Source organism: Rossellomorea vietnamensis NBRC 101237 (assembly GCF_001591825.1).
Lineage (GTDB): Bacteria > Bacillota > Bacilli > Bacillales > Bacillaceae_B > Rossellomorea > Rossellomorea vietnamensis.
Window position 1 is genome coordinate 1 of sequence record NZ_BCVQ01000023.1, and the last position, 57,671, is coordinate 57,671.

46 protein-coding genes (1 of these 46 running past the window's edge) are annotated in these 57,671 nt (G+C 39.9%); 29 read left to right on the forward strand and 17 right to left on the reverse strand.

Going from position 1 to position 57,671, the window contains the following annotated elements:
* Positions 1-200 precede the first annotated feature (200 nt).
* The 3 genes from BVI01S_RS12805 to BVI01S_RS12815 form a co-directional block, all read right to left on the reverse strand.
* On the reverse strand, positions 201-2,000 hold the full coding sequence (locus tag BVI01S_RS12805; RefSeq protein WP_061810441.1) for a hypothetical protein: 1,800 nt from the start codon (positions 1,998-2,000) through the stop codon (positions 201-203).
* A 340-nt stretch (positions 2,001-2,340) separates the two neighbouring features.
* Positions 2,341-2,520 (reverse strand): hypothetical protein, encoded by a 180-nt coding sequence (locus tag BVI01S_RS12810; protein WP_061810442.1) that lies wholly within the window; start codon positions 2,518-2,520, stop codon positions 2,341-2,343.
* A gap of 14 nt (positions 2,521-2,534) precedes the next feature.
* On the reverse strand, positions 2,535-2,903 hold the full coding sequence (locus BVI01S_RS12815; protein WP_061810443.1) for a hypothetical protein: 369 nt from the start codon (positions 2,901-2,903) through the stop codon (positions 2,535-2,537).
* Positions 2,904-3,609: 706 nt separating this feature from the next.
* Here BVI01S_RS12815 and BVI01S_RS12820 point away from each other — a divergent pair.
* The 12 genes from BVI01S_RS12820 to BVI01S_RS12875 all read left to right on the forward strand — a co-directional run bounded on the left by BVI01S_RS12820 (position 3,610) and on the right by BVI01S_RS12875 (position 18,631).
* Entirely contained in the window at positions 3,610-5,160 is a 1,551-nt protein-coding gene (locus tag BVI01S_RS12820; protein ID WP_061810444.1) for a primase C-terminal domain-containing protein, read from the forward strand.
* A 929-nt stretch (positions 5,161-6,089) separates the two neighbouring features.
* Positions 6,090-8,624, forward strand: a complete 2,535-nt coding sequence (locus tag BVI01S_RS12825; RefSeq protein ID WP_061810446.1) for a type IV secretory system conjugative DNA transfer family protein — start codon at positions 6,090-6,092, stop codon at positions 8,622-8,624.
* Between the two features lie 16 nt (positions 8,625-8,640).
* A complete protein-coding gene (locus tag BVI01S_RS12830; protein WP_061810447.1) occupies positions 8,641-9,561 on the forward strand; it encodes a replication-relaxation family protein in 921 nt (306 codons plus the stop codon).
* Positions 9,562-9,599: 38 nt separating this feature from the next.
* Positions 9,600-9,935 (forward strand): hypothetical protein, encoded by a 336-nt coding sequence (locus tag BVI01S_RS12835; protein ID WP_061810448.1) that lies wholly within the window; start codon positions 9,600-9,602, stop codon positions 9,933-9,935.
* 11 nt (positions 9,936-9,946) lie between these two features.
* Positions 9,947-10,924, forward strand: coding sequence for a conjugal transfer protein (locus BVI01S_RS12840; RefSeq protein WP_061810449.1), 978 nt, complete (start codon positions 9,947-9,949; stop codon positions 10,922-10,924).
* A 22-nt stretch (positions 10,925-10,946) separates the two neighbouring features.
* Positions 10,947-11,168, forward strand: a complete 222-nt coding sequence (locus BVI01S_RS12845) for a hypothetical protein (protein ID WP_061810450.1) — start codon at positions 10,947-10,949, stop codon at positions 11,166-11,168.
* Positions 11,169-11,171: 3 nt separating this feature from the next.
* The gene (locus BVI01S_RS12850) at positions 11,172-11,612 is read left to right on the forward strand and encodes a conjugal transfer protein (protein WP_061810452.1); all 441 of its coding nucleotides are present in this window, start codon (positions 11,172-11,174) and stop codon (positions 11,610-11,612) included.
* Positions 11,581-14,142: an ATP-binding protein gene (locus tag BVI01S_RS12855; RefSeq protein ID WP_061810453.1), complete on the forward strand. Its 2,562-nt coding sequence runs from the start codon at positions 11,581-11,583 to the stop codon at positions 14,140-14,142. The genes BVI01S_RS12850 and BVI01S_RS12855 overlap by 32 nt, the downstream gene beginning before the upstream one ends.
* Positions 14,139-14,564: a hypothetical protein gene (locus BVI01S_RS12860; RefSeq protein ID WP_061810454.1), complete on the forward strand. Its 426-nt coding sequence runs from the start codon at positions 14,139-14,141 to the stop codon at positions 14,562-14,564. The genes BVI01S_RS12855 and BVI01S_RS12860 overlap by 4 nt, the downstream gene beginning before the upstream one ends.
* The gene (locus tag BVI01S_RS12865; RefSeq protein WP_061810456.1) at positions 14,564-16,846 is read left to right on the forward strand and encodes a CD3337/EF1877 family mobilome membrane protein; all 2,283 of its coding nucleotides are present in this window, start codon (positions 14,564-14,566) and stop codon (positions 16,844-16,846) included. The genes BVI01S_RS12860 and BVI01S_RS12865 overlap by 1 nt, the downstream gene beginning before the upstream one ends.
* Before the next feature lie 11 nt (positions 16,847-16,857).
* Positions 16,858-17,481: a hypothetical protein gene (locus BVI01S_RS12870; RefSeq protein ID WP_061810457.1), complete on the forward strand. Its 624-nt coding sequence runs from the start codon at positions 16,858-16,860 to the stop codon at positions 17,479-17,481.
* A complete protein-coding gene (locus BVI01S_RS12875) occupies positions 17,468-18,631 on the forward strand; it encodes a C40 family peptidase (protein WP_082804734.1) in 1,164 nt (387 codons plus the stop codon). The genes BVI01S_RS12870 and BVI01S_RS12875 overlap by 14 nt, the downstream gene beginning before the upstream one ends.
* Positions 18,632-18,859: 228 nt before the next feature.
* Here BVI01S_RS12875 and BVI01S_RS12880 read toward each other — a convergent pair whose 3' ends face one another.
* The gene (locus BVI01S_RS12880; protein WP_061810458.1) at positions 18,860-20,644 is read right to left on the reverse strand and encodes an ATP-dependent nuclease; all 1,785 of its coding nucleotides are present in this window, start codon (positions 20,642-20,644) and stop codon (positions 18,860-18,862) included.
* Positions 20,645-20,828: 184 nt separating this feature from the next.
* Positions 20,829-20,966 (reverse strand): recombinase family protein, encoded by a 138-nt coding sequence (locus BVI01S_RS23290; protein ID WP_369690888.1) that lies wholly within the window; start codon positions 20,964-20,966, stop codon positions 20,829-20,831.
* Positions 20,967-21,077: 111 nt separating this feature from the next.
* Here BVI01S_RS23290 and BVI01S_RS12885 point away from each other — a divergent pair, with 111 nt between their 5' ends.
* From BVI01S_RS12885 to BVI01S_RS12900, 4 genes are all read left to right on the forward strand, one after another.
* Complete coding sequence (locus tag BVI01S_RS12885) at positions 21,078-21,899, forward strand: toll/interleukin-1 receptor domain-containing protein (protein WP_061810459.1); 822 nt, start codon at positions 21,078-21,080, stop codon at positions 21,897-21,899.
* A 1-nt stretch (position 21,900) separates the two neighbouring features.
* The gene (locus tag BVI01S_RS12890; protein ID WP_061810460.1) at positions 21,901-22,302 is read left to right on the forward strand and encodes a hypothetical protein; all 402 of its coding nucleotides are present in this window, start codon (positions 21,901-21,903) and stop codon (positions 22,300-22,302) included.
* A gap of 384 nt (positions 22,303-22,686) precedes the next feature.
* Complete coding sequence (locus BVI01S_RS12895; protein WP_061810462.1) at positions 22,687-24,837, forward strand: GTPase; 2,151 nt, start codon at positions 22,687-22,689, stop codon at positions 24,835-24,837.
* Positions 24,838-24,850: 13 nt separating this feature from the next.
* Entirely contained in the window at positions 24,851-26,587 is a 1,737-nt protein-coding gene (locus tag BVI01S_RS12900) for a GTPase domain-containing protein (protein WP_061810463.1), read from the forward strand.
* 242 nt (positions 26,588-26,829) lie between these two features.
* Here the strand turns inward: BVI01S_RS12900 and BVI01S_RS12905 are convergent, their stop codons facing one another.
* Positions 26,830-27,354: a hypothetical protein gene (locus tag BVI01S_RS12905; RefSeq protein WP_061810464.1), complete on the reverse strand. Its 525-nt coding sequence runs from the start codon at positions 27,352-27,354 to the stop codon at positions 26,830-26,832.
* 378 nt (positions 27,355-27,732) lie between these two features.
* Between BVI01S_RS12905 and BVI01S_RS12910 the strand changes: the two genes are divergently transcribed.
* The 4 genes from BVI01S_RS12910 to BVI01S_RS12925 are packed head-to-tail and all read left to right on the forward strand — an operon-like array spanning position 27,733 to position 34,320.
* Positions 27,733-28,299 (forward strand): restriction endonuclease subunit S, encoded by a 567-nt coding sequence (locus BVI01S_RS12910; protein ID WP_061810465.1) that lies wholly within the window; start codon positions 27,733-27,735, stop codon positions 28,297-28,299.
* A gap of 27 nt (positions 28,300-28,326) precedes the next feature.
* Complete coding sequence (locus BVI01S_RS12915) at positions 28,327-29,919, forward strand: type I restriction-modification system subunit M (RefSeq protein WP_061810466.1); 1,593 nt, start codon at positions 28,327-28,329, stop codon at positions 29,917-29,919.
* Complete coding sequence (locus BVI01S_RS12920) at positions 29,909-31,141, forward strand: restriction endonuclease subunit S (protein ID WP_082804735.1); 1,233 nt, start codon at positions 29,909-29,911, stop codon at positions 31,139-31,141. Before BVI01S_RS12915 ends, BVI01S_RS12920 begins: the two co-directional genes overlap by 11 nt.
* Positions 31,142-31,164: 23 nt before the next feature.
* Positions 31,165-34,320 carry a type I restriction endonuclease subunit R gene (locus BVI01S_RS12925; RefSeq protein ID WP_061810467.1) on the forward strand — a complete coding sequence of 1,052 codons (3,156 nt, stop codon included), beginning with the start codon at positions 31,165-31,167 and terminating at the stop codon, positions 34,318-34,320.
* A 161-nt stretch (positions 34,321-34,481) separates the two neighbouring features.
* Here BVI01S_RS12925 and BVI01S_RS12930 read toward each other — a convergent pair whose 3' ends face one another.
* A complete protein-coding gene (locus BVI01S_RS12930) occupies positions 34,482-36,833 on the reverse strand; it encodes a cold shock domain-containing protein (RefSeq protein WP_061810469.1) in 2,352 nt (783 codons plus the stop codon).
* 493 nt (positions 36,834-37,326) lie between these two features.
* Positions 37,327-37,641: a hypothetical protein gene (locus BVI01S_RS12935; RefSeq protein ID WP_061810470.1), complete on the reverse strand. Its 315-nt coding sequence runs from the start codon at positions 37,639-37,641 to the stop codon at positions 37,327-37,329.
* A 737-nt stretch (positions 37,642-38,378) separates the two neighbouring features.
* Here BVI01S_RS12935 and BVI01S_RS12945 point away from each other — a divergent pair.
* The 3 genes from BVI01S_RS12945 (at position 38,379) to BVI01S_RS12955 (ending at position 39,844) form a co-directional block, all read left to right on the forward strand.
* Positions 38,379-38,822 (forward strand): JAB domain-containing protein, encoded by a 444-nt coding sequence (locus tag BVI01S_RS12945; protein WP_082804736.1) that lies wholly within the window; start codon positions 38,379-38,381, stop codon positions 38,820-38,822.
* A 252-nt stretch (positions 38,823-39,074) separates the two neighbouring features.
* Positions 39,075-39,578 carry a hypothetical protein gene (locus BVI01S_RS12950; protein WP_061810472.1) on the forward strand — a complete coding sequence of 168 codons (504 nt, stop codon included), beginning with the start codon at positions 39,075-39,077 and terminating at the stop codon, positions 39,576-39,578.
* Between the two features lie 29 nt (positions 39,579-39,607).
* Positions 39,608-39,844 carry a hypothetical protein gene (locus tag BVI01S_RS12955; protein WP_244886938.1) on the forward strand — a complete coding sequence of 79 codons (237 nt, stop codon included), beginning with the start codon at positions 39,608-39,610 and terminating at the stop codon, positions 39,842-39,844.
* A 389-nt stretch (positions 39,845-40,233) separates the two neighbouring features.
* On the opposite strand, the gene BVI01S_RS12960 is transcribed toward BVI01S_RS12955, so the two are convergent.
* The 6 genes from BVI01S_RS12960 to BVI01S_RS12985 all read right to left on the reverse strand — a co-directional run bounded on the left by BVI01S_RS12960 (position 40,234) and on the right by BVI01S_RS12985 (position 50,229).
* Positions 40,234-41,130, reverse strand: coding sequence for an HNH endonuclease (locus BVI01S_RS12960; protein WP_061810474.1), 897 nt, complete (start codon positions 41,128-41,130; stop codon positions 40,234-40,236).
* Between the two features lie 111 nt (positions 41,131-41,241).
* The gene (locus tag BVI01S_RS12965; protein WP_061810475.1) at positions 41,242-42,624 is read right to left on the reverse strand and encodes a coiled-coil domain-containing protein; all 1,383 of its coding nucleotides are present in this window, start codon (positions 42,622-42,624) and stop codon (positions 41,242-41,244) included.
* A 12-nt stretch (positions 42,625-42,636) separates the two neighbouring features.
* Positions 42,637-44,301, reverse strand: coding sequence for a HEAT repeat domain-containing protein (locus BVI01S_RS12970; RefSeq protein WP_156477329.1), 1,665 nt, complete (start codon positions 44,299-44,301; stop codon positions 42,637-42,639).
* A gap of 63 nt (positions 44,302-44,364) precedes the next feature.
* Positions 44,365-46,155 carry an Hsp70 family protein gene (locus tag BVI01S_RS12975; RefSeq protein WP_061810478.1) on the reverse strand — a complete coding sequence of 597 codons (1,791 nt, stop codon included), beginning with the start codon at positions 46,153-46,155 and terminating at the stop codon, positions 44,365-44,367.
* Positions 46,148-47,722: a hypothetical protein gene (locus BVI01S_RS12980; RefSeq protein WP_061810479.1), complete on the reverse strand. Its 1,575-nt coding sequence runs from the start codon at positions 47,720-47,722 to the stop codon at positions 46,148-46,150. The genes BVI01S_RS12975 and BVI01S_RS12980 overlap by 8 nt, the downstream gene beginning before the upstream one ends.
* Complete coding sequence (locus tag BVI01S_RS12985) at positions 47,719-50,229, reverse strand: MBL fold metallo-hydrolase (RefSeq protein ID WP_061810481.1); 2,511 nt, start codon at positions 50,227-50,229, stop codon at positions 47,719-47,721. Before BVI01S_RS12985 ends, BVI01S_RS12980 begins: the two co-directional genes overlap by 4 nt.
* Before the next feature lie 240 nt (positions 50,230-50,469).
* Here BVI01S_RS12985 and BVI01S_RS12990 point away from each other — a divergent pair, with 240 nt between their 5' ends.
* Positions 50,470-50,829: a hypothetical protein gene (locus BVI01S_RS12990; protein WP_061810482.1), complete on the forward strand. Its 360-nt coding sequence runs from the start codon at positions 50,470-50,472 to the stop codon at positions 50,827-50,829.
* Positions 50,830-51,056: 227 nt separating this feature from the next.
* On the opposite strand, the gene BVI01S_RS12995 is transcribed toward BVI01S_RS12990, so the two are convergent.
* Complete coding sequence (locus BVI01S_RS12995; RefSeq protein WP_061810483.1) at positions 51,057-51,548, reverse strand: hypothetical protein; 492 nt, start codon at positions 51,546-51,548, stop codon at positions 51,057-51,059.
* Between the two features lie 823 nt (positions 51,549-52,371).
* Here BVI01S_RS12995 and BVI01S_RS22560 point away from each other — a divergent pair.
* The 4 genes from BVI01S_RS22560 to BVI01S_RS13010 all read left to right on the forward strand — a co-directional run bounded on the left by BVI01S_RS22560 (position 52,372) and on the right by BVI01S_RS13010 (position 55,541).
* Positions 52,372-52,542: a hypothetical protein gene (locus BVI01S_RS22560; protein WP_156477330.1), complete on the forward strand. Its 171-nt coding sequence runs from the start codon at positions 52,372-52,374 to the stop codon at positions 52,540-52,542.
* 391 nt (positions 52,543-52,933) lie between these two features.
* Complete coding sequence (locus tag BVI01S_RS13000) at positions 52,934-53,431, forward strand: hypothetical protein (RefSeq protein ID WP_061810484.1); 498 nt, start codon at positions 52,934-52,936, stop codon at positions 53,429-53,431.
* Between the two features lie 290 nt (positions 53,432-53,721).
* A complete protein-coding gene (locus BVI01S_RS13005; protein ID WP_061810485.1) occupies positions 53,722-54,342 on the forward strand; it encodes a hypothetical protein in 621 nt (206 codons plus the stop codon).
* A 92-nt stretch (positions 54,343-54,434) separates the two neighbouring features.
* Positions 54,435-55,541 (forward strand): hypothetical protein, encoded by a 1,107-nt coding sequence (locus BVI01S_RS13010; RefSeq protein WP_061810487.1) that lies wholly within the window; start codon positions 54,435-54,437, stop codon positions 55,539-55,541.
* Positions 55,542-55,668: 127 nt separating this feature from the next.
* Here the strand turns inward: BVI01S_RS13010 and BVI01S_RS13015 are convergent, their stop codons facing one another.
* Both BVI01S_RS13015 and BVI01S_RS13020 read right to left on the reverse strand, forming a co-directional pair.
* On the reverse strand, positions 55,669-56,049 hold the full coding sequence (locus BVI01S_RS13015) for a CopG family ribbon-helix-helix protein (protein WP_061810488.1): 381 nt from the start codon (positions 56,047-56,049) through the stop codon (positions 55,669-55,671).
* Entirely contained in the window at positions 56,021-56,815 is a 795-nt protein-coding gene (locus BVI01S_RS13020; protein ID WP_061810489.1) for a ParA family protein, read from the reverse strand. Before BVI01S_RS13020 ends, BVI01S_RS13015 begins: the two co-directional genes overlap by 29 nt.
* A 278-nt stretch (positions 56,816-57,093) precedes the next feature.
* Between BVI01S_RS13020 and BVI01S_RS13025 the strand changes: the two genes are divergently transcribed.
* A protein-coding gene (locus BVI01S_RS13025; protein WP_061810490.1) for a hypothetical protein crosses the window boundary here: on the forward strand, positions 57,094-57,671 show its 5' portion. The gene runs 154 nt beyond the window's last position; only the first 578 of its 732 coding nucleotides appear in the window; its start codon is at positions 57,094-57,096; its stop codon lies beyond the right edge, outside the window.

Sequence of the window (57,671 nt, forward strand, 5' to 3'; positions counted from 1 at the left end):
CATAAAGTCATCTTCAACAAACGGGGGCGTTAGTTGAAGATGTAATCATAGGAGCGTAAATACTAAATAATATCAGCTTGGTAGTATATTTTAATGATTTTATTAAGAACAATAATAAATGCAATATATATGATATTAATATTGTCAACATATACTTTATGTGGAGTATTTTGTGTTAAAAAACCCTTTAATCACGTCGATTAAAGGGTTTTTGACTTTGCTTTTTCTTTTAACCAATTCAGCATTTTTTCATCATTGTTTTTGTTTTGTCGCTTGTTTTCTCTCCGAATGTAGCGAGAGAGGGTGGTATGAGCAATACCAATTTCCAACGCCGACTGGCGAATGCTCATCCCTAAGGAATCAATCGTCTCTCTCATGGTTTCAGGGGTAAGACTGATGGATACCTCATCCTCTAGATTGAATACTTGTTGTTCGGTCTTTATTTCAGAACTTACCGTTAAAGTTTCTGTTGAAGCAGCTGTTTCTTGCTGAGTCCATTCAAAGAAAGGAACCTCTTCTGACGTTACTTGACCAGTAAGCTCTATCATCTTTTGGTTAATCGGTGTACTGGCATGTTCCAACAAGCTTTTTTGATTTTCCTTTATCACGAGATCGGTAGGGAGCAAGATAATACTCAACTTTTCCCAGTAGTTCTTTAACCAACCTCTTTTCCCGATTTTGTCTTCATCAATCTCTTCAGTATACGACCAGTTTTTCAACACGCCGTCGTTTTGCAATTCATCCAGGATGCCTTCAAATTTATCTCGAATCTGAACTCCATTGTAACGAGAAGAAAAGTCCATGACTTTTAATAAAGTGGACACTTTAAAAGGCTGATGCAAAGATCTTTTTACCGTACGGATTTTCCACTGTAAATTGAGATAACGGGTTAAGCGCTTCTGTTCCCGTTGCGTAAAGTGACTGTACTGAAAGACTTTCAAATCAAGCAAGCCGATCGAACGGTTAGGACCCTCCAAGTAGGGGGTTAAAACAGAGGTGGGTTTCACTTGAACCGCATAGATACCCTTTGCTTCTCCCGTTTTTTTATCATAGGCAACCCGGATTTTCCCGATTTCAAACATTTTTTGAAAGTCTTTGAACTTGTACAATTCTTTATCTTTCATGTCTTGCGTGTTGATTACTTTAATTTTCTGTTCTCCCATGGAGACCCAGATGCTTGAAAGGGCTGCGACCCGTTTCATGATATTAAAGCGATCTTCTTCTCGGAAGTCGATTTCACGCCCGTTCGAAGACCTTTTCTTCAGATTACGAAGACGCAAGGCGTCATTGCTGTGAAATTCAATATAGCCGTCCCTGTTTTTCGGTGTAACCATCCATAAGTATGTAATTAAATCAAAGAGATCGGCCGTCATCTCATCTAAAGAACTAAGGGTTGATTCAATTAATTCCAGCCACATTTCCTGTTGATCGGAGGACAGTTCAGCCACCTGTGTGTCATGGGGGCGGAGCTCTGCGAGTCCACGTATTTTACCACGGTTGTCGATGATCTGAGTTGCCATGTGACCTGTCTCTCCTTCCTGAAAGACTTTCTTCTTGGTGACGATATCCCGCATTAAATGATAATCGATGTCCATACTGGAATAGATGTATTCTCGATTCAGCGCTTCGCTAATCTTTTCATCATTGATGCTGCGTTTGACTTCTTCTTCCGGAAATTCCTGAATGAAGTGCCCGGCTAAAAGAATCTTGATGGTGTCTTTATGCTTTGTTACAGCTTCTTGTATCATTTGTTTGGTAACATGCTGGTTGAAGAATATTGTTTGAGTGAACAAGAAAAAAAGCGCTCGAAAGCTTGGACTCATTTCATTAGAAGGGGTTTCATGATGAATTTCTCTTTCAGTCAAATGGTAGGCGTCTCGTTTCCACGTCTGTAGAATATATGGCCGATCTTCAAAAAGTGATTTAGACTCTTCATAGATCGCTATCTTCAATAGTTTATAAGGTAAGATTAAGTGTCCAGGTATGCTTTCATACTCCATTGGCAGAAAACTCCTTTCCGTTGTGCAATGAGAATATCTCCAATTTGATGAGTGCATATTATTTGCACCAATATAAAAAATGCACCACGTAGATTATAGTATAACAGGAATTTGCTCCAGTTGATTTAAAAAATGCACCAGATACTATACAGGTTCCGAATCGTAAATTAAAATGCACCAACAAACGTTGATAAAACGACAAAATTCCCCTGAATAACCATTGATCATATTTTTTCCTATAAGTCTGAACCTTTACTTTTGAAATAATGCTGATTACCAGGGGGTTAATCTTAAAAAATAAAAAATACTAATCACATGTAACCAGTGATTAGTATTTTCATTAACAACTGCAATTCCCAAACTTCCTATTTTTTCCGCAATAGTCACAAATACCATACAAGTCTGCAGAATCACTTTGATATCCAACGGAATCATCAAAACAATCTTCACAATATAAATCTCCTTCATCATCAAACTCAATTTCTTTTAGTTCATCACATTTAATACAGTATCCTTCCATGTTGATTCTCCTTTTTATTTTTTTCTGTAAACAGCTACTTTTCCATCAAGAGAATATAACATTTCTTGTGTAATTAAATCATACTCGGTTAAAGAAAAATCATCTTCATTTTCTTGATCTGTCCCACCCGTGATAACAACTTTTCCAAAAAGAAGCTGAGAGGTTTCTAATATCTCCATACATAAATTTCCTTCTGTCTGGTCAATTGTTGAGTTACACCAACCAATTAACTTATCAGTAAGCCGTATAGACCTTAATCCAACTACAGATTCCATACCAATCATATCTTTTATAGTTAATAAATTTATTTTCTTTACTGGTAACATGACAAATTCACTACCAGTATTCGGATCGAGGATAAAACCGTAAAGAGGTGCAGTCATTTATATTCCTCCAAATAATAATTTGATAATATTTTACCATATTAAAAGGTGGGTATATAGTTAAAAATTACTAATATAAGTAAAAAATGTATATAGATGTTTCTTTAAATTATGATGACGTTAAATTATAGCTAAATGAAGAATACATATGCTGAGGTTCTATAAAAGAAAAGAGAGCGGAACCTGTGTACTAAAATACAAAAAATGGACCACTCGAATTTAAATGGTTCAAATAATGTGCGAAACCTGTGTACATATAGAAACGTTGTTATATTAACTTTTTATAGTGATACGTATTTTTTTTAACATAAAAATGCCAACAATAAAATGTTCCACATCCCCAAAATGAGCGGAAGCTGTGTATTAAAAAATGCACCATCACCTTGAAATTTGAGCGGAACCTGTGTAGTAATGTTTTCAACATGATAGTTAAAATGCTTATATATCAGCTTCGATCAAGAGGTTTACATATTATAATACGCCCTGAAATGCACCATTTTTGCTCTTTTTGGTGCAGAAGATGAGCGGAACCTGTGTCATAAAAAAATTTCAACTTTTTTTCCATCCCTTGAGGCTCTAAGCTTCGAGGGATGTTTTTTTTTGGTGCATTTCTCTTAGAGGAGCCCATTTTCCAAAATTCGATTTCGTTATACTTATTTCAACATCAAGTCCGTGAATGGAAGACGTGTATCGAAGGGGTGAAAATGTGGGAGTCCGTGATAAAGAAAAATCCAGTAAAAAAATGATTTCTCCAGCTGAGATCATGCAGTTTATGACGCATAACAGTTTACGTCTGTATAAAAAGAAAGGATCCAAGGCTTCAATTACTAGATTAACAGCATACGAGAAAGACGAGCGGATTCCATCCCAAAAGACAGGTGTCGTGTTTGTTTCGCCTTCCAAGGACGATTTATCGAACGGAAAAGGGTTTGTCGTCACGTCGTATGAAACGCTTCATGAAAAGCGAAATAGCCTTTCCCATTGGACCCCGAATACTTACCGTGGAGGCACGTATTACGATTTTAGAAACCGTGTTATAAAAGGACATACAAGAGATAACCTCAAACAGATCAATGTGATCGGATTTGATATCGACACCAAGGAAGTGGATTTATATGCGCTTTTTTTAGGCTGTGACGAACTCGGGATCCCGAGGCCGAACCTCCTTCTTGAAACCCCGAGAGGATTCCAGGGGTTCTTTGTGCTGGAAACTCCTTTTTTTATCCATAGACAGAAAGAGTACAAGGCTTTAAGAGTGGCAGAGCGAGTCGCTGATAACCTGCTAAAGGCCCTAAAGAAATATGTCCCTGTCGACACGAATTGTGCACCATTTGGCTTTTACCGCATTCCTCAGGATGGAAATGTGATTTATTTTGATGATCATCCGGCGAATACGGGCCTACTGCTGTCGTGGTCCAAGCAATTTGAAGAGAAGGAGCGAAAAGCGGCGTTCCAAGTCATTTACCCGGGGCAGGCTTCCGTCAGTGACCAGACCGTTTCCGAGTGGTACCGTACCCTCATCCGTGCCACTCATATTGAGAGCGGCCATTACAGCACCAGCCGTAATAACGCCCTTTTCACCCTTGCGATCGCGAATTACGCATCTGGACGGCCATTAGAGGCAGCGTATGACGAACTGGACCAGTTTAACAGCAATCTGGAACACCCATTGAAAAAGGCTGAGTTTGAACGGATACTAAAGAGTGCCTATTCAGGAAAGTATAAAGGAGCGAAGCGTTCCTATGTGGAAGGGCTGCTTGAACTATGGACGAATGGTTCAGCGAAATTCAAAGGAAGAGAAGGGTGGTATAAGTTTAAGAAACCGCGGGAAGAACGGGTGCGGTCTCACTACGATGAACGAGAAGAAGATATCCTAGCGCAGCTTCATGCGTGTACAAGCCCTGAAAAACCATTTTTCGAGGGTTCTTTGACGAGGCTTGCGGAAACGTTTAATATGGCTGTTTCAACACTAAAAGAGGTCATCAAGCGTTCTGAAAGAATCATCAAGCGAACGATTGGGCGTGGCCGGAATGCGGTCACCATGGTGGCCAGCCGATCCGTTTTATTTCAAAGCTTGTTACAGGAACGTAAGAAGCGAATTCAGCATGCCCAAATGACGTTTGCGGAGATGCTGCCTGCAGCCAACCAGTACATTAGCGAACTGGATATTCCAACACTAGTCGAAGAATTACTTCTTTACGAACTGGATCTTCTTTACCGGTCAGGTTCGTCTCCGCCCACGCAGTTGATCAGTTGAAATAAATAAGCCAGTCTGCCAATACATATCTAAATTCTCCTTGGGCTTTTCTCGTTCACGTTAGTACTTTGTATTATTCTTAGTGGTTATTGGTATTACGAATTTTACTTTATAAGAAAGGAATGATTATAAAGTGTCTATTTTATTATTGATCTTATTCTTTTATGTTGTATGGAATTTAAGCGCTGATTTTCACAGTGTGATCCATGCCTGGGGACTTATGATAGAAAGATAGATTCGTCATATCATTGATCTATTTTCAGGTTGGTACAGGGGATGATTAGGTGGTTCATAAATAATAGGATGGGAATTTCATATGGACGTTCCAGTTTGAAGGTAAGAATATATGTTCTGTATTTTTACAGTATTTGGGTATTTTGTCCCTTGTAATCAATTTCCAGTTTGTTACCATTTAGGTTAAGAATGATATATAAATAGGTTTCTATTCGTGTTTGTAAATATGTCCACCACTCCATCGTTTAAAACACAACGGTAGTAAGCCGAAAGGGCGCCAGGTCCTGCTAAATGGTAACGGAACTCCATACTTCCATTCCGTGACCATTTAGCAGGACCTTAGTTATATAATCCACTTACCCATTTTAAATAATTGTAGGGGGGAGGGTGGTGAAGGGAGTGTGAGTGAGGAGGGAGTGTGTAGAGTAAGTGTAAGTAGTAAGTAAGTGAGAGGGAGGAGGATAGGGAGAGAGTAAGAGTAGAGTGAGTGTAGTGAAGAGGGAGAATAAGTAAGAGAGAAAGTTCAAGAGAGTAAGGGAGAAGAGATCGGTTCCAGTAGAAAAGGCAGTTCAAGGGATAAGAGAAAGTCTGGATAAAGCGTAAGAAAAATGTAAAGCGAGGGTAACATGGTGTTTATGCTTGATTGAGAAAAGGAGTGTGTAAATGATAATGCTGTAAAAAGGGGTGAGAGAATTTTGAGGTATCATCTGTTTCCGTTTTTGATCCCGAAAGAAGGAAAGTTGTACGAATTAAAGACAACGATGGATGCCAAGATTTTGTATTTCAAGGATGAGACCGCCTGGACAACCATACTACATTCATTAGACCGGCCGTGGTACAGAAGATGGGTGAAACAGGAGTGGATCAGCTGGGAGATTGTCGCGACGAAGGATTCCATTCGTTATTTTGTTTGGGTCCCCAATGATCATGTCGGAAAGGCTTTTAAAAGCAAATATTATGCCGAGCATCCGGAAGTGGTCATTGAAGAGGCAGATGAAATGACCATCGATTTTTCCCGTCCCCACGCAGGTACGAAGCTATTCACCGAAAGTCACTGGACCGTCCCCATCAAGACCTACCACAATGAAGTCGTTGATACACAAGCAGAGCTGATTGAATTCCTTGATGGACTGGAAGAAAAACAGGAAGTCCATATGCAGTTTCTTGTACAACCCGCCTATCGAACAGAAAAGCATTTCAGAGGGATCGTTCGACAATTTCATAAGCAAGGGGAATATGATGAAACGCTTGAAAAGGATAATGAGTTGTACTTATCTGCCATCGAAGGGAAATCGACGAGGAACCTTTCTCGTTTGGGCATCAAGGTTCTTACCTTCGGACGAAACGAAAAAGAAGCAAAATCATTGATTAAAAGTGCCAAAGGTTCGATCGGGACCTTCTCGAGTGGACGGTTGAATCAGCTGAAAGGGAGAGAGTGGTGGTGGTTTCGGACGATTCGTCCTTTTTTCCGTTGGGAGTTTACCCATCGTCTTTATTCAATGGAGCGGTCCAAAAAGCGCGTCGTACTTGGGACGGAGGAAATGGCTGCCATCATGCGGTTACCGAGTGAGAGGGTTCAAAATAATCGGATTCAGCGGTTAAACATGCGGGCGACTTCTTTGCCGAAAGAAGTCAAGCAAGAGAAGTTTGATCAAGAATTGAGCATTCCATTCGGGGAGCATACGTATCACGGGCAAAAGACAGAGGTGTTGTTTGATTTGGCCACTCTCCGGTACCATGCCGCATTCATTGGGATGAGCGGCATGGGGAAATCGACAGCGATGTATAATCTGGTGGAGGATCTCTTATCCCTTGATGGGGCCGGGACGTCCATCGGTGGGACGGTGATCGATCCACACGGGGATCTATGCCAGGACATTGCCTCGAGGATCCCTCCCGATCGACAACACTTAGTCCGGTATATCAAGTTTTCAGACGGGGAATTCCCCTTCAATGTGTATGATGTGGACTTTGCCACTTCGGAAGATAAGATTGCCCAAACGGTCGCAGATGTGCTCAAGCGTACATGGAAGGATTTCTGGGGACCGAATATCGATGATAACTTCTTAAACGGCGGGATTGCCTTACAACGCATCGGAGAAGCAAGTTTACCGAACCTTCAACGCCTCTTAAGTGACCCTGAGTACCGGGAAAGCGTGTTGGAACGGTTAAATCGAAAGGATCACATTGAGAATGATTTGTACCTGTATTTTCAAAATCTCCAAGGACTTCAGGATCGGGAATTACAGGCAAAAACAAACTCGACCCTCAATAAGCTGAGGAAGATCACGTTATCCGGTGTGATGGGGAAAATGCTTCGAGCGAAGACAAATGGCCTTCGTTTTCGTGAAAATATGGATCAGGGAAAAATCACGCTTCTCGATTTATCTGAACTAACAAGTGACGAAAAGAAATTAGTGGGATCGATGTGCCTCACCTATGCAGAACTCGCAGGAAAAAGCCGTGCCGATACACCTCCATCTGAACGGGAAAAGTTGCCGTATCATTTTGTGATGGTGGATGAAGCCCCGACGTTAATGGAACATAGTACTGATGCGATTGAATCGTTTGCATCGGAGTTACGGAAATATAAGACTTCCATCATTCTAGGGATGCAGGGATTGAAAGGCCAAGTCCCTCCTGACGTTACGGACGCTATTTTCAGAAATTTCGGTACATTCGTGTCGCTTCGCTTGGGGAACCCCGATGACGCCTTTGTGGTGAGTCGGTCCATGCCGTCTGAAGTGGTCACCGAACAGGATTATCTTACGGTTGAACCGTTTCACGGGTACATGAGGATGCAGGTAGGGAATGAACGAACATGCCCTTTTCTTCTTCGGATGAAGGCTCCCAGACCGGCCAGATATGAGCAAAGCATCCCGGACATCAAAAAGCGCACCATACATGATGCAATGAACATCGAGAAGAATGCGGCAATGGCTTCATCTTTCATAGAAAGAGAAGAGGAAAGAAATGATGAAGGGATGTTTTTGGGGGAAGCAGATGTGGAGGAGGCTGATGAAGAATCCATGAGCCAACAAGCTAAAGAGGAACCGTCTTTAGTGAAAAATGAAGAAGATGAGAATCTATCAAATGAATGTGAAGGGAAGGACACTGAAATGGAAAATGAATGGGATCCTGTCCAAGGTCCTGGTCATCCCAAAAAGGATCCGGAAGAACATGATCAGGAAAAGAAGAGTGAAGTGAGTGTGGAAGATGCATTGTTTTGACGTGGGGGGATTATAGATGCCGAAGAAAATCGGTCAGAGAGAAGAAACATTGTTTGAGACGTTACATGATTTGGTTTTTGTCGATTATGAGTACTTGGAAAAATATATTTTCCTGAATCCGGATGGTACTTCACAGCACATCAATACGATCAGGAGGGCGTTAAAATCATTGGAGGGAGAACAGTACATTAAATCGTTTCCGATCGCCAAAGCGAATGTAAGGGGCGCTGATCGCCTGGTCTACACCCTTGATAAGAACGGAATCGCCGAAGTCAGTCAAATCTTAGGGGGAGCCGATTGGGATACGCGATGGACGCAACGTACCCCGACGTATATCTATCACTCCCTGCGGATGGCCAACATTTTGACCACGTATAGGAATGGGATTGCCCAGGCGAATGATCTTGCATTTGGAGAATATTTTTCTGAACGGAGAGCCTTCCGGAATTATGGAGAGTGGAGAAGGGATAAAGACGGAAAAAAGCGACAGTCGGCGCATACCGTCATACGACCGGATGGAGCCTTTATCCTGAAGAGGACGGTTCAGGGAAAAGAATTTCGGTTTCTCTATTTTGTCGAGATGGAGCGCAGTCGGCAGCGGATTGAAAACACGCTGGAAAAGATGTTCCGTTACAACCAATACGTGTTGAAAAAGGGATATGAGGACGATCCGGTGTTTGGAAGTATTGATGTGGTGCGGGTGTTATTTATATCGGAAAAAGAAACGGAGCGAGATCGTCTGTTGTTTCACTCGCAAAAAGCGGATGTACGGGAGATTGAAAAGGTTCAGGGTGCTTTGTTTTTCTCCACCTATTCGGATGTGATGTCTGATCCATACGGTGTCATTTGGAAGGCACACGCTTCAGCTCTTGAAGATCAATGGTATCATCTGGCCCAAAAAGTAGAAATCGAAAGGATTCATCAGCATTCTACGTAAACTCGTCACTCGGTCTGATTTTGAAAGGGGGTGAAGGAGTGGGATACAAAGTGAAACGTGGTCCCACACCAACGAACGGTACCATAAAGGAAATGCTCACCAGGTTCATGAAACGGGTGATCGTCGTGTTAATCCTTATGGCTGTCATGGTGCTGATGGGGTACTTCCTGTTTCAGTTTGCGTACAGGGAAGTTCCTGTTTTCGCAGATGCGGCCGATGATGTGATCCGGTGGTTCAGAGGGTTTTATAAAGAGTATGGGGTGTGGGCAACCGTGGGGCTGTTCCTATTCATTTGTATAAGCGTTTGGGCCATCGGAGAAGAAGCCAGGAGGAAAGAGCGGAGAAAACAAGCCATGAACGAAATGATGAAATAAGGAGGAAGACCATGAAAAAACGGGACTATCCCCAACCAGTCTTTCGGAAGAAGATGATCAAGGGCCTGTTTTGGACGGGATTTGTGATGATGCTGTTCCTCTCTGTGGTCGCCATTGTACGGGTGGGGAATGCAGGAGCCGGCACCGGTGTTCAAGAAACCACCTCCAAATCGACAGAAACCAATCAGAATTTGGCGATCAGCGTAGGAGCACAGACGTTTGCCGAGAACTTCGCCACTGACTATTTCATGTGGGAAAATACGGATGAAGCAAAGAAGAAACGCGCCGAGCGATTAAGCCCCTATTTAGCCCGGGGATTACCTGAACAGGCCGGACTGGCTTTTGAAGGGATGGAGTGGAACAGTGTTCTCGCTTCTTCACAAGTCTGGAAAGTAGAAGAAACAGGCGGCGATACAGCGAATATCACCCTTCACGTTCAACATGAGTTAAACAAAACCGTTCAGCCAGATCAAAAAGCAATCGATCAGGCAAAGAAGGAAAAGAAATCACCTCCGGAGCCTAAAGAAGAAAATAACGGTCCGTTTGAAAAGTACTTTGTGGTGCCGGTCAAAACGGACGGGCTATCGTACGTGGTGTATCAAACGCCCTACTATGCGGCAGCTCCCAAGAAACCGGATATCGCCATCGCTACACAATCGAAAAAAGAAGAGGAGGTTCGCGACTCTGTCCTGCAAGAAAAAATTCATTCCTTTTTGAATACTTTCTTCAAGGTTTATACAACAGGGAATCAAGATGAGTTATCCTACTACATCGAAGGGGAGGACGTTCAAAGCATGAGCGGGGTTCTGACCTTTCAGGAAGTGAAGGACGTCCTCATCACGAAAGGTGATTCTCAAGATCAGTATTCTGTTTATGTCACGGTCATTTATGTCGAGGATCAGTCAAAAGCGCAGATTGTATCCCCTTATGAGATGAACATGGTCAAAGTAGAAGATCGCTGGTTGGTTAAATCTATTAAGAATCGATAACACTCTAGGAGGTTATGAGATTATGAACTTTGGAGAAAATATTCAAACATGGTTTTCCACTCAAATTGGTGCCTTATTCCTCGTGATCATCGGGGCAGTGGCCATCTATTTCTTGGTTCGGAGGGAATTTTCCCGATTTGTCGGGTTCGCGATCTTTGCGATGATCGTGGGTGTCTTCGTGTTCACCCCTGATATGGTCAAGAATCTGGGCTCTAACTTATGGAAAACGGTGTTTGGAGGGTAGCCGATGAAACCGAGAATGCTTCGTACCTATAACAGCGTGTGGAGGGTGGAAAAGGTGCTGTACGGCATTCAGGATATCCCTTTGCCGTTTCCCCTTACGTATCGGCAAATCGGATTCTTTGCCGGAGGAATGGGGATTGTATGGTGCCTGAATCAATTCCCACCACTCAGTATCCTTCACCTGGGGCTGATCGAATACATTTTCTTACCGGGGATATTTGCCTGGTTCTTTACAAAACAGTTATTGGACGGGAAAGCACCACACCGTTTCTTTTTTAGAGTGGCGCAGTACCATCTTTCTCCACACCTGATGAACCGTTATAAAGAAGTGTCGAATGTGAAAAGACCCTACAGATATCCGACGGCCATTGGCTATCGTCAGGTAAGGTATTCCGAAAAGGAGGGGAAAGAAGATGAACATCGAGTTCCCGATCAAATACTTTGAAGGAAATCTCGTTTTTTCCCAGGATGGATCCTGTTGGGCTTATTATCAGCTTGCCGGATTCAACTACGATTTCCTCGCAGATGATGAGAAAGACTATCTTTTTACCAAGATAAAAGCGTTCTTTTGGCAAATTAACCTGGATACCCATCTATTGGTGGTCCCTAATTTTCAATCCATTCAGGAGAAGCACAATCGATTTAAACGCACATTGTCCGGTCCCCTACAAGAAGCTGCCGTTAAACACACAGACGATGCCGCCGTTCAACTGGAACGGATGCTTGGAAAAGAAGGAACGGAGTACCGTTTTTATATCGGTGTGAAGCTGCCAAGACCTGAACATAATCAGAAAAACGCCTCTTTTTTTCAAGATTTGAGAGAGGCGTGGAAAGAATTTATTGGCGGTGTGAATGAAACATCAGGTATGGATGCTCCTGAAATCATCGAAGACGATATCGAGCGCTACCGAAAGGCAGAGCGTCGGGTGTTTAACAAGGTTCATTCCCGGATGAACGTAGAGCAGGTGAATGAAGAAACGGTTCAATGGCTCATTCGCCGTAATTTTTATCGAGGGATCGGGAAAGCGCCGGTCATGAAGGGGTGGAGCCCTGCTTATTCCGTTGGCTATAAAGAATATGAAGAGGGAAATGTAGTCGTTCGGCGCCCACTTTACCATGATGTTCTTCGTCTTACTGAGGGGTTAGTCGACGATTCCCCGAAAAGGAGCCTTTTATTGAAGCAGGTCCATGAAGGGGAGGAGGTAGAGGGGCATGTCGCTTTTCTGGCGATTTCCAACGTCCCTTATGAACTTGAATTTCCGGGTGAAGAATGGATGTATGTGATTCAACATCTTGATTTTCCAGTAGAAATCAGTGTGCGAACGGAAACCATGGACAATCGAAAAGCATTGTCGGCTGTTCGGAACAAACAGAAAGAGCTGAAAGATCAAGACCGCCATGCCCGTGAAACAGGAAATGATACAGGGTTAAATGTTCTGGAAGGCAGACAAGAAGCCCATGAGCTCGAAGCCCATTTGCAAAAATCCCGTATGCCATTAGTCAAAACATCGATTATTCTGGCGGTATCGGCTTCGGATGAAGATGAATTGAAGCGTCGATGCGATACGGTGAAGGACATGTACCAAGATATGATGTTCCATGTAGAACAGCCCTACGGAGATCAATGGCTCCTATTCAATGAATTCTTGCCTGGGGCGAAACGGTATGTAAAGGATTACCTGCACTTCATGGAGCCTGCCACCGTTGCTGGTAGCATGTTTGGTGCAACGAAACAGCTCGGGGATGGGGAAGGGTTTTTCATCGGTTCAACCGGTATCCTCGACCAACCGGTCTACATCATGCCAAATCGTGCCGCCCAAGGGATCCGGGGAACGAAGACCAATGCGCTGTCAGCAGCGTTTCTTGGTTCCCTTGGGGGAGGGAAATCGTTCAGCTCCAACCTCATTACGTATCTATCGGTCTTATCGGGCGGTAAGGCGCTTGTCATCGATCCAAAAGGGGAACGTGGGAATTGGAACCAGGACCTTTCTGAGCTTGGGAATCAGGTGAACATCATTTCATTATCAACCAAAGTGGAAGACCGAGGGCGATTGGATCCTTTCTCCATTCATCAAGATGTCAAGGAAGCCGAAACCCTTGCGCTTGATATTTTGACGTTTTTAACAGGGGTTCGTTTGGATGATTCCAAACGCTTTCCGAAGCTGACCCAAGCCGTCCGTAAGGTAGCTGAAGGGGAAAAGCCTTGCTTAACCAAAGTGATGATGGAATTGATTCATCATGATGACGAGGTGGCCAACCAACTGGGTGAGCATATCCGGTCTTTCAGCGAATTATCATTCGCTCAACTGTTATTCGGGGATGGCGACAATCACGCTGCCATCAGCTTAGACACAGCGCTGAATGTGTTACAGATTCAAAACTTGGAGCTTCCAGCACCTGACACATCACCAGAGAAATATAACCTTTCGGAAATGCTTTCCGTTGCGATGATGTTACCCATCTCGTCGTTTGCGTTAAAGTTCATTTATACGAACCGAAGCATCTTCAAGGTGGTCCTCTTGGATGAAGCGTGGGCGGTGCTGAATACAAGCCAGGGAAGTCATTTGGCATCGCGTTTAGTGCGGGCCGGACGTTCGATGAATGCAGGTATTTATTTTGTCACCCAAAACGCGAATGACCTGTTGGATGAAAAAATGAAGAATAATATCGGGATGAAATTTGCCTTTCGCAGTACCGATCCCCATGAAATTGAAAACGTACTGTCCCTTCTCAATCTCAAACATACGGAGTATAACGCCTCAACCCTTCGCGAGCTCCAAAATGGACAATGCCTGTTTCAAGATATATCAGGACGTGTCGGGGTTGTTTCCATCAATGCCTTATTTAAAGACCTGTTTGACGCCTTTGACACAAGGCCTCCATCCGAAAAAGAAGATGGAGTAGTTATCGATAAAGAAGAAGCAGATCTTCAGGTAGAGGACAATAAGGCAACAGAATCGGGGGTCTATGTATGAAGAGACGATTATTGATTGTTGTTTTTTTGGCCATGGTCCTTATTGCTGCAGCTTGCGGGAATAAGGATAGTGAAGGACCTTCAAACCTTCCGGTAGAGTGGGTGAACGCGCATATCCAGAAAGATCAAGGGAAGATGGCCGAGCTTTTAGATCAGGAAGAGACGGCGCTTGACCCTGAAGATAAAGCTGACAATAACCTTGAAGTTAAAAATTATAAACTTACCGAATGGAAAGCTAGTGATAAACGTTATTTTTATGAAGTAGTGTACGAGCATCCGAAGAAAAAAGGATTAAAAACCGAAGAAATGGAAGTTATCAAGACAAAAGATGGCTGGAAAAGAACAGAATATGGGAGTGTTTATAATTTTAAACAATTAGTTGCTGATCTTGAGCCTGAAGTGCTTAAGGAGTTGCATGACTAATGGCAAAGTCAATCCGTGTGATACTGGTATTGATTCTATTGTCTTTGATGATGCAGGTACCGGCGTCTGCTAGCTTGCAAGACAACCTTGTGCCACAGGATACGGATCAAGGGTCTGTCGGAGAGGTCGATCTTGAATACAACGAATATCCTCAACACCATTACGAATTGGATACGTATGTTGACACGTCGGGTGACTGGATGCCGTGGAACTGGGCAGACGGGGCAGGTAAACAAATCTATATAGCCCTGATGGAGATCATCAATGCGATATGGAAAGTGAATGTCTTATTAGCCAACTTTACCATGGTCATCGTACAGGAAGCATTTGAACTTGATTTTGTTTCAAGTGTTGTAGACGAAATAGGTACAGCCATCCAACATATTGCAGGATTTAATTCCGGCGGGTTTATGGATAATGGTCTTTGGCCCTTGATGGTTACTTTTATGTTATGTCTTGTCGGTGCCTGGGCTGCCTATGTCGGTATGGTGAAACGAGAATCAAGCAGAGCTTGGGGCGGGCTGATTTCGGCTTTGATCCTATTTGTTTTTTCACTGGGATTTTTCTCGAATGCCGGGAAGATTCTTGGTGGTGTAAACGATTGGTCGAGTGAACTTCAAAGTAATATTCTTGCCGTTTCCGCCAGTATTGTGAACCCCGGGGCTTCTTATAGCAAGGATGAGGGGATTGCCACCATCCGTAACCAAATGTTTGATCTCATGGTGAAAAAACCTTATGTGCTGATGCAGTATGGAACTTCTGAAGTAGAAGAAGGTCGTGTTAATGATCTTCTATCTGTTGACCCTATTCTAGAGGCTGAAGATAGACAGAAAAAAGCAGAGGTAGAAGTAAACGAAAAAGAAAATTCAATGATGTCGGTAGATGGCATCACAGACCGCGCAGCATTTGTTCCTTTGTTGTTCATCGGGAATTCCATCATAGGGATATTTCTCCTTATCATGTCGGGCTCCATCATTCTATTTCAGTTGATATTCTTAGCACTGGCTTTATTCGCTCCGGTCCCCTTACTGATGGCACTTGTGCCACGTTGGCAGCAAACGGCCGTTGATTGGGCGATGAAGTTACTTCATGCGCAGCTGATGAAAATCGCGATCGCTTTACTGTTGACCATTTTATTTGGAATTTCCGCCATTCTATACCGTGCAACGGAATCGAGTGATCTAGGGTATCTTGGAATGATGGTCCTTCAAATTATTTGTTTTGTGGGGATATGGGCAAAGCGACGGGACTTGTTTAGTATGGTGTCCACTGCTGCCAATCATGTCCAAAGCAGTACAGGTCAGACCTTGCAAAATTACCGAAGAAGATATAGTCAGGCTAGAAACACGGTTCGTCAAGGCAAGATGATGCTTGATGGGAATAAAGGACGGATCCGGCATCAGGCACTAGCAAAACGAAATCCATCCTCTAAACCTCAAGAAAAAACCGGATTTGGGAATCCAACGCCATTGGCCAATCGTCAAAACCACCCAGCGCAGCCTAATGAACAGATCAGGGCAATGGCCAGTCAAGTCGCCCGGGTAGATCGAGAACATCATGATGGTAAGGAAGGGGAAGAAGCCTACAAAAAACAACTGAACCATCGAGCCACGATTGAAAATACTCCTTCTGATAAAGAACAACTGGTGGATCGACAAGTTGGATCCAGCAAAATAGAACACCCTCCTACGAATGACAATGTCACCACGATTGAGGAGCTTCGTCGACAACGTTTGGAAACGGGAAGCCTGAAAAAACAACCACTAGTGGATCGTCAGTCCATGAGTGATGCTAGGCGTGAATCGGCAGCTTCCATTGAACGACCGGACACCCAAGATGTGGAGCATACAGACCGTCAAAAATCTCAACGGAATATCAACTTTCATAACGAAAATCCCCACCAAGACCATGTGAATGAAACACAAACCAATCAATTATCAGAGCGTCGCACTTTGGATACCCAAACAGACCGTAAAACCTCTCAAGACGTGGTGAATCGAAATCAAACCCGCCATGAAACCACTGAAAGTACGATGAACGATGTGACAGAGCAAAAGAACCACCTATCGGAAGAGAATCGACATTCCCAAGAGAACATCACCAAAAGGGAAAATGTCAGCCGGAACATCAACAGGCGCAACGAACAAACGATCCACTTAGATGAAAAACAAGAAAATATTTCTCGTATCATCGAAAACGCAAAACAATCAGGAAAGCACCTGACAAAGTGGGAAGCGAATCAGCAAATCAAAGAAAGAAAATCAAAGAACGATGATAAATAAGGGGGATCGTCATGTTCGGATGGGATTTTCATCACAGTAAAGCTGATCGAATCAAACTCTTTCTGTTTATCCTTGCCGTTTTTCTCCTTGTGGGATTTACGTCTTCCTATGTTTTCCGTAGCATGAATGGTTCTGGAGAAGAAGTGAAAGAGGCAACACCCATTGAAGAAGGGACACCGAATGCTAATGTGGTAACGTCATCCGTTTCTTCTCCACAGGAAACAGAGGACGTAAATCAATACGATCAGACGGAGCATTTTTCAGAAGAAGAATTAGAAAAAACGAAGAAATTGGCCGTGGAGTTTGTAAAAGCCTTTCATTCTTACAGTGTAGATGAACCGATGAAGTATTTGGAAACGGCCAAACCGTTTATGAACAAATCCTTGTATGAAGATATGGAAGGTACACCAAGGCGTGAACCCCTTAATCGGTCGTACTTAACCGTAAAAGAAACCAATGTGACACAAGTGGTCAATCCCAGCAGTATTGTCGTGCGCTGGAACGTGATGGTCAAAGGGACCGCACAATCGGTTGACGGAAAGAGATCTGATACAGAAGACTGGTATTTAGTGGGAGTGCGTGAAGTCAATGGCGAATGGAAAGTAGAGGATGTGAGAGTCAATGTCCCAAACTAACGATTCGAATAACAGCTACGAGACGGATGGCAGTTCGGCAATCCAAACAGCAGGGAAAAAGGTCAGAAAAAAAGTTGCGAAAAAAGCTAGTGCAGCTGTAGTGGCCAAGCTTGGTTGGCCTGTGATCATTGGAACTTCAGGTGTTTTCATTGTTTTGGTTGGAATGGCAATTGCAGTGGTTATAATGATCGCCTCAGTTGGTGAAGAAGAGAAACCGCAAGGAGGATTTGGTTTTTGGGGAGGAGAGATGTCCGAAATCGGAAAAAATGAGATTCCGGAAGCCTTTATTCCCATTTACAAACAAGCAGAAAAAGAATACGGTGTACCTTGGAATCTCCTAGCTGCCCATCACCGGGTAGAGACCCGATTTTCGACCATTGAGCCGATGTTGTCTCCGGTAGGCGCCGCCGGGCATCTTCAGTTCATGCCCTGTACGTGGGTCGGATGGGGACATCCTTCATGCGGAGGGTTAGGGAAAGGGAACATTTCAGATGCCCAGTTGACTGATCCTTCAGTTATCAGCCAATATGGCGGATATGGGGTCGATGCCAATGGCGACGTAAAAGCCGATCCATTTGATCTAGAAGATGCCATTTATTCTGCCGCCAACTATCTGGCGGCAAATGGAGCAGCTGATGGAAACATCCGAGATGCGGTTTTCGCCTATAACCATGCGGATTGGTATGTCGAAGAAGTCATGGGATTTGCCGATGCGTATGTGGAAGGATATGTAGCTATTGGGGGAAGTAATGCCAATACCGGAGTGGAAGTAGTTGATGTCGGAACCAAATGGATCGGGAACTCCAGCTATGTGTTTGGTGGGGGACGGAACCAAGGTGACATTTCAAGGGGGCGTTTCGATTGCTCTAGCTTTGTTCATTGGGCTTTTACCCAAGTTGGAGTAGACTTGGGACCTTTGGGGTCTACAAGCACTGAAACCCTGAAACATCTAGGGAAACCAGTGAAACCGACCAATATGAAACCCGGTGATCTCGTCTTCTTTGATACCTATAAAATTGATGGACATGTTGGCATCTATATAGGGAACGGAAAGTTTATTGGAGCACAAACGAATACAGGCGTGGCCATTGCGGATATGTCAAAAGGGTATTGGGAAGATAAATTCAATGGACGAGTGAATCGATTATAGGTCAGGGCTATACCAGCATTGGTGTAATCAGAGGCAAAGTAGATAAACTGATACTTTGCCTCCTGCATTTTTCGTCATCTTTTTTGGTCTATCAGGATGGTTTCACCGTTTTCCTGCAACCAAAATTCAACTTGTTATGTAACAAGGCGTAAATTTATAAAGTGTTATTTGGTAGCCAGAAAATGAAGACCTTGAATATAACCAGGTCTCCTTTATATTAGAGTGGGTTTATCTAACAGATCTTACTTTATCTATTTCTAAAAATTCAATTAAAGTATTCGGGACTAAGTTTTCGTCAAAATTTTCTAGTTTGTTTATTGCTTCCCAGATCCCAGTGCTATCTTTATCATTTTTTTTATAATCAATTAAGACTTCTAACTTCGGTAAATTAAAATGAATCTGTTTGTTTTTAGCCTCTCTAATCAATCTCCAATTGGTTGTAATCATTGCTTTCTTCGTTCGATCGCTTAGTTCTTCACCTTTTGAGTTTAAGGCTTTGATTGTAGAAATCTCCTCTTTGTAAAACTTGCTATTTCTGTAGTCTTCTTCGGTTTCAAAATCTAGCTTACTAATAAAATCATCAGTAAAATCAAAATCGTTAATTAGATAAAATTCAAGACCTAAATGTCTACATAATTTAACAAGTACCAAGGCAGTTATTTTTCCATGATGAGGAATTATAGCGATATTATTAAAATTAAGATAAGTATCGGCGAACGTAGAATCTTTTGTTATAGCTAATACTTTTTTTCTAATAATTTCTTTATATACTAACATGTCATTTGGACCCTCAACCAACAAAACCTTCCTACTGAAGATTATCTTATTTAAGTTCGGTTCTATTATCTTAATGTAATTATTATAATCTTTCAATTTATCAACGACTTCATTACCTTCCTCCACGGATACCATTACATCTGATAGAAATTCATCATCAGCTTCATTGTATTTTACCTCTGTTTGCTTCTTGTTTTCATCAAATTCTAGTCTCACAAGGCCTCGTGTATCAAAAATATCAATCATTTTATCAGAGTGAGTAGTATAAATAACCTGATGACCATTTTCCGCCAACCCACACAATACAACTTTGTAGAAGTATTCTTGGTGATTTTCATGTAAAAAACTTTCCGGCTCTTCAAATAAAAAAAGACATTTATCTTCATCGTTAGTTTCTGCTATAGCTTGTATTACGGCCATTACAAACATCGATATGTAACCATCACCAAATTGTTCTATTGGAACCAAATTAGATGTATCACCATTTAATCCGATTTTGAACATCATCTCTAAGAAAATATCTTCATATTCAGGTAAACCGAATTCAATATTGCAATTATTCCCTCTAAGATTCTTTGAATAATTTATTTGTATCTTTTTAATGAAATCATTCAGTTGAGAGTCTTTTAGGATATTTTCTGTAGATTCCTTTACAGAATCTTTAAAAGTATTTTTCTTCTTAAACATTTCTTTATCTGAATCCACTATACTTTTTATATGTTTAGCAAGAAATGAAGTAAGGTTCCCCCAACTTGTTTTTTTGGTGGAAATCTCCTTCTTAATTTCATGAAAGTTAATATAGAAAATCTTATAGTATTTTGACGCTCCGTATGCATTCCAATTTTTATCTTGTTGTTTATAGTCTTTATAGGAGTTGACCTTCGCACTTTCTATTTCAGTACCGTCTAGGGTAATATCTAAAAAATGATACCCAGTTAAATCCGCAGTTTTCCCATCAGCTTTCATTTCTTCACTAGTCTCTAGATATGTAATGATTTTTGGAACATTATTAAAATTCCGGTTATGAAAATCATCCCTAGTGAAGGTATTTTTGGTAACATACTTCTCAGTTATTCCATATAGTATCGCGTTAAGTACATTGGTTTTTCCAGCATTATTATATCCTACAATGGCAATGGGTTTTTTGTAGTCCTCCTGTGGGAAAATTATATTTTTCTTTTCTCCAAATGATCGATAACTTTCAATTTGTATTCCTCTAATCCGAATACTACTCATATATGAAACCTCCAATTGCAGAATGTCAAAATATTATAATCGCTTTTGGAATAACATTATTTACATTTAATGTAATGTCACTATTGTAACATATAGGTATGTCCCCACTTCAAAAAGCTGGGTAATATCCTTTTCTTTTTTGATAGCTTGATAGATTGTCGAAGCGCACACACCGATAGCCTCTTTAACTTCTTTCACGGACATTCTTTGAAAGTGATACATCGCTAATGCTTGATTCAGCTTCTGCCTTCAGACCAGCCATTGTTCGTTCACGAATAATATCCCTTTCAAATTCAGCAAGTACTGAAAGCATTCCAATCATAGCTTTCCCTGCGGTTGTTCCTATGTCGATCTTGTATTATATTGACAACGATGGCAATTAAAGGGTACGTTTTAAGTGCAAATCGTTATGGCCACAAAAGGGGGATTTACTATGTTTTCCGGATTTAACTTACAAGGATTGAATGACGACTTTCTTTCGGGATATATTGGTGCAGGAGAATCTTTTTTCAATCAACAGAAGAAGTACATCCAAAAAGAGTTGGATAGTTTCATATTGGATGATGAGAGCATTGACGGGGCGGCATTGCAAAATGATTGGTTCCCAGAGATTGAAGCGGACATATTTCTTTCGCACTCACACGGAGATCAAGAGCTTGCCATGGCATTTGCTGCCATGTTGAAAGAGCATTTCGGATTGACTGCATTTATCGATTCCTGTGTGTGGGGATATGCAGACAATCTCCTGAGGAAAATTGACGATGTCTACTGCCGGAATGAAAAAGGGGACATGTACGATTACGGAAAAAGAAATTTTTCAACAAGTCATGTACACATGATGCTATCAAACGCATTGACAAAAATGATGGACAAAGCCGAGTGTCTCATTTTCATAAACACTCCGAACTCCATTACAACCAGTGATGTCGTAAAGAATAAAACAAAATCACCGTGGATCTATAATGAAATTCATACCTCCTATTTGTTACGCAAAAATACTCCGGAACGACATAAACATTTGGAGAAGTCGCTGTATCACGGTAAATTAAAGTTTGAAAAACTGGATATCGTCTATGACGTAAAGCTTGATCATTTAAATCCCCTCTCTACTCATGATTTGGCTGTCTGGAGGAAAAGACGTGGCGGTATGAGAGGTATATTCTCCGCGGAACACGCGTTAGATATCCTTTACGATATAAAGGGATTGATAGAATATAAGTTTGTAAACATACCAGAGGCCGAGGGGATCGAATAAATTGGAAGGAAAAATCAGACATCTTGAAATGATTCAGAACGTAATATCCCGTATGGCATCAAATTCTTTTCTTTTAAAAGGATGGACAGTGACGCTGGTGGTGGGATTGTTGGCCTTTGCTAACATTAAAGAAATGGATTCGCATTTTATGTTTTTAGCCTTGATCCCATCTGGGTTCTTTTGGTTTTTAGATGGATATTTCATTTACCAGGAAAATCTTTATGTAAAATTGTACGAACATGTGGCCTCTCTCAATAATGATCAGATAGATTTTTCATTGGATGCGACCCCATTCGAAGAGAAAATTGGAGGTTTAGAGACAGCAATTTTTTCGAATACTTTATTGTTATTTTACCTGCCAACCCTAACCGTTGTGATAATTGCCATATGTTTCTTCAAGTGAGCAAAATGAGATTTGATAGTATATACAAAACAACCCCTCGAATCAGTGGTGGGTTGTTTTTTTCTAATGACCAGAATTGATTGTTCCTATCCTAGCCATAAACTTTTTCCCTCCTATGGAATATCTTATCTCTTGTTAAATCAACAATGAACCTTTTGGATATATAGTTTTGGTATGAGTAAAGACATAGAGAATGGAAAAAAATCAGGTGATTTTGTTCTCGTTTAATGATTAATCAAAAACCATGGTTTTTGACATAGTCATTTCTTTCAACTCCTTAAAACTAATTAAGTCAAATATTGTATAGATATTAGAGACTATCCGATATAAACCTTATGTGTATGGTAAAATGGAAGAAAAATCTAATTACTCGAGGGGAAATTAATGACACAGAAAGTTATTGATAAAACATCGGACACACTTAAGGAATGTTCTACTGTAGCTAAAGAAGTATATAGAGAAAATTTGAATTTCAAACATGAGCTTGAACATATATTAGTGGACCTTAAAGAAAAACTGAACGATACATCCAATTCCTTGAACTCTGATGCTGATTCAAAGAATTTCGATTTTTCCTATATGCTCGAAACCTTAGTTGATAATATTGGAAATCAGACAAGTTCTGGATTATTTGAATTAACAGATGCTTTAAATCAGAAAAAAAAGCACCTTAATTCATTTACGCTTTCTTTATTTGGGAGAACCAAAGCAGGGAAGAGTACTATTCGTGAAGCGTTAACTGGAGGAACAGGTGAAACAATAGGAAAAGGCGCCCAGAGGACAACGAGGGATATTCTCCAATACGACTGGAATGGATTAAGGCTTCTCGATGTACCTGGTTTTGAGGCATTCAAAGGAGATGAAGATACTGAAAAGGCACATCAGGTCCTTGATCAGTCGGATATGATCTTATTTCTTACCTCAGACGACGCTGTTCAACCGGGAGAATTCGATGAAATGAGCAAGCTTCAAGAGCTGAACAAGACCTTCATTGTGGTCATGAATGTGAAACATAATCTATTAAACCCAGAGACAAGAAATCCTGATGAAAGAGAAATTCGCCGTTTTCTGAAGAAACCTGAAAAGATTTTCAACACCGAACGTCTGGGTGAACATCGTAATCATATTCGGAGTTATGTTAAAAAACACTTAAATATCAATCATGTTGACGTAATCTGGATTCATGCTCAATCAGCATTCTTGAGTACTTTGGAAGAGATGAACGAAGTTTCAGAAAATCTCTGGGAAGCAAGCATGTTAGATGAGGTATATGACAGAATTCATAAGGAAGTCAACCGGAGTGGAAAACACAGACGGGCTCTTACCTTTTACGATAGTACCATTCATTTTGTCGATACGATTAAAAAGATGCTATGGGAAGAGCAGAAAATCATTCGCTCCCAGGCCTTTTTAATGAGGGAAAAGAAAGAGGAACTAAGTAAGTTTTTTAATAAGTTTATCCCGGAAAGCAATAAGAGAATCGAACACAACGCACATAAACTGTATGCTCCTCTTCATCAATGGATTCCTTATTTTGTTGAAGAATATATAAGCAAAAAAGAAGCCCAATCTGTGCTTGAAAATGAACTTAAGGAAAAAAGCAAGCACATTGAATCTAGTATGAATAATCACATGAAGGAAATTTACAGTGATCTTCAAAAACATTTAACGGAATTTACAAGACAGTATGAATACGATATGAAATCCATTCAGTTTGATCAAAGAAGTATGGGAGATTTCCGAAAAGGACAAATGGGTAAAATTGTTAAGTGGGGTGGCATTACCGTAGGAGCCATTTCAACTGCCGTTTTCATTGGAACAGCAAATATTTGGAATCCTGTCGGCTGGGCCCTCCTGGGGGTCAGTGCAGTAGCCGGAATCTTCAGTGGTATATTAAAAAATCATGAATCAAAGAAACTAACAAAGGCCAAAAGCGAAGCAAGGAAAAGTCTGCTTGAGCACATAAAAAAAATGGAAAAGAAGACTATCGACGTCTATCAAGCGCATTTTAATGAAAATATTTCAAAAACGGAAAAAAGTGAAATCATTACCAAGGTACAAAGTTACGTTGGGGCTTTGTTTTTGGTGTCTGATCATTTGAAAGAGACAGCAGTAGAATTGGACAGATTAATAGAGAAGATGAACCGGCATTTATTTACCCACTTGTTACAGTTTGAAGGTGTTATGTGTGAGCCAGCTCAGCTTAAAAGCATTGCCAGAGAGCAGGGGATAGCCACTAAAATCCTTGTCCCTTCAGAATGGTATTTAGATGGGTTCACCAAGACTCAACTTGATAAGATTTGTGGAGAGCATATCACACTATTAAGTAATGAATCCGACACTCGAGGACTGGTGGCCAAAGCCCTCTATCCAGCAAAAATCAATGCGAATCAGGTCAAGATTATTTATAACAATGATCAAACGACTGCTCAAGTAACCATTCCTAGTTCAGAAAAAGGTTTAGCTATTGGAAAGCATGGAATGAATATACGCCTTGCCCAAAAGCTTTGTAATATGAAAATAGAAGTTATTTAAAGGAGTTTTCATAATGGAAGAATTGGATTTTTCAAAACATACCCGAGAAATAAATTTCCTTTTGGAAGAAGTGATTAGCATCCTCTCTGAGTGGAAGGAAGATGAAATACAAGAAATAGCTTCTGAATTTAAGATTTTTCTAGAAGAGGAAAGACAACAGAAGAAACTTAGAATTGCATTTATTGGTCAATACAACGCGGGTAAATCATCTACGATTGCTTCATTGACAAGGGCTAAATTCGTACATAAAAAATATGAGACGATAGAGAACGAACAGAAGCTTGTACAGGTTTATCAAGTTGGGAATAAAAGACTTAATGTCGGTGCCCAAATCATGACAGATGCTGCAGAAAAGTATGAGTGGGAGAACGTAGAAATCATTGATACCCCGGGTATATATGCTGGCCGCACAGATCACGATGAAAAAACGTTGGACCAAATTTCAAAATCCGATTTATTGGTGTTTGTAGTATCCAATGAACTATTTAATCCTGAAGGAGGGGCGCTTTTCAGGAAATTGCTTTTTGATATGCAACGCAGCGGACAAATGATGTTGGTAATCAACAAGATGAGCCGTGAAGTTGGAACACCTGAAATTCTAGAAAAAACGATCCTGGAAGTAATTGACCCGTATCATCCAAGTGATTTCTATACCTCATTTGTTGACGCCAACTATTATCTTGAGGCGCAACTAGAAGAGGAAGACGTGGAAGAAAAGGAATATCTCGAGGAAAAATCAAATTTCAACAGCTTTATAGCATCTTTGGAAAGACTGATTGCGGCGAATCAGTTGACGGCAAGACTAGTGACTCCACTGCACAGGGGAGCTGAGGTACTTGAAAAATCCCTAAATCATTTGGGTACGGACAATAAAGGGGAGAGGGATCTTCTCGAACTTTTAAGAAGAAAAGCAAGTCTGATTCGTTCTGCGAAGATTCGTCTCCATAATAATATCCAAGGAGAACTAAATGTATTGGAGCATCAAGTTATCATGGCAGGAGAACAGGTAGCTGGAAAGGTAGACGGTCAGCATGGCGCAGACGAAATTAATCATGCTTTAAAGGAAACAGAACAGAAGATTCAAACAGACTCCATGAAAACCCTGGAAAAAGTTCAGGCTTCAATAGAAAAGGAGTTGGAACTTCTGCAGGAAGAACTAGCAAATCTCCAAGACTCCTCTTTAGGAAAAGCAACCCTTGAATTGTTTTTTGCAAAAGGAGCCAAGGGACCTTCGATTTCAGAAAGGGACATATCAGAAAGAAAGAAAACCCATTCTATTGTAGGAAAGACGCCGGATGCCCTTCAACAATTGGGGAAATTCGCGGGTGAGGTGTCTAAAGATACCATTGTTGAGGTAGTAAAGAAATTCGGAGTGAAGTTTAAACCATGGGGGGCAACGAAGCTAACCAAATTTGTCAATAAGCTTGGTCCAATCATCTCAATTGTTGGGGTTGTCCTAGACGTGTTTTTTGCAGCCAAAGAGGAATATGATGAGACCAAGCATGAGCAGCAGCTAAGGGAAGCACGCGCGGATCTACGATTTGAATTTCGTAAGGTCGCAAAGGAAATCCGAGTAGAATTTGAAGAAAATATCGAAGAAGCAATCATGCCGTTTTTTCATAATGAGCTAATAATAATTGAACAACAACAGGAACAAATTCGTCATTCAGAAGCATCCAAAGAACAGTCCTTCACACAAATGGAAATCTTACTGAAAAGGATACGAGAGATGATCCCAAAAATAGGATAATCGTTATATAAGTAAAGGGTGAATCAAAAAATGAATCTAATAAAGATTCATTTTTTGATTCACCAACTAATAAGTCACGCTAATAATGACTTTATAGAGTGAACGCATATCAAACTGATACATTAAATAATTCCGAGTATTTTATTGAGTGTTTTCTTCTCTCCGTTTTATCCCTACCTATAATATAGTCAACATGTTGTACCTAATTGAGTTTTATGGAGCTTTCTTCACCGAAAGGCTTTTTAATCATTTACCCACTCTTCTTTTGTAAATCCATTTAGTCTTGTTGTATCGTACACGTCCATCCTCCACTCTGTAAGAGGATTTGCGGTATTAATTTTCTCTGGATCAAAATATCTTAAGGCTATTTGATAATAGTATCCACTATGCATAAAGCCTTTACCAACTGTTACTCCTTTAAGGTACTGAGACAATCCTTTTACTAACTCAAATTGAGTTTCCTTATCAATAGTTTTAAAATCTTTGTTAACATCGATGAATACAGTGTATGGGTATATTAACTCGCTTTCTCCAGAATGATCGAGTGGAGAAGGCCAGGTATCATCATGGCGTTCTACAGAAATCTGATAATCATACTTGTAATTATCGTTTTTATCCTCTTCAATATAAACTTGAAAATTAGGATCATTCATTATTTTTTCTACATATTTATCATGTATTGATATATTAAAGACATGCAATACACCTCCAATCACAGTACATATGACTGCCACAATTCCTAGAAAGATATAGAATAATTTCTTCAATCTTTACCCCTCACTTTAAGTTGATAAAAAGAATAGTAACAAATAATTTCCCCTTTACTTGCAGGGGAAATTGAAGTGTATTTCAATGTTCCTCTCAAGTATTTATTTTTTGGGAGCTGAAGTCATACAGAGTCTTAGTGATTTCTTGCTGTTAAGTTAATTTCCAATTCTAAGTATACTGTACTTTTCTCGTTAGCAACGACAATTTAAAACTGTACTTATGCTATCTGTCATCATTTATATACATTTGAAAACATTTAACATTATGTAATTCGTTCAAATTACAACAAAATCATTGACCGCATCACACGCAAAGTGATAAGATGTACCCGTACTCAAAAAAGTAATTCCAAAGAAATACATAAAAGAGGGCGGGATATGAAACTTCAAGATGTGGTAACCGTTAGAATCGGCAGAAACCTTTCCAGAGGAAACGAGAAAGGTGATTTCACGTTAGTGGCTTATTCATACGAGGATCTAATCAGGGATCTAGATGGATTATTTCTAGACTCAAAAGCTACTAATGGTAGTGTGAATTCTAATGATGAAAATGGCTATTTAAGCCTTGCTGGAGATATTGTTTTCAGCTTTGTAAGTTCTAAAGCCGGGATAGTGAGTGACGTAAATCAAGGTAAAATCATCAACCAAAACTTTGCGAAGCTCATGATTGAACATGATGGTTTGGACAGCAGCTACTTATGTTATGCATTGAACGAATCACATTCAATGAAAAAACAAATGGCCATCTCGATGCAAGGAAGCACGGTGCCGAAACTGACACCATCCATATTAAAAGAGTTGGAAATCAAGCTACCAACGCTTAAGAAACAGCGAACCATTGGAAAAGCGTACTTTTATTTAAGAAAGCAGCAGGCGTTGGCTAAGCAACAGGCGAAACTGGAAGAACAGCTGTATTTAGAAATGTTGAGAAAACTAGATCACTAGACTAATAAAAAGAAGTGGGGATACAACATGGCAACGTTAAACCAAAAATTATTCAGTGCCGCAGACAACTTGCGAAGCAAGATGGATGCCTCCGAATACAAAAACTATTTATTGGGATTGATATTTTACAAGTATCTATCCGATAAACTACTGGAAAAAGTGGTCGTCATAGCCGATGAATCGCTGGAAGAATACGACACCCAGGAAAAACAAACGCAATTATACAGGGGCCTGTATGAAGACGAAGAAATCAAAGGTGATTTGACCGAAACGTTAGTCGATACACTCGGCTATGATATTGCGCCAGGACACTTATTTAATGTATTAGCCGATCAGGCGAAACAAAACACGTTTCAATTAACGGACTTACATAAAGCCTTTATGGATCTGGCAACCAAATATGATCAATTTAATGGGCTATTCGATGATGTCGATCTAAAATCCAAAAAATTAGGTTCGGATGATCAGCAGCGAAACATCACCATTACAGAAGTTCTAAAAAAGCTCAATCATGTGGACTTGATGGGACATGGCGGCGATGTCATCGGGGATGCGTATGAATTCCTGATCAGTCAATTTGCCTCAGAAGCTGGAAAGAAGGCAGGAGAATTCTACACGCCTCATGAAGTATCGGATATGATGGCACGTATTGCGGCAATGGGCCAGGAAGACAAAAAGTTGTTCAGCGTATTTGACCCCACCATGGGATCGGGTTCGTTGATGCTAAATATCCGGAATTATATCAACTACCCGGACAGCGTGAAGTATCACGGTCAGGAATTGAACACCACCACCTTCAACCTGGCAAAGATGAACTTGATTTTGCATGGGGTGAATAAAGAAGATATGCGTGTACGAAATGGGGATACACTGAACAAGGACTGGCCGACAGATGAGCCCTATACCTTTGATTCGGTGTTGATGAATCCACCGTATTCCGCCAAATGGTCGGCAGATAATACGTTTTTAGATGATTCTCGCTTCAATCGTTACGGAAAGTTAGCACCGAAATCAAAAGCAGACTTTGCTTTCCTTTTACACGGGTTCTATCACTTGAAGGATTCCGGAACGATGGCCATTGTCCTGCCACACGGGGTATTGTTCCGTGGAGCTGCGGAAGGGATCATTCGGAAGAAGCTGTTGGAAGACGGCAGTATCGATGCGGTGATTGGCATGCCAGGAAACTTATTTTTTGGAACGTCCATTCCAACAACAGTCATTATACTAAAGAAAAATCGTGAAACGCGCGATGTCCTCTTTATTGATGCCAGTAAAGAGTTTATCAAAGGGAAAAATCAAAACAAACTCTCAAAAGAAAATCTGGATAAGATTGTGGAAACGTATCAAAATCGAGAGGATGTGGAGAAATATGCCCACGTGGCAAGCTTTGATGAAATCAAAGAGAATGAGTTCAACTTAAATATCCCTCGATACGTCGATACGTTTGAGGAAGAAGAACCGGTGGATATGGCTGCGATTGGAGCAAGTATTAAAGAGATTCGAAAAGAAAAAGCAGAACTGGAATCCAGCCTGTATGACATGATTTCTTCACTTCAATATGATGAAGAAAATGCAGAATGGATTAAGGGTGCTTTAGAGGTGTTTAATCGTGAGAAGTAATCAACAACCAGAAATTAGATTTCCTGGATTCTTTGGGAATTGGAATCAGTGTGAGTTGGGAGATATAGCTAATTTTTCAAAAGGTAATGGATATTCAAAAAGTGATTTGACTGATGAAGGTAATTCTATTATTCTGTACGGTCGTTTATATACTAAGTACGAGACGGTAATTAAAGCTGTAGACACTTTCACAAAAATAAAAGAAAAATCTGTAATAAGTAAAGGTAATGAAGTAATTGTGCCATCTTCCGGAGAAACATCTGAAGACATCTCTAGAGCGTCCTTTGTAAGTGTACCAGGAGTAATATTGGGTGGAGATTTAAATATTATACGACCAGGTAATGAAATCGACCCAATATTCTTAGCTTTGACTATTTCTAATGGTGAGCAGCAAAAAGAATTAAGTAAGCGGGCACAAGGGAAATCTGTAGTTCACTTACATAATTCAGATTTAAAAAAGGTTAATCTCGTTTTTCCAAAAAGAGAAGAGCAAACAATAATCGGTAATTTTTTTGAAAAGTTAGATGCAACGATTGCTCTTTATATGAAAGAACTAGCTACACTCAAACAAACCAAACAAGAATTTTTAAAAAAGATGTTTCCAAAAAAAGAGAAGTTAGTGCCCGAGGTACGGTTTAAAGGATTTACCGGAGAATGGAAACAACGGAAATTAAGCGATATAACAAAACTAATAACAAAGGGAACTACACCGAAGGATAAGAGTAACATAGGAGATATTAACTTTATAAAGGTAGAAAACATTGATTCAGGTTCAGGTGCTGTATCGATTACTTCAAAAATTTCAAAAGAAGAACATGATGGATATTTAAAGAGGTCTAAGTTAGAAACTGGAGATATCTTATTCTCGATTGCTGGGACGTTAGGAAGAGTAACTATTGTTGATGATGATATGCTTCCAGCAAATACAAACCAAGCATTGGCAATTATTCGGTTAAAAGAAGGAAATGTTGATTTTATAGCTACTTATTTAAAAGGGAAATTTGTAGAAGATTATATTAGAAAAAACCCAACGGTAGGAGCACAACCTAACTTATCTCTTCAGCAAGTAGGAGACCTGACAATTATCTCACCAAACAAACAAGAGCAGGAGAAAATAGGTGCTCTCTTCAAACAATTAGACAATACAATCGCTCTTTATCAACGTGAATTAGATGCCTTAAAAGAAACGAAAAAAACATTCCTGCAAAAGATGTTTGTTTAAGCGGATGGAAAAGAGGGAGTAATGTGACTAAAATCGCTCACAGTGATGAACTGGCAGTGGAACGTCGATTGATTGAAGTACTCGGAGAAGGGCATAATCAGTGGAATTATCGCCCGGACTTAAAGTCGGAAAAAGACCTTTGGAAGAACTTACGCAAGATCATTACGCGAAACAACTTATCTGAAATAGGGGAACACCCCATTTCGGATAAAGAGTTTGAGGCCATTAAAACCGAGTTGCTTTCGAAAACCCAGACACCCTTTGACGCTGCCAGATGGCTGAAGGGAGAGAACGGAATTGCACGCATTACGATTGAACGCGATGATGTATCTCTGGGCTCCATGTCATTGGTGCTGTATTCGAATCAGGACATCGGTGGCGGTATCTCTACATACGAAATTGTCCATCAGATCGCGAAACAAAAGGTAAATGAGGATGGTCGTAATCGCCGGTTTGATGTGACCCTATTAATCAATGGGCTTCCGATTGTTCAGATTGAATTGAAACAGGTAAGTGCCAAAGACGGTGTATTCCAGGCATACAATCAAATCAAGAAATACGCGGAGGAAGGGATGTTTCGAAACAACATCTTTTCAACGCTTCAGCTCTTCGTGATCTCAAATGAACAGACAACGCGCTATTTTGCCAATGCGATGCCAAAAGACATGCACAAGAAATTCGTGTTTAGCTGGCGCACGACGGATAACCGAAAAGTAGAAAATCTGTATGAATTCGTCAAACAGGTCTTAAATATCCCGGATGCGCATCGACTGATTGCCAATTATACAATCGTCAGTGAAGATCAGGACAATAAAGCATTAATGGTCTTGCATCCGTATCAAATTCACGCCATTGAAGCCCTATTCACATCAGCGATGAAACACGAGTCTGGATTCGTATGGCATGCGACGGGCTCAGGAAAAACGCTCACGAGCTTTGTGTCGACGAAGCTATTAGCTCGTAAACCGGGTGTGGATCGCACCATCATGATCATTGACCGGAAAGACTTGGACAATCAGACGACAACCGAGTTCACCAAATTCGCCTCCGAGTTTAATACGGGCATCTCGTCCGGTACGGCGAAGTCCAACAGCTTAATTGTGGGAACGGAAAGTTCAAAGAAGTTAAGTGAGACCCTCCTATCCGACAGCAATTCTAATACCGTCATTATCACGACGCGCCAAAAGCTTGAGGCTGCATTACGCTTTGCTCAAAAACAAGAGGAAAAGAACGGCTCTAAACGTTTTAAGAAATTGATCGGTCAGCATATTGTATTCGTGGTGGATGAATGCCACCGGGCGTTAAGTGCAGAAGGAATGGAAGCCATCAAAGAATTCTTTCCGAACTCAACATGGTTTGGATTCACGGGGACGCCGATCTTCAATGAAAATAAAAAGCAGGCTAAGGGTCAATTGGCCCGGACTACTCGTGACCAATATGGAGAAATCCTTCATACCTATACCATTAAAAATGCATTAGAAGATGGTTCGGTATTAGGATTCCAGGTCGAACACGAAGATACGATAGAATCGATTTCCTTGTATGGTCATATCTTGGACCAGCTGCGCCTGAATGAAAAATACGCAGAAAATACGGACGATGAGCTTAACGAAATGATTGATGGGATGGATGGAATAGAAAAAGAAACGTATATTCCAAACACGTTGTTTGAAAACGATGACCATATCAAGGGGGTGATCCGAAAGATCCTTCGTCCGGATAACGCCTACACGAAATTTGATTTTGAAAATGGCCGACCTCAAAAATCCGCCATTTTAACCACAAGTTCTATTGATATGGCCAAGCGATATTATCATGGTATTAAAGAAATAACAAAAGATCCTGATTGGATAAAAAATGAATTTGCGGGTCACCCCATACGAAAAGGACGCACGATAGAAGACCCTGACTTCCCTCGAATTGCGATCACCTATTCGTTACAGGAAAATGAGGAAACCTCAAAAGTGACGCAAGATGAAATGAAACAAATCATCAAAGAGTACAATGGTTACTATGATACAGCCTGGTCGATTGAAGATATCGAACGATACAATGGGGATATCAATAACCGCCTGGCCCGTAAAAAAGCAGAGTTCAAGGAGTTTGGGAAGCATATCGACCTTGTGATCGTGGTGGATCGTTTATTGACGGGGTTTGATGCCCCGACCATCCAGACGTTGTTTGTCGATCGGAACTTAAGCTATGCCAACTTGATTCAAGCGTTCTCCCGTACGAATCGAACCTATCCCGGTAAATCAAAGGGATTGATCGTCACATTCCGAAAACCTTCCACCATGGAACGGAACGTGCAGGACGCGACAAAGTTATACTCGAATGAAAATGATGAATCGAAGCTGGTGTATCCGACATACGATGAATCCAAAAAACGCTTTAAAAAGGCACACAAATCATTGCAAACCCTAGTGCCAAACCCTACCGATATTGATGAGCATTCATCCCTTGAAAAACGAATCGAATTCGTCACAGCCTTTCAAGAGCTGAATAACGCGTTTGAAGCGTTAGTGACTTATGACGACTACAACGATGAGATGGAGAAATCCAAAGCCCTTCAAGAACAGGTGAAGACCCTGGAAGAGTATATTGGGGTGTACAACACGGTGAAAGGATCGCTGGTAGAAGAAGGTGGTGATGGAGCGAACCCTGATTTCTCGGGCATCGAGTTTTATGGAGAAAATGCGATTAAAATCTATGATATAGACTCCACCTATATCGACCGTCTACTGGAAACGTATTCCGCCAATAATCAGGGAATCCGTGACGAGATCGAAAAAGCCCTTCAAAAGCTGAATAAATCAGATATCGTGAAAAACGTGTACCATACCATTTTAAATGGCATTGATTCCAAAGAGATTGATATAAAAGAAGATATCTTTGCAGTGAAAAGACGCTTCTTCACCCAAACCTATCAAAAAGCGATTGAAGATTTCGCGAACACCTGGTTTGTAGAAGAAAATGAGCTGCACTCCTCTGCTGTTCAATATGAGACCGGCTCAGATCCAATCCCAAACATTGGCGGGATCATCAACAGCAAGCGATTTGATCAATATAAAGCCGTACACCCAGACGCAAAACCATTAAAATACGGACCAGAAATGAAGCGTCAATGGAGAAAAACCCTAGATGAAGTCATTGTTCCTTTAGGCGACGAATTGAGATAGTAATGAGAACTAAACTGGCCTAAAGGGAGAGCGTCAGGCGATTTTTAGCATTTTAGCATCTGAAAGTTTCATAATTTTCTAGCTGAATAATACGCAATACAAAGAAGGACAGCTGTATAAATTAGCTATCCTTCTTTGTATGTTCAAGTAAATGAATGTTATCAACTATCCCAGTCAAACATACAGCTTGTGCAGATATCATTAGCGACGACTCCTCCGCAGATGTCACACCGGTAGGACTGACTGAAACTTGGTACAGCGGCGAAATGGGCACCTGATAATGCAACAGAATCTAAGAATTCATCCTCAGTAATCGTTTGCCATGGTAGATCATCTAATTCAATCTCAGTAACAGTTTGCGGCTTTAGACTATGAGATTTACGCTCAGGAGCAGGAAGCCAAGGGTGATTGTCTAATTGAATCTCAGAAACAGTTGGCCCCGGAAAGGTGACTGCTTCACTCTCAGTATTAGGTAGCCATGGTAGATCGTCTAATTCAATCTCATTAACGACAGAGTGCCTGTCTCTATTCAGGGATGGTACATAATTCTTTGTTTTAACCGGTAGCCTATTGGTTGGTATCTTTTTTGTTTTCCTTCCTTTTAAATAAATATGATGGTTACAAGTTGAATCACTGCATACCCTAACATCCTCGTTCTCAGTTAGGTTGAGCATCTTCTTCTTTCCGCATTTCGGACAAATGTCACCCGGGGTGAATGGGGGAGCATGATGAAAAGGATCTTCCTCACTAAAACTTATTCTTGAGTACCTCGGGATATCACCGCACAGGATGCAGATATAATACCTGTCAAATTTGTTAGAGCTTTCTCTGCTGTCGATGATGTGGCTGCAATCTTTATTCGAACAATGGTTAAAGTAAACACCAGTGCCGTGCCCGTCCGGACATCTAGCGACGGTGCTGTTATAGCCAGCAGGATTAAACGCATATTTCTTATCTGGGATAAGCGTTTTTCCACAATGTTCACATTTCATTCGTTCCCTGATTTCATTTAAGCGATTCACCCACCCGGCAATTTTCAGCAGGTAAGTATCATTGCGATTAAGGCTATTAGAAGTAGGATTAACGCCAAGGGATTCAAAAAAATCCGTCAACGTCCATTTGTCCCAGCTAATGTCCGGCAACCCATTAACGTGTGCTCCTCTTAAGCTCTGGTTGATGTTTACGACGCAGGGGCCGTGCTGTCTTGGACAATAGGCTATCTCCTGCCCTTTATCATTTGTTTTCCAGCCACCATCTCCGCCTGGCCATCTTCTGGCTTCACAATATTGCACATTTGACAAGACTGAACAGCCTGGCAGTATCGGACCAAGATCCAAAGGTTCAGTAGATTTCCAAGCGGCCTCGGTGATATATTCCGTTATCCAATGATGGACTTGCTCTAACGGCGCAGATTCTCCGACCTTTCTTCCCAACAATAATAATACGGCTTTGACGAGTAAATCTTTTTCAGTCTGAAGATAATCCCTAATCTTTAAGTTCCGATCTTCTTTTGCCGCCCGAAATACGGCTCTGATCTTGGCATCACGGTTCATTAAGTCCCAATAATCATTAATTGATGACCAACCAGTTTCCACTTGGTCTATGCTATTTAAAAAAGGAAATATCCTTTTATACCCTTTTAGTCCTTCAGGCAGGGTTTCATGACTCCGAGCGTTTTTCGCTGTTTCGACCACTCTATCAAAAACTGAATCATAATCTTCTTTATCAATGGATGGATTGAGCCGTCTGAGTAGAATAGAATACTTCTTATGGTCCGGTACATATATCCAGATCTCTTGATCTGTTACTAATGAAAAGGGAAGACTGTCCCAAATGTCTTTTTTGTAATCATCCGAACGCCATTCAATTTCTCCCACTTCCTTTGAAGAAAGTTCATACCAATTATTTTGAAATGAATGAATATGACGATATTGATTTTTTAATTTGCTGCTGATCTTCTCTGATATCTGCTTTTTGGCAATGTCATCATCGGAGCGATCATAGATTACTGAACTGATTTTTAAGTATCGCTCAACCGGCAAAAAATCTATAAAGTTTTGATAAACAAAGAAAATCTGATCAGGGATTTTTTCTACTAAATTATCAAGATCAAAGCCATCTGCATGCACTGCCATAAATTTTTTGTAAATGAATTCTATTGTTTCCTTGTCTGGAGTTGTTAGCTGTTCAATCAACTGAGTGATAGCTGGAAGCCAAATTTGCAAATGTTCACTTTTTGCACAAACCTGTAAATCCTCTGGTTGAGTAAAATCTGGCTGTCTTACCTTTATTGCTTCGTTTTTACCTGATTTTCTATTTTGTCGTACTTCAAAAACCACCACTGTCCGTTCATTTAGCTTATCAGGGCTACAAAGCAAGTTTGTTTCATGGATAAAAAGATCTTCATTCGGCCTGCTTCTTTCTACAAAACCAAATTTATTTTCTTTTTCTTTTTGTGCATTATATCCGCCGTACCATTTAATAAGTCCTACTTCCAATGTATGTGTATCCATTTTTCATGATCTCCTTAAAATATAAGCTTCTATAGTTTACTGTCTCGTGTTTTACGATAGAGGACTGTATTCGATTCACATAATATTTAATTATATTTTTTCGTACCTAATCTATTTATCGGCGGTAACAACTGCTTTCTATACTGTTTTGATAAGTATTAAAGGATTATTGAGAAGCTCTATTTTGGGAAGGAGATAACTAGGGGAAAAGAGTGACTTTGCCTGCTGAAATAAAAGAGGGAATCTCTAAATTAACATATGTTAATAACAACAATGAAATATACATTATAATTATTGTTATTCATTTCATGTTGTTTCACTACGGTTGTTTCCACATGTGATAGGCTAATCAGATTTTTCTTGGTTGGAATTTTGGAAAAAGATGGGTATTTTTATTAAACACCCAACTTAATAAACGACTTTTTGTAAAAATAAAAATTATCGTATTACTTTTCAACTGAAACATTGAAAATGAAAGTTAATATGATAAAAGTTATTTCTTAGGTGCTTTTTGACTTGGTTTTATCCTTAACCTATAGCCAGACTTTATCAAACGATGAAGTTTGTCCGAAGCTTTCCCATTAATCACAGACACCACATACGAATGATCGACAGGCTCGCCGTTTTGTTGAATCATACCTGCTGCAGTTCCCTTTTTAATGATTTCTTTCATGCTATTGGTAGTCGCATATTCTTTAATGATCCACGAATCCAGTGAGTTCACTTCGTAAGATTCCACGAGGTCAATATATTCCTGCAGGCGAGTAATTTCTTCCTCTGCTTTTTTCACTGTTATTAATTTTACCACTTTTCTTCCACTCCCTCATTTTGAGATTCCATTTATAAAGTTAAATTCGACATTCTTATTAAACTTCCTATGTAATTTTTAATCATTTTCCATTTTGTTGAAATCGTCTGTTTCTCCTAGAGAAACGTCGCCTTGCTTCAGGCATCGAGCCTTCGCAAGACGATGGCCTTTGGCTCTGCCTTCATGCCATACGCCCTTCATCTGGCGATTTCTTATCCCCTTATCTGAAGGGCTTCTGAAAGAAACGGACGGTTTTATGGGGGCATCGAACCCCCATAAAATCGACTGCATATCGCTTACGCATCGATCCAGTTTGCTCTTTTTCTCCCCCTGCTTGTGCAGAGGGGAAAAAATCGCATTCGAGTAACGACTTCGGGCATCGAGCCCTTGTCGTCAGGCGTCTGCCCCTTTCGGGTCTTTTCAGACGCCAGGGGGTGAAGTGTTCTTCTCCTTCCTTCGTTCTCTTCAGTGTAACAACTTCGCTTATGACAGGGGGAAGGGCGGGAGCCAGGGGAAAGAAATCGGTCAAGCCAAGTAGGCTAAGGGACCATAAGAAAGGAAAGAGCCCTTTCTAACGGTCCCTAAGTCATTGGGCTCTCCTCGATTTCTAACGCCACATCCCGTCAAGCATGGGATGTGGCTACCCCTGGCTGGCAAGCGCGCTTCTTCGTGAGCGCGCCCTTCCCCCTGTTTGCGCGAATTGTTCAGGTCCTTTCAAACGAAAGGAGAGATGAACAATGGAAAAAGTATATGAAGTGGTAAGCATCAAACAAGTGATCAAGGAAGTGGAGGCTACAGACACATTTGTGGTGAGATCGCCACAGGATGCAGCTGATGTCGCGGCACATTTTATCGGCGACGAAGATCGTGAGGTACTGTTCGTGATGTGTCTCAATACGAAAAATCGTATCGTGGCGGTGCATCGCTGCCACGTGGGGGGACTGAATGCCAGCATCGTGATGCCAAGGGAGGTGTTCAAGTCTGCGATCTTAAACAACAGTGCTTCCATCATTGTCAGCCATCAGCATCCGAGCCAGGACGTGACTCCTTCAAGGGAAGACATCGACGTAACCAGGAGACTCGTTGAATGCGGGAGGATCTTAGGCATAGACGTTCTGGATCACGTCATTGTTAATGCGAGCGCTGAATTTTACAGCATGAAAGAAAAAGGACACTTATAAAGGAAAGGGGGGCTTCCTCCCTTTTTTTGAAGAGATTTCTAAGGCCCCTCTCTTTGTATATAGACTTACATTTATAGAAAATTTATAAAACATCATTAACCATAACATATATGTCATGGTTAATGATATTTACAATAATATTATTTTTGGTCTGAAATAAAAGGGGATTTTCTTCTTTTGGAAGTCATTCAAGTATACAATGTATACAAAGTGTGGCATGGTGTGTATACAAAGTATACAGGAGGGTAAATCATGAAAAACGCAACTCGTCGAATACTTGAGACATTCCCTATTCTTAAGGACAAAGTGCACGCTTTTGAAAACAGGCAGCAAGTCCATGAAGCGTTGACGGGATTAGATGATGTGCAAGCAACGTTTTTACAGTTGGTGTGGTTCTTTGAAGATCCGGAAAATGAGACGTTTAATATGGGCTTGCTGTATCGTCATCTTGATAATGAGTGGCTTGAATTTGCCCTGGAGTTGATGACGGAATACTTCCGGAGGGATACGTATTTGATCCAGAAACCAACGTATTCCTTGATTCGAGAGGGTGCGGATTATAAAAGCATGAGTCAGTTTGCCGACTACTTAAGCGAACAAGGGCTTCGGTATGATCGTCAGAAGTTAAATCTATATTTTGAACGAGGGAAGGTCCCACAGCCTGATCTAGTCGTAGGTGGGATCAAGTATTGGTCCAAGGAGACCGTACAGAACTACGAAGAACAAGAGAAGATTCGAGTGGGTCAGGCACAGTAGTAGTAACCACGTATAATGCTAAGGGGAATTTGGAACGGAACGGAGGATTTACAGTGACGCTCTCTGACATCAACAAACGATATAAAGAGATTATGTTTTCGGATGAGTCGCAGCAGGTGAAGACAACGAAATTATCCCGTCTCATGACGGAAATGGAAGGGCAGTTTTCGATTCCTATGCTAAGAGACGAAGAGTGGGAAAAAGAAAATCGCAAGGTTATTGCCCTCTATAGAAAAATTTCTAAAAGTCGTGTGTTAAGTGATTGATAGCAACAGGAAAGATCAAAATGATTACACTATAAAGGTAGAAGGTGATACATTGCTTTGTCATTATTGCGGAAAAAATTTCCCGAGTGGTTTTGAAGTGCGTTGGGGAAACAATCATTATTTGAATTACTACTGTATGAAGTGTTTGCCTGAAGTAGAATCAAACATGAATGGATCTTATCTTTATAAAGGTCATACTGTTAAAACGGTAGAACAATAATTAAGTGTTTGAAGAGGGTATTATATGCTTGTACTATCGAAGAAAATAGTGTTTAAAAATATAACAACATTAACAATGACATATGTATTATTGTTAATGTTGTCTCTTTGATTGATAAAATATTTAACCTGAATTTGAGGGTATTTTTGATGTGAGGTCAAACAAACTTTTATCGATACTCGCTTCCACCGCCCCAAAGTGTTCGTCCACCTGTGTGACCCGTATCCTGGTGAACATCTTCATTTACAAGTTGAAGAACTCCTGGTTCCTCGGAATGGTGCCAAACATATCCCTCTGGGGTTTCATTGTATGAGAGGGCTTCTACATCATTTGCATTCAGACCAAGTTTATCAACTAGACTTGGATCTTGTAGGATTGATTGATACAATGTATCATTCGCTATACGGAAATGAGTGTAATCATCTGCTAAATATGCGTCTTCAGCCAACACCACACTAAAATCAGATTCGAATACAGGAAAGGTACCTTCCACCACTTCACCGTTAGGAAGTTCAATTACCTTCGCTTCAAAAGGTACATGGGTATCAGCGTGTTCGAATCCGTTCAAGTGGTCATTCCTTGTTTCAATTCCATCTGCCTCAGCAATATCAACCCCATCTACAAGATCGACGATCCCTACTGCGAAAGTGGTCACTGCAGCCACTTTCCCTAGATTTTTAAAACCCTCCATCATTTGCTCTTTATTATGGCTTCTGAACCCACTGTAGGCCATTCCGGTACTCTTCACGGTATACTTAATACTAGAGCCTATCCCCTTTACTGTCCGTCCTGTAGAATCCTTTATGTCATGCCATCCTTGTTGCTTTGAGTGTTCGTCTTTTTTTACGAGTCCATAGCCAGCTCTAATGGCACCATCCGTGAACTGTCCACCACTTTCAAGAGTTCTTTTTGAAGCATTGATGATACTGAATCCTAAATCCCCTACATACTTACCTGCATTCTCGTGTTTAGATGAGACAGCTTTACTAATGAGAGTGACTCCCGTTTTAGCCGCCCCTCCTACCAGTACATTGGTTGTTTTAGCAAGACCTCTGAATATGACCATGTTTTACACTTTCCCCTCGTTTCAATTAATAAATTATCAAAGTGAAGAAATGGAGAGGGGGAGGAGTCCCCGTTCTCCCCTTCTCCAAAAAGATCATTGAGTGAATGAAGGTTAATTTCGTGTTGGTTTGTTATCGAATTCAACAAAGTCCTCAATATCCTGTTCATTAAAGCCAAATAATAAGTCGTCCTCCTTATCAGAACGGCTTTTACCGTTATCACGATTAACCGGCATGCTGTTCAATTTCTCAAATAATTCATTCCGTTCGCTTTCAACGAAGGCCAAGTCAGCTTCTCTACTGCTCAAAGCTTCCTTTGTCTTCTCGAGTTGTGAGGACAGTTCATTGCTACTCGAGCGCTCCTGCTCAAGAGTACGCTGCAATTCTTGGATTTGATTCTCTAGAAATCTTGTATTCTCTTCATGAGTATCTTGTATATGAAGAGATGTTTTATTGAACTCTTTTGTGAGTTCTTTGGTTACTTTTTGAGTGATGGAAGCTGAATCTTTTTCTAAGGTGTTGACTTTTCGCTTTAAAATAGAATTTTCTTGCTCGAATTCCTCTTTTTCTTTTCGGACTTCCCCTATCAGACCACCCAGGCGGCCCACTTCTTTTTGTTGAAGGTCAAGCTTCGCATTTTGTGAATCCACTGATTTTGCCAGTGCCCGGTTGTCTTTTGATAACGATTTTATTTTTGAATCTCGTGATTTCAGGGCTGTGGTCAGCTCGTCTACTTGTCGTTGTAGATCTAGGACCTGTTCTTTTTCAGCCTCATACATCCCTTTATATTCTTCTACCTCCTCTAAGCCTGAAACATGGCTAGAGACACTTAATATCATCTTGGCTGCCATCTTAAGGGTATCTTCTGGTGAACGGTTAACCAATGCCTTTTCCTCCAGTTCTTCTTCCAACGTGAATGCTTCCTCAAGTGCAGGCTCATTAATTTCATCCCAATTAATATCAAATTCTTCCATTTTGATCCCCGTTTCGCGATAGAAATGTATAACATGATACGGCTCATTCAGCAGGGGTTTGATTAATTCCTTCAATTCTCCATTTTTGTAGAATCTAAGGGTGTTGATAGCAGCAAATATGGGCATGTCCTCATCTTCCACTAGTTTACTAATTTCTTTCTGCCAGTCTTCCAATGTGAAGTCCACATAATCATCATCAAAGTAATAATTAATCGTTTTATTCAGGATGTTTTCCCACATATTAGCCAGAAAGTTATAGTAATCATAACTTTCTAATAAGTGGGGGGAAACCAATGCAATCAACTCTTTTTGAGTATATTGTTTCATCTTGAGGGATTGGGTAGTGATACCCGATTTTTTAAGCAACTTAGTCTCGTCAGATAAAGAGTATTCAAGTGCTCCATCACTTTCGCAACTGTGCATTAAAGCAGCATCTAAATAACGGTTCTCTACTCCTTCTACTTCAATGTAAGGAAATCGTTTTAGTTTACTTCCATTTCTTTTTCTTGTTTTACCAGCCATCTGACATTCCCCCTATACTGATTCACGGATTGTTGAGATTCGTCCTTTTTCTTTTCTCATGTTATCAATTATTTGATCTAGTTCCCTTACCACGCGAGGATTCGTTTCCTCCTGCTTGGCTTGGTATAGAACATCTTGCGATAAGACCTCACGTTTTTTATTTACGTGTTTTCCGATCAGTCGATAGATTTCCAACTTTAATGCAGGGATTGGATTTTGGTTCAGTTTTTTCTGTAGGATCGGTCCAACCTCTCTAGGAAGCATATTCGCGTTTTGTAAGGCTGATACAAGAAGGATGGCCTTATCATCCGGACATGTGAGCATTTTTTCAGCCATTTTGACAATCAATGTGAATGACATTGTAGGTAAATGCTTTTGGAGAACATATTGCTCCCCTTCTTCCCCGTGAATCAAAATATCTACAAATTTATTAAACGCTTCCTGATCGCCTAAGCGTACCAAGCAGTTAAGGGCATCTAAATAAAGTCGGTTTCTCTTTTCATTCAAATAGGGCTTTACAATGGGAATCAAGCTCTTGTCAGCATCTGAGAGATAGGACAAAGCTCTTAGACATTCTTGTTTCATCCTGATATCAGGTGTTGTCTGTAATTCTTTTATCAATACCGGTAGGACTGCAAGGTCTCTTGTGTGACTGAGCCCCCGGATGATGCTTACTCTTTTAGCCGGATACTTTTTAAATGCTTCAACCAGTAAGTTTGTGGAGAAGGGCATTTTCAATGCACCAAGAGTGATGCATATAGGAGTGAGTTTCATATCATCGGTTTCTGTTTTTAAAACCTCAGAAAGTACCGGTATTGCATCTTCCTTAAAAGAACGTAGGGCCCTAGTCAAAATAGGACGGACCGATTTCTTTTGATTATTTACATATGCATCAAAGACGGGTTTTACTGCTTCGGGACCAAAATCTGAAAAGCGAGGAGCTAGATGGATAGCTTGATCGATTAGGTCATTACGCTTCCCGTCTAAATTCATGATTAATTGAATGAGAGGATCAACGCTATTAATATCACGAATTTTCAGCAAAGATTCCATCCCTATTGAAAAGAAATCAGGTGTCGCCATGTGTTTCAGTATGGACGGTACCGCCTCGCTTTCTCGAACGGCCCCAGCACCCATAATGGATAGCGCAATGTGCTGTGAACTGTTGGCTTTTTCCAAGACAGCTTTCATGATTTTGCGACCCTTATAACTTCTTGCTGTCAGGCGACTTAACAAATGAACAAGTTCATTCTTTCTTGGTTCATCTGAAATGTCGAACTTCCGGCATTCTCTAAAGATAACCGTAATTGCTTTTTCCCCATATTTTTCCACTTCCTTTGAAGCGTCTCTTCGCATTTGAACATCCTCGTTGTATGCCATCACTTCCAATGATTTCAGAATCTCCCTGTATTCTCTTTCATCCATATCTTCGTCTAAGTTCTCAAATGAAATGTCCACATAGCCTATTCGTCCAAGGTAAAGGACTTCTACTAATTTCTCGTTTCCATCTTCTTGTGATGGTCCGGATAACGACGAAAAAAAGTCATCATCTATTCCATCACCCTCCTCTTCTTTTTCTGCTTGTCTCAGCAATTCTTCTTGAATTTGCTCCTCATCTTCTTTACTAAAAACGTCCTTCTCATATAACAATTCGCTTTTTGGAAGTTCTTTTTTCATCTCTGTTAGTTTTTGCAGGATACTTGCCGACATTCGATCTTGTACTGACATGCTTTCAGCCCCCTAAATTTGTTTGATTTTATTGATATTTGCTTGCTTTTCTTTTAAGCTTTCAATTTCTTCAGCTGTGAATTCGTGGGAGCCTATGTTTACATCAATCATTTGTGTTTCATCTGACTCTAGCCAAGCTTTGATGGATACCTCACGTTCGTTGTTACAGTCTACTTTCAATACCAATTTTGAATTGACCGGAACAGGATTTTTAAAGTTAACAGTGGCTGATTTTAATTGTTTCGTATGAATCGACTTAGCTGACGTCGCAGTGAACAATTCCAGTTGCATCGCATTAACCGTCTTAGATCCCCTTGGTCCTGTGACAATGAAACGATCTTCAATAATACGCTCGAAAGGTAATTTTGTCCCCTTTTCAAGTAGTGCTACAGGATCTGCTCCAATTACATCTATGTAGACGTTATTTGGGATGGTGTTGGTGAAGACAACCGCCTGACTTGAAATTTCAGTATCCGAAACAGAAATTTGATCACTTGACCTGAAGTTAATACGATCAATTTGATGGTGATACACTGAAGCACCTCGGCTAACTGCAAACATGGGATTGATTGACTTTATCGGTTTAATTCGACGGTTGAAAATATCGTAAATTCGCTCTTGGACGGTGTGATAATACGTCATCCCACCTACCAAAAATACGCCATCAATATCTTTTAATGACATCTGACCGATCTTTGCATGTTCCAGGGCATTTAATATCGGTTCTTCAATGTTTTTCCCCTGTTTGCTTTTCTCACTGAATAGTAGGTCTTCAATGATTGTGTCGTATTCTTTTTTGGTAATGGATAAGGTAGTCACTAAATCCGTTGGCAATTGGGATGAGAGCATTTCGCGATATGAAAGATTATCAAACCTCTCTTTATGTTCGTAATAATCAAGTTGTTGTGTGCGAAGTTGATTTTCAATCTTTGCACTGAAACTCATCTTCGCTTTTTCGGCGAAATCCAGTAAGTTTTCCCACAGGCGTAGAATATCTTTCTTATCGTATTTTTCCTTTAACTGCTTAAAGTTCATCCCGACACTTTTCAGTAATTTCTTCATTAATTCATTTACAACTTTTCTATCAAAGTCCATTCCACCCAGTTCAGTATATTGAGAGATTGATAGCTCCTGAATATCGATTCCGCCATTTTCTGTTTCACCAACTTGTAAGATAGAAACGTCGCAGGTTCCTCCACCGAGGTCAAATACCATTAAGTTCTTTTTACCGCCTTCAAGCTTTAACCGACGCGCTGTAGGATCCAACTTTTTCTCTTCATTAAGAAAATCAATGAGCGCAGCTGTTGGCTCAGGAATCATATGAATCCCGTCCTTATTAAATCCACTAAGGACCCCCGCAGCTTTTGTAGCCTGTTGTTGTTGAAAGTTAAAATTGGCAGGGATGGTGATCACCACGTCGTCAATCTTTTCCCCGCCATAATATTCCTCAGCTTGAGCCTTTAAGATTTTTAAAACATAGGAAGATACCATTTCAGGTCGTACATTTTCACTGTCGATGTCCCATGAAACGTCTTCTCCGATGTGACGCTTCGCCTCTTTGATCACCCTGTTTGGATACACCCCGTTCATACGTTTGGCAAAACGTCCAACGTAAGGGTGACCTTGATCGTCTATATAAAGGACGGATGGAAGAGATTGGTCCTGTACAATAGAGTTTCCGCCCTCATCCACTTGCGCTACATCCAATACTTGTGCTTCAACATCTCCACGTACGGTTAGGTTTGCCACACTCACCGTAGAATTCGTCGTTCCAAGATCAATGCCGATATATCTTTTATTCATCTGTTTTTTCCTCCTTTATTTCTGTTACAAGAGGTTGTACGACAACCTGTCCGTTGATTGACCATCCATACTTTAATAATTTCACCGTAATGACTTCATCTGAGCTTAGAACAGGACCATCTATCCGGAAGTTTTTAATAAGATGATCCTTGTGGATTGAAAAAGTGCTACCGAGTTCATAGCCGTTACTATGCTCTTCTAACCCAATCGCCAGGCTCAAACTGGAAAAAAGATTGATGAGTCTACCTGCACTTATATGAGGATTGGAGGGAGCATGTCCTTGACTTTCTTCAAATAAGTCAGACAAAAGATAGTTGGCGTTTTCACCACCTATGGCACTAAGGATTTTTACGTATGCTTTTTCCTCAGCTAAAGAAACTTTTTCTTTTTCCTTTTCGAGCATTACTTTTAATCGGTCAATTTCATCTTCTGCAATCTGCAGCCTGTCTTGTTCGGGTTGAATCGGCTGCTTCACTTCTTGTTTAGAAACTTCTAAAGCTTGATTTAAAACGGTTTGCACAGATTCAAGTGCATGTTTCAAGATGGCGGTAATATTACTATCTGCTTTCGTTTGAGTAGAATTCATCTCAGGTTGAACCAAATGGCTGAGACTATTATTTTGACTCTCATCATTACCTATTGGCTCATTCACTACAGGTTCCTTCGTTTGCGGCTCAGCTCTTTCAGTGATTAAGGCCCTTTCTTCCACCTCTACCGATTGAATTGAAGCTTCTTCTTGTACGGCTGCCTGAAACTTCGGTGTGTGCACACCGGGAATATGGTCATCTAGAAGATCATCCACATGGAATTCATCTTCTGTATCCTGTTTCTGAATAGTGTCACCTGAAGAAGTGAGCTTTTCTCTTATCCAGGTTAAAACCTCTGATTCTTCATTCTCACTTATTACGTCTTTTAGGATTGAGCTCATTCCCTCTGCATAAACAAGGTTCTCCACGCCAATTTGTTTCTTGTAGGCATTGATTTTACCGAAAATGAGGCCTTTTCCCCCTTTAAATCCTAATCGGTTGATAGAATCGCGATAATCCCAGTTTGAGGATTCCTCAAACAGAAGTGTCATTACTTCATCTGCTTGTTTAAATAAACTTTGTTGCTGAGGCTTTCCGTTAAGACAAATTAAAAAGCGAATTAATAAATCCAAAAACAATTTGGGTTTATTGTTAAACGCTTTGTAACTACGTATATCACCATCGCATACGCTGACAAATGCCTTTCTGGAGTTGGGAAATTTTTGGTTCGTCAGGTAAAGGAAACTAAGTGCCAGTGCTTGATCTATTTTAGGATCCCTTTTTTGATTCCAAGCTTCAACAATGGCTTCAGCCAGCCGTTCATTATCATCTACTCCACCTTGTTCAGCTACGCAGGCTTCCACCATTGTTTGTAATTCCCAATAAAAGGAATCCCGTTGTTTATAATCTAGTAGATTTAAACGTTCTAATTCTTTTTTTAAGGTATCTTCTTTCACATTCTCGAGACTTGAGAATAGTTCGTTGTCTCTTTTTCCGTGTTTTTTTAAAACAGCTTCTAGTACCTGCATTTGTGTATTCATAGTTCCTCCTTGCTCCTCTTGTCCAAGTAATATTTTTCTCCGTTATAAGCGGGTATAACGTCAATTTCATGCTTTAGTACATCCAATAAATCAATCAAGGTCGGATAAATTTTTTCTCCGCCAACAATTGTTTGCGTCGGTGAATATTTCTTATTGTGTTCTCCGTGCATCAGGAAAACCTGTTGCGGCTGTAAATCAGCAATGAGCTGCAGAATTTGCTCGCGACTCGCATGGGCTGATAGCCTGAAAGACTCGATTTTTGCATTTAATCCTTTTTCTTTCCCATTTATTTTGACCCTATCCGATACTCCATTTTTAGAGGATTTAAGCACGTGGTGCCCTGGACTTTCTTCATCCATATATCCAGTAAAAGAAACGGCGTTACGCTCCTCTTCAATCAAATGTTCTGCATACCGAGCTGAAGCGCTGTTTTCTGCGAGCATACCAGAGCTTGCAACAATACAGTTATTCCCTTGTGAAATAAAGCCTTCTATAAAATCATCAAATTGAAAGTCACTGTTACGGCGATTAGAATATATCTCTTGAGCTGCCTGGACACCGCCACTGAAAAATGGAGATTCTTCGCTATTCTGATGAAATGCAGAGTTTCTGTATGAGCCTTGTTTTAAATATCTTTCATATACCTTGCATACATCCGTTACCCTGCCGTCCAAGTACAGATTAAAAGGAAGATACTTCTCTTCTTTAAAGGCGTGTTTCAGAATGAGGATGATCTCTTGTGCCCTCCCTAGCGCAAAAGCTGGAATTAACATGTTCCCGCCTTTATCCATCGTGCGGTTTATGGATTCGATAAATAATTTTTCTTGACGGGTTCGGTTCATACTAGCATTAGTTGGTAGAAAGCCATACGTTGATTCTGTAATTAGAACATCGACTTTAAGGTCATCTGGAAGAGACAATCCCCTTACCGTTTTTTGATCATCGATGGAATAATCACCCGTAAATAAAATAGAAACTCCTTCAAACTCAATGTGAATCGCACCTGCCCCTAATATATGGCCAGAGGGGTAATATGTAATTTTCCATTCGCTTTCTTTGGAAGTTACAGTGAAGGTTTTGTTGAATTCTACGGGATTTATGGATAGTAATGCATTGTGGACGTCTTCTTCACTATACATATTGGAAGACGTTTCTCTTCCTATTCGAACAGTGTCCATTAACAATAACTTCATTAGGCTGACTGTCGGCCCTGTTGCATATATCGGCAGGTCTTTCCTTAGGCTGTGAACGTATGGCACAGCTCCTGTATGATCCATATGAGCATGTGAAATCAGTAAAGCATCTATGTCTTCTAATGAAAGGTTTTGATTATGTAATGGAGAATAATCCGGGTAAACAGATTCTTCGTGTAAATGCATACCTGCGTCTAACAGCAAGTGGCTATCTTTCACGGTGATTAAAATAGACGTTCCCCCTATTTTTTCACCGCCCCCAAAGAAAGTAATACTGACATCATCTAAATCCACATGACTTTTATCTACATTCTTAGAACCATGCCAGTACGCTTTAACGGCTTCCGTTCGATCGGCGTGTTTAGGGAATTGCTGTTTCCAATATTCTTTTACATCTTCTGGACGATTGGTTTTGAGATAATCCGAATATAAAAGAGATGTAAGTAAGTCATCAGGTGCCTCTAAGTGAGCTTCTTCAATCCCTTCAGACCATCCAACCGCGTTGTTTAATTTTTTGACAAGGAATAGATAAGAAATCCTTTTTGTTTCCAATAGATCATCTTGGAACGGATTATTTTTTATTTGTTCGACCAAATTCTTAGTAAGGGAATTCTGAGATAATTGGTAATAAAATTGGCAAATGATTGAGACATCACCGGCTAAATCAAGTTTGAGATCGTTCCAATCTGAACGTAAAACGAAATTTCCAATTTCATCAAGAACAGCAGCCCAGTAAGCGATATCCTGAATTCTCGTCATATGATCCTTATTAAGGTAGATTAGTTTCCTTAAGTGAAATCTTGCCTGAGTGAAGTTTTGAAAGGAATACTCTATTTCTATAAGATTTAACAACGCATGTATGTAGAATTCGTGCCCACTAGGATTTTCACGAAATTCGCGCTCAGTGGTTTCAGCGACTTCAAGTGAAAGCATATAGGCTTTGTCTACCTTTCCATGCGTGAACAGGTGCCGCGCAATGATCAATCTTTCCACGGGTAAATGATCAAAACCCGGTTGTTTCAGTAACCACTCCAGTTGACTAACGTCCTGGCTAACTTGTTCCCATGCGTATATAAAAAGGGGCGCCAATTCTCGGATATCGCCTATTTTTGAGATTCCTAACTTGGCAGATTTTATAACGATTTCGAACTCGTTTATTGACTCATAGAAACGACTCACAACAGTCAGAGAGGATGCGTCTAAGAGATGGAGGCTGGGTATCAATTGGTCAAAGTGTTTCTTTGCTTCTTCCGAAAAACCCCTATTTTCCAGAAATAACGCCTCTCTAAAATGAGATTGAGTGGCTGTAATCATTGTGAACCTCCTTGCACAAAAACTTTATACATTCTATTATGTAATTTTTTGAAGTGTGCAGTGATAATTGTACTATAACTATAGTAGTATATGTATATAAATCGACATATTTTGGAATGGGAACCTAAAATTGTGTCGAAAATAGACTCTTTTAAAAGAGAGAGACTTTGTTTGATAAGAATTCAATAAGTCGGAAAGTATAATGTTCTTATATATCTGAATCAGAGAGGAAAATAGACTATGTTTTATTATTTAGACGAGCAAGCTCTAAATAGAACCCCAGAAGAATTGTTTAAGATTATATACTCACAAGAAACCTTATCCAGTCTAATAGCAGGAAAGAGGAAACGGAAAAATAAACGAACTATATCAGATTTGAATAAATATATTGAGGAATGTAAGTTGCTGTATAAAATTAAATCAGGTTATGAATACTCACTAGCTCATTATTCTTGGTATATAAATGATTTGGAAATTGTACCAAAAAAGGTAAGGGAGTATTCCTCAACAAGAGGGGCTATGCTTGTAGAAAGAGGTAGAGGGAGAACAGCAGAAAGCGGATCGAAAATAATTGATTATAATAACTTGAGAAAAATTTAGAGAGGATCCTGTTTTTACAGGATCCCTAGCAACTTTCTGTTTGATCCTTATGACGAAACTTAAGGGCCAAAGGTTAATGTATAGACTTGAATTAATATAAACAACAAAAAATATCATATATGTTGATATATAATAATTAATGACTAGAAACCTGGTGTTAGAATTCAGTAACCAAATGTCATTTTGTATTTTTTATAAAAAGTAAAAATGCTCAGAATAACTGAGCTCTAATAAATTTGCAATTCTCTTCTCTTATTAAGGATATTGGCCAATTGAGTCGGGGATAGTTCTTGCATGCTCTTTTGGGGTTCTTGTTTATCGTATATAAACATTTCATACTGATCTATTATGGGGGTAGCTCTTGTACTGGACATCACTCCTGCAACACTGCCTATTAAGTCACGTACACCGAAATTTTCACCATTTACACTATAATACAAAACTGAAAAAATTTTAGTGTGCTTTTCCCATTCATCATCATAGAACTCTACTCCGTTGAAGCTCAAATTTTGTTCAACGAAAGCAATATAAGAGGCGAAACTCCCAACAATTTCATTTTGGGTTCTAAAGCCAAGAATCCGGAGTTCTTTTTGACTTCCGCAATAATTGTTTTGCACGAGGAGTAATTTACCATCCTTTTTTACCTTTAAGAACCCCTTATAAGTTGTCAATTCATAAGAGCTTCCTTCATCAGATCTATAATGTATGCATTGTTCCATACAAATAATACCCTCCCAATCGTATATGTTAGATTCTGTCATGCCAGAATTAATATATATCAATATTCCATAAAATGCTATGTTTTCTGTATTGAATTTGAAGTGATTGCTGTATTATATGCCTGTACTATTGAAGAAATAAACGTTTAGATTTGAAATATAAACAACAACATTAATAATGACATATATATTATTAATGTTGTTGTTTATTTAATGTTAATCGTACTTAACGGGATCACCCTTGACCAGGTATCAATTGATCAAAGTACCTTTTCTTCTGGAGAGCCCTCAAGGGTCTGCTCATAGTCTGTAAGGGTGTAAAGAGCGCACACCCTAACATTCTATGGCATCTCGCTTCCCTCTAAAACCCAAGCGAACAACAGCCTGTAAGATCTATAATTTCCTACGGAGAACATGTAGGAAACTATAGATCAACATTCTGTTTGTTCCATTGCATTTCTTCACGAGTGAACGACTCTGAAGATACAAAAGCTTAGAACACAAAGACCAAATCAGATAGCAGCCATCAGGCTGCTTTTTATTTTATGTTTTTCCACCCTTTTGCGCTGCGAATTGTACAAGCGTCGCAAAACTAACCTTTCAGCAGGCCAAGCCTCCTCCGATTTAAAACAGTAGCATATAGAGATGAACCGAACATAACAAACGTAGTTAACAACATAGTTAATAACAACATATGTGTCATCGTTATCTATATTTGTTGAGTCCTCTTTCCTTCAAAGAGGTTTGGTATAATATTGTCTACGTCAACACGAGTAATTGTGGTTAACAGTAATTGAAAATAAGTGTTTGGAAGGTGAAATGAATGGATGAGTTCGAAGAGTCCGTTTTGAGGATTATGAGAAGAGATGAGCAGTGGAAAGAGATCTTTCATTTTATCGTCACATTGGAGGAAGAATCTCCGAAAAGAGAAAAATTATTTCGAGATTACGTTGCGAACTTCATCGAGACCACACATAGTCTGGATGAAGAATAGAAGAATTAATTTAGGTGTTGTAGGTGTATTTTAAAAAGTTCCCTTTCAGTTTACGGAAATTTTTAACTCGCATTATCCTTAGGACAGAACGTAAGTGTCCTAGGGATAATGGAACTATAGGGTTAACAATAGAATAACGATATTTAATATATTATAATTAATGTAAACAACGTCGATAACATATATGTTGTCATATATGTTAAATGTGCAATGTTTATGTAATTTAATGTCTTAATGACGGTTTGCAGCCTTCAGGCTGCTTTTGGTGTTCGACCTGAACTTGAGGTTTCCTCTTAATAAAGCCTTCATATACAAACTGTAGTCTGAAATTGATGGTAATCGACTCATTAGATGTGTTTTCTATTATCTTTTCTGGAAAGGATGGTCGACAATGAAAACTTGTCCCTATTGTGGGAGTGAAGTTCGTTTTTCTGACCTGGATTTTAGTTTCTGTGATTTTTGTGAAATGAAAATTCCCTATGAAGATATCCAAGAGGACGGACAGCGAAAACAACTTCTACCCGAGTCCCAACCGACTCTTTCGGACCTCAAGAAATCCACTCCAGAGCTGATGCGAATGTCTACGGTCGAGCTCCTGTTTTTGCTGAAGTGGGCACGGGAGGAACGGGCGACGATCTATAAGCAGCGATACTCTTTTATCCGTGCGATGAAGCACGGAGCAGATGAATTTGCAGAGGCCGAGCAGTATACCTTTAAAGAGTATGAATGGGCCACGCGCAAATGCTTTGTCCTAGAAAATCTGGTCCGGGAGCGACTGGGCTATTATCCTGTTAAACTTACAGACTCCTATATTCAAAAATTAGCCGTTAAAACGGAGGATTCTGGTTTAAAAAAGATGGTTATCCAGGATTCAACGCCGTTACCGTAATGTCCAAAACAGGTTCTTATCCCTGTTTTTTCTTTTTGGATTTCAATGGGATCCCGTATTTTTTACTATGTTCAATGCCTTTTTTAGCGAAGGATTTGGCATCCTCTTTCGTCATTTTCATTTCTTTTTCTCCTCTCATGTGTGTTTAACATCAGTATGGACACGTTATTAAACTTCTATACATAACTTTGCCCCATCCCCCATATACATAAAAATAAATCTAGGACACTAGGACAGTGTCCTAAACAAAACATTGAAAAATAGGGTAGTGATGGAGAGGAGAAGAAGAAGTGGAGACCAAAAAAAGAAAAGTTCGTTCCGATAAAAAAAGAGATGTGAAACCGACAATATCTAGCAATCTTAAACATTGTATTTATCGCTTGTCCTATATAACCAGCACGCCTGTGAAAGATGTAGCTGAAACGCTTTGTGAGAAAGGGTTACGATCCAGGAAGGTCATGGATTACTTGTCCACTTATTTCAGGAGGGATTTGAAGTTTGCCAATACAATCTACATCGGGGATTTTGAACGGGAGTCATTGCAGCGAAAGGTGCAGACGGGTAAAAATGAGCGCATCACCATTCGATTTACGCAATTATCCTATGAACATATCTCTTCATTAGCGAGGGCCTTAGATGTGACGCCTTCTAAAGCAACTGCGCTATTGCTCGATGCCAGTATACGAAACACAAACTTGTTAAATGCCTTTGTAAAAACATATCTTCATGACCATTTAGACGGAAATCGGATGAAGGAGTTAAAGGAGGTATTGAAGTATATCAATAAGAATAATCCTTACCAGGAAGAAATTTCGTGGTTCACACTTCTTTCCATGATTTACGAAGATGTGAAAGAGAGTACGAGCAATGTGAAAGATATTGTTCATCACTGGATGAAGAAGTATAAATAAAGTAGAGGATATTTATCAACTAATAAATTTAAAATCTAATAATCATCTTTCAATAAAAATATTCATACTTAAATTAAAAATTGGGTGATAATATGAGCAGAGTTGCTTCAATCGACTTTCAATTGAAGAGTTTGGCAGAAAGTAAAAAGCTTGAAAAGGAGAGAATAGGTTGGCTTGACTCTGAGATTAAACTTACACCTGCATCATTCCAAAGAATAAAGCCTACTGACGCAAAACCTGACGAGACATTTTATAAATTTTATTTTCATAGTAAACCAACAAAGAACTATTTTGTAGCAAGGAAACTGGCTGAAAAAGCTCGACTACACAAGATATTAAATAATGAATTTTATGATGATGAGACTATTAACCACTTAGCTATTTTTTCAAGTAAACAAAAAAATGAAATTTTGATGATGGATGATTTATTGGGATCCAGTGGTCTAAATATAGGATTATACGGTTATGCCATCTATGGAGTGCATTTATACTCCATTATGACTCATTGTAAAGAGCGATTAGAGGGAAGTTATCTAAGGTACGATGATATGGCTCACTTTATGGGGTGTATGACTCAAAGAGAAAAGAACGATAGGGAAATTGCAATTGCCCAAAATGTTGGGCGGTTATTGAAAGAGAGATACGTTTTTTCAAAAGGAATAGAATTAGGGCATTATATACGATTTAAGTATATGTACGGGATGCATAAAAATTATTTGGAAATGACGCGATATATTGAGGAAATAATAGAAAAAATACCAGGAAGTAAGACAAGAACAGATAGATTTATTGAGACCTACAAAGAGAAATCTCAGAGAAGAAAAGATGAAATTAATCGGATTTATACAGAGTTAATTGAAAATGGTGAAATTACAGCAAGGTGGGCCTCTGAGTGGGCATTATATTCATTGATAAAGAAAAAGTACCCAGATGCAATCTACCAATATAGAGACAAGTGGTTAGGTAACCAATCGCTTGATATTTATGTACCTTCTCAAAAATTAGCATTTGAATACCAGGGCATTCAGCATTTTGAACCAGTCAATTTCTTTGGAGGAGAACAAGCGTTTAACCATCGAGTATATCTAGATGAAAGAAAGAAGAAGAAAGCGGAGGCCGAAAAAATAAAAATCATTTATTGGGATTATAATGAGCCGATCAGTGTAAATATATTAAAAGAGAAATTAAGAGAGTCGTAAGGCTGATTGTCGATTATTGTACATAATTATAGAATATTTATAGAATGAATCAAAAAAATCGATCCGAAATTCGGATCGATTTTTTCACCATATTAATAGGCTTGCTTACTTCAAAAAGAATTGTCCTTTATAGAACCTCATATTCCTCCAACAACTTCCGAATGGCCTGATTGATAAGCTTTGATTTATCACCTTTTTGCCCCCGAGCAGCAATCTTATCCACTTCTGTAGCCAAGTCAGGATCCATATAAAAAGAGGTAAAGACCTTCTTCGTTTTCTTCCTGTTGGCTTTTTTACCTGCGGCTAAGCTACGGAGATAATCATCATCTTCATTTTTAACATTATCATTGTTGTTAACATATGTTTCGTCTTTATTAATTTCAATATTATCATTTACATCTTTATTTTCTTCTTTACTATCGTTTTCTTTGTCATCATATGAATTGAAGAATGCTTGAGTAGGGTTGGGTTTTTTGATTTTATCTTTGAGGCTGTTTTTGTTGGACACGCTCTTTCAGCTCCTTTACAAACGGAATGTAATACTCCAATGCTTTTTTAAGTTCAACATTGTCTTCAAAACCTGAAATGGCCAAGCGTCTGGTTGCGGCTTTTCGGCGAATGATGGAATTGAACTTTAAGCCAGGATAGTCCTCATCAATGGATTCTTCCATCACTTCGTTTTCTTTCGCTCTCGCATCAATTAGGGAAAAGAGGATCCCGGCTGTTTGTAAGGCCGGATTATAGCGTTCTTTTGCACCTTCAATGATTTCCAAGAACTTCGGAATCGCATAGTACGCGAACATCGAACCATCGAACATGACAACAGCATAGCTGCCTGCTTCAGAGTATGTACTTAACGGCATGACCGTTTGTTCAGATAACGCCGGTGGTGTATCAATAATGATCCAGTCATAATCGTCCATTACCGGTTCGAGTGCTTTCTGTAAGGCATCCAACTTTAATCCCTTCTCATACATTCTACGGGGCAGTGTAGCCAGAAAGTCGTTCGCTGGAATCAAATCCAGATTCTCTTTAATCTTGATGATATAGGGACGAGCATTTTCATTGATAATAGCTTCTAAAATGGTCCTTTCCTCAAAGACATTACAGATATCGTATTCGCTTGTAAGAAAGCTTGTCAGATTACCTTGGCCGTCCATATCAATGGCCAACACTTTTTCTTCTTGACTCAAGAGGTAGGAGGTAATCCCACTACTGGTCGATTTAGAACAGCCGCCTTTACTAATTCCAAATGTCACTATTTTGGCCGTCAATTGAATACACCTCTTTCAATATATTATAACTTGACTATGTATTTAATACGTTATCATTATCGTAACATATGTCATTGTATATGTTAATTAAAACAATAATATCAAGTGATTATTTTATATAAATGATCTAGAGATGAAGATTATATATAGAAACAGGAGAAATGGATTTAATGTACGAAAATGTACCAATTCATACATTTTCTAGTTAAGCACCTGATTCAGATGATACAATTGAATTTAAATTACATTTATTTGAAAATTTCAGGGAGGCGACACAATTGAACTACTTCTCAAACCTTAAAAAGAATGAAAGAGAATTATTTGAAAAATATATTACACCAACTAAAATTTCAGCTTTTTTGTTAATTGACAAATTCTATGAAAAACAATACCCAACTCGAGACTTTGAATATTCATTAGACGAAGACGCTTTGAATATTGAAGATTTAATATTGATTTTTTTACATGAAAATATTTTTCGTTCTGTACTTCTTTATAAAACTTTTATAAATGGAATATTGACTAAAAATCCTTTACAAACTTCTTTAGGAACTAGGGCCCAACTAGAAACGTGTGGAGCAGTTACATATCTTCATAAAAAATATAATCAATTCCTAAAAACCGTAATCTCCGAAGATAATATGCGGGATGAGCTAGAGAGCCTTCTTCTCGGTGTCCGAAATAAGTCTGGACTACCTTCAAATGGTGATTATCCTGACCCAAAAGGAGTTATGAAATTAATTGATTCAGGAGACTACTTTCATAAAAATATTTTAAAGAGAGATGGGGCACCAATAAGGAAGATCTACGAACATTTATCTGAGATATGTCATCCGAATGCATATGGTTACACTTT

Excerpts from the sequence above, each read along its gene's own strand:
- BVI01S_RS12970 (WP_156477329.1), bottom strand. The coding sequence starts at position 44,301 with ATGAAAAAAGAACTTCCAAAAAGCGAATTGTTATATGAGAAGGACGTT.
- BVI01S_RS12860 (WP_061810454.1), top strand. The coding sequence starts at position 14,139 with ATGAAGAGACGATTATTGATTGTTGTTTTTTTGGCCATGGTCCTTATT.
- BVI01S_RS12885 (WP_061810459.1), top strand. The coding sequence starts at position 21,078 with ATGTTTTCCGGATTTAACTTACAAGGATTGAATGACGACTTTCTTTCG.
- BVI01S_RS12950 (WP_061810472.1), top strand. The coding sequence starts at position 39,075 with ATGAAAAACGCAACTCGTCGAATACTTGAGACATTCCCTATTCTTAAG.
- BVI01S_RS12840 (WP_061810449.1), top strand. The coding sequence starts at position 9,947 with ATGAAAAAACGGGACTATCCCCAACCAGTCTTTCGGAAGAAGATGATC.
- BVI01S_RS23290 (WP_369690888.1), bottom strand. The coding sequence starts at position 20,966 with ATGATTGGAATGCTTTCAGTACTTGCTGAATTTGAAAGGGATATTATT.
- BVI01S_RS12850 (WP_061810452.1), top strand. The coding sequence starts at position 11,172 with ATGAAACCGAGAATGCTTCGTACCTATAACAGCGTGTGGAGGGTGGAA.
- BVI01S_RS12865 (WP_061810456.1), top strand. The coding sequence starts at position 14,564 with ATGGCAAAGTCAATCCGTGTGATACTGGTATTGATTCTATTGTCTTTG.
- BVI01S_RS12985 (WP_061810481.1), bottom strand. The coding sequence starts at position 50,229 with ATGATTACAGCCACTCAATCTCATTTTAGAGAGGCGTTATTTCTGGAA.
- BVI01S_RS12895 (WP_061810462.1), top strand. The coding sequence starts at position 22,687 with ATGACACAGAAAGTTATTGATAAAACATCGGACACACTTAAGGAATGT.
- BVI01S_RS12975 (WP_061810478.1), bottom strand. The coding sequence starts at position 46,155 with ATGAATAAAAGATATATCGGCATTGATCTTGGAACGACGAATTCTACG.
- BVI01S_RS12930 (WP_061810469.1), bottom strand. The coding sequence starts at position 36,833 with ATGGATACACATACATTGGAAGTAGGACTTATTAAATGGTACGGCGGA.
- BVI01S_RS12965 (WP_061810475.1), bottom strand. The coding sequence starts at position 42,624 with ATGGCTGGTAAAACAAGAAAAAGAAATGGAAGTAAACTAAAACGATTT.
- BVI01S_RS12880 (WP_061810458.1), bottom strand. The coding sequence starts at position 20,644 with ATGAGTAGTATTCGGATTAGAGGAATACAAATTGAAAGTTATCGATCA.
- BVI01S_RS13010 (WP_061810487.1), top strand. The coding sequence starts at position 54,435 with ATGAGCAGAGTTGCTTCAATCGACTTTCAATTGAAGAGTTTGGCAGAA.
- BVI01S_RS12945 (WP_082804736.1), top strand. The coding sequence starts at position 38,379 with ATGGAAAAAGTATATGAAGTGGTAAGCATCAAACAAGTGATCAAGGAA.
- BVI01S_RS12995 (WP_061810483.1), bottom strand. The coding sequence starts at position 51,548 with ATGGAACAATGCATACATTATAGATCTGATGAAGGAAGCTCTTATGAA.
- BVI01S_RS12960 (WP_061810474.1), bottom strand. The coding sequence starts at position 41,130 with ATGGTCATATTCAGAGGTCTTGCTAAAACAACCAATGTACTGGTAGGA.
- BVI01S_RS12910 (WP_061810465.1), top strand. The coding sequence starts at position 27,733 with ATGAAACTTCAAGATGTGGTAACCGTTAGAATCGGCAGAAACCTTTCC.
- BVI01S_RS13000 (WP_061810484.1), top strand. The coding sequence starts at position 52,934 with ATGAAAACTTGTCCCTATTGTGGGAGTGAAGTTCGTTTTTCTGACCTG.
- BVI01S_RS12915 (WP_061810466.1), top strand. The coding sequence starts at position 28,327 with ATGGCAACGTTAAACCAAAAATTATTCAGTGCCGCAGACAACTTGCGA.
- BVI01S_RS12855 (WP_061810453.1), top strand. The coding sequence starts at position 11,581 with ATGAACATCGAGTTCCCGATCAAATACTTTGAAGGAAATCTCGTTTTT.
- BVI01S_RS12830 (WP_061810447.1), top strand. The coding sequence starts at position 8,641 with ATGCCGAAGAAAATCGGTCAGAGAGAAGAAACATTGTTTGAGACGTTA.
- BVI01S_RS22560 (WP_156477330.1), top strand. The coding sequence starts at position 52,372 with ATGGATGAGTTCGAAGAGTCCGTTTTGAGGATTATGAGAAGAGATGAG.
- BVI01S_RS12845 (WP_061810450.1), top strand. The coding sequence starts at position 10,947 with ATGAACTTTGGAGAAAATATTCAAACATGGTTTTCCACTCAAATTGGT.
- BVI01S_RS12875 (WP_082804734.1), top strand. The coding sequence starts at position 17,468 with ATGTCCCAAACTAACGATTCGAATAACAGCTACGAGACGGATGGCAGT.
- BVI01S_RS12810 (WP_061810442.1), bottom strand. The coding sequence starts at position 2,520 with ATGGAAGGATACTGTATTAAATGTGATGAACTAAAAGAAATTGAGTTT.
- BVI01S_RS12980 (WP_061810479.1), bottom strand. The coding sequence starts at position 47,722 with ATGAATACACAAATGCAGGTACTAGAAGCTGTTTTAAAAAAACACGGA.
- BVI01S_RS12870 (WP_061810457.1), top strand. The coding sequence starts at position 16,858 with ATGTTCGGATGGGATTTTCATCACAGTAAAGCTGATCGAATCAAACTC.
- BVI01S_RS12990 (WP_061810482.1), top strand. The coding sequence starts at position 50,470 with ATGTTTTATTATTTAGACGAGCAAGCTCTAAATAGAACCCCAGAAGAA.
- BVI01S_RS12805 (WP_061810441.1), bottom strand. The coding sequence starts at position 2,000 with ATGGAGTATGAAAGCATACCTGGACACTTAATCTTACCTTATAAACTA.
- BVI01S_RS12900 (WP_061810463.1), top strand. The coding sequence starts at position 24,851 with ATGGAAGAATTGGATTTTTCAAAACATACCCGAGAAATAAATTTCCTT.
- BVI01S_RS12815 (WP_061810443.1), bottom strand. The coding sequence starts at position 2,903 with ATGACTGCACCTCTTTACGGTTTTATCCTCGATCCGAATACTGGTAGT.